This is a genomic window from Streptomyces sp. A012304, assembly GCF_026008495.1.
GTDB lineage: Bacteria > Actinomycetota > Actinomycetes > Streptomycetales > Streptomycetaceae > Streptomyces.
The window spans coordinates 1-42,660 of record NZ_BQUN01000228.1 but is presented as its reverse complement, the minus strand read 5'-3'; the positions used below and the strand labels follow the sequence as shown (position 1 = coordinate 42,660).

The following is a 42,660-nucleotide window of genomic DNA, read 5'->3' as shown; positions in this document are numbered from 1 at the left end:
GCGGGGGGGGGGGCGGCCCCCCACCGACAACGACGAGCTGGGCGGGACGGCCTCACGCTGGCGGGCCTGGGGCCTGGACGCGCTGGTGCGCGAGCTGGTCTCGGTGCGCCGGGACGACACGGCGGTGACCGTGCTCGCGGAGTACGCCGGGACGACCGGTGTGGTGCGGCACCGGCAGGTGTTCACGCCGGTCGAGGGCGGGCTGCGGGTCGAGGAGGAGGCCGAGCTGCCGGAGGAGTTCGACGACGTGGCGCGGGTCGGCTCGGTCTTCGAGACGGTCGGCGGGCTGGACCTGCTGGAGTGGTTCGGGCAGGGGCCGTGGGAGTCGTACCCCGACCGCAGCGCGGGCGCCCCGGTGGGACACCACTCGGTGCCGGTGGACGCGCTGTTCACGCCGTACCTGCGTCCGCAGGAGAGCGGTGGCCGACACGGGGTGCGGCGCTTCACGCTGTCCGCGCCGGACGCCACCGGACTCTCGGTCACCCTGGACGAGCCACGTCAGGTCTCCGTCACCCGCTACCGCGCCGAGGACCTGACGGCGGTCGCACACCACGACGAGCTGGTGCCGCGCCCCGGCTGTGTGGTGCACCTCGACGCGGCGCACCGCGGTCTCGGGACGGCGTCCTGCGGCCCGGACACCTCCCCCTCCTACCTCGTCGCGCCGGGTGTCCACCGCTGGACCTGGACCCTGCGCGTCCTCTGAGCCCTCCCACCCACGGTTCCCCCGGACTCTTGCTACGGAGCACACGTGTGCAATTCGCATGCCCATGAACAGGGCGAGACCCCCCAGGCGGGTGCCGGACGCCGCGGTTTCCTGCGGGCCACCGCGCTGCTCGGCGCCGCCGCCACGGCGTCGGCCGCGCTGCCGGCCGCCGTCGCCGAGGCCGCGCCGGCCGGCCGGTGGCGCCCGGATCCGGACAGCCGTCGTTTCACGCTCGCGGTGATGCCGGACACGCAGTACCTCTTCGACGGACCCAGCATCGACAAGGCGCCCGTGGAGGCGTCGCTGCGTTATCTGCTGGAGCACGGCCGGGACGAGAACATCGTCTTCCTGTCCCATCTGGGCGACCTCACCCAGAACGGCACCAAGGAGGAGGTCGCCGCGATCAGCGAGGCGTTCGCGCTGCTCGACCGGCGCGGGGCCGGCTACAGCGTCCTGGCCGGCAACCACGACGTGAGGTCCTCCACCACCGACCAGCGCGGCGCGACGCCCTACCTGGACGCGTTCGGTCCGGACCGCTTCCGGGGGAAGCCGACCTTCGGCGGCGCCTCCCCGGACGGCTACAACACCTTCCACCTGTTCCGGGCCGGCGGCCGGGAGTGGATGGTGCTGGCGCTGGACTGGCGGCTGTCGGAGCGAGGGTACGCGTGGGCCGCCGACGTCCTGGCCCGGCACCCGAGGACGCCCGTCGTGCTCACCACGCACGAACTGGTCGTCGAGGACGACTCGCTGTCGGCGTACGGGCAGCAGCTGTGGGACCGGCTGATCGCCGGCCACGACCAGATCTTCCTCACCCTCAACGGGCACTACTGGCCGGCCGGGCGGACGGTCCGGAAGAACAAGGCGGGACATGACGTCCACCTGCACCTGACGAACTATCAGAACCGGTATTTCGGCGGCGCGGCGATGATCCGCCTCTACCGTTTCGATCTCGACCGCGACGTCATCGACGTCGAGACGGTCTCCCCGTGGATCCTGGGCCGGGCCGCCAAGGGGCTCAACGAGCTGGAGCGGCAGGAGATCGAACTCAGCGGTGACGCCGACCGGTTCACGGTCGACATCGACTTCGCCGAGCGGTTCTCCGGCTTCGCCCCGGTGCCGGCGCGTCCCGCGCAGCCCGCGGCGAGGATGCTCGTGCCCGGCACGGTCGCCTACTGGCGTTTCGAGTCGCCCGCCGCCGCAACCGTCCGTGATCTGTCCGGAAGCGGCAACGACCTGACCGTCGTCACGGTCGGCGGCGGCGCGCTGGGCTGGTCCGCCGACCACCATCCCGACCAGCCCGGGCACGGCAGCCTGGAGTTCCAGGGCCACAAGTCGCCGCTGAAGGGCGCGTATCTGCGCACGGTGGACGGGGCGCCGCTGAACTCGGCGACGTTCGAGGACGGTTACACCATCGAGGCGTTCTACCGGCTGCCCGCCGACTGGGATCCCGCGCACCACGCCTGGTCCGGGCTGGTCGGCCGGACCGGTACGGGCGGCGCCGCCGGGAAGACCGCCGACGACCCCGACGAACCGCTGGCGACGCTGTCCCTGTCGAACGACCGGGAGCCGCAGTGGGCGACGCGCCCGCTGAACCAGCAGGGCATCGCCACCAACTGGGGCCAGGAGACGCCGCTGGAGACCTGGTGGCATCTCGCGGTCGTCAACGACGGCCGGCACACCACCCTGTACGTCGAGGGCTGCCCGGTGGTGCGCAACCCGAGGGCGGCCGCGGTCGGCATCACCTCCGTGGGTCTGCCGTGGCTGCTCGGCGGCTACGAGTACGGCGGGAAGATCGACCAGATCCTGCACGGCCGGCTCGGCGACGTCCGGATCGTCGCGCGGGCGCTGCCCGTCACCTCCTTCATGAACCACTGAGCCGAGGGGCTTCGAGAACACCATGACCGAGCAGCATCTGCCCGACTGGGCCGACCCGTCCGTCTCCCCCGCCGCTCTCGACGCCCAGGGCGTGTCCCGCCGCGGGCTGCTGCGCCGTGCGGGGCTGTTCGGGGCCGCGTTCGCGCTGGGACCGGCGGCGACGCCCGCCCTCGCGGCCGGCGGCGGACGCTTCGGCGGGGAGGACCCGCGCCTGGCCTATCTCGTCGGCGACCACCACGTCCACTCCGTCTACAGCCACGACGCCAAGTACACGTTCTCCCAGCTGGCCGCCGCGGGCGCCGGGTACGGGCTCGACTGGATGGTGTTCACCGAGCACTCCAACGTCGGGCACGCGCGGTTCGGCGCCCCGCTGGAGCACGAGGAGATCCTCAGGGCCCGTGCCGAGAACCCGCGTCAGCTGATCTTCCAGGGCCTGGAGTGGTACATCCCGGCCGCCGAGCACTGCACGGTCTTCGCCGCGCCCGGCCCGCACGAGGTCGACCTGCTCACCCGGTTCGAGAGCGCCTACGACGGCAAGCTCCTCGGCTACACCGAGGGCGCGGCCGGCGCGGCGGACACCGCCCGCAACGAGGCCCACGCCGTCAAGGCCATCCAGTGGCTGGCCGAGCAGCGCCGCACCGGCTACGTCGACGACGTCCTGGTCCTCGCCAACCACCCGATGCGGCTGGGCATCGACTCCCCGCACGAGATGCGCAACTGGCGGGACGCGGCTCCCGAGATCATGATCGGCATGGAGGGCGCGCCGGGCGCCCAGGGCGCCGCCCTCCCCGGCTGGCGCGGGACGACGTCGATCCGCGGCGAGTACGAGAACAAGCCGTCCGCGCAGTCCTGGGCCGGCTACCCGGCGGACGCGTATGTGACGTACGGCGGTTTCGACTGGGCGACCGCGACGGTCGGCGGGCTGTGGGACGCGCTGCTGGCCGAGGGCCGGCTGTTCTCGGTCACCACCAACTCCGACGCGCACCGCGTCGTCTTCGACACCTGGAAGAACGGCGACTGGGCGGCGGGCCGGAACTTCGACAACACCGGCAGGCTGCCCGACCCGGTGAACACCACCACCCCGCAGCCCGGCAGCGACTTCTGGCCCGGCCAGTTCAGCCGCACCCATGTCGGCGTCACCCGCTACGGCTACCGCGCGGTGATGGCGGGCCTGCGCGCGGGCCGGGTCTGGCTCGACCACGGGCATCTGCTGGACGGGCTGGAGGTCCGGCTGCGGCGGGAGCGCGGCAGCGGGCGGGGTGTCACGCTGGGCGGACGGCTGCGGGTCCGCGCGGGCGAGAAGCTCGTCCTGGAGATCACCGTCACCACGGCCTCCCGCCCCAACCCCCGGGGGATCCTGCCGGAGTTGGCGCACGTGGACGTCATCCGGGGCGCGGTGCGCGGCCCGGCCGCCGACCGCGACAGCTGGCGCGCGCCCGACACGAAGGTCGCCTGGACCAAGGACGTCTCCGGCCGCACCGGCACGTACACCCTGCGTGTCCCGGTCGCCGTCGGCGAGGAGCCGTTCTACGTCCGGCTGCGCGGCAGCGACGGCAACCGCCACGGGGCCGGCTACCTGGGCGCGGCGGTCGACCCGCACGGGCCGGTCCCCCACACGCCGGGGGACGGCGACCCGTGGGCCGACACCTGGTTCTACTCGAACCCGATCTTCGTGGACGTCGTGGGCGGCTGACGTCGGGCGGCGCGCGCCGGGGCGTCCGTGGCGGGATCAGCCGCTCATGGACGCCCCCGGTGCGCGGCTGCTTCCCCGCCGGCTCGTCGCTCGGCGTGGTTCACGCGTAGAAGCGGGACAGGCTCTGGAGTACCGCCGCCGGCTTGGTGCCGCCCTCGATCTCGATGGCGCCGTCGACGGTGATCTGCACGCCGCCGGGCACCTCCTCGACCTCGCTCAGCCTGCCGGTCAGCCGGATGCGTGAGCCGACCTTCACCGGGGAGGGGAAGCGCACCTTGTTCAGCCCGTAGTTGACCTTGGTGGTGACGCCCTGCACGTCCAGCAGCTCGGTGAACAGCGGGATGAACAGGGACAGGGTGAGGTAACCGTGGGCGATGGGCGCGCCGAAGGGGCCGTCCTTGGCGCGCTGGGGGTCCACGTGGATCCACTGGTGGTCCCCGGTCGCGTCGGCGAACGTGTCGATGCGCTCCTGGGTGACCTCGATCCACTCGCTGGTGCCCAGGTCGCTGCCGGCCAGCTTCTTCAGCTCGTCCAGGCCGTTGACGGTGATGCTCATGTACTGGTCCTCACTTGGGGGTTGATGCGGAGTCGCCGCCGAACCGGGAGCGCACCCGGGCCTTCAGGAGCTTGCCGGAGGCGGTGCGCGGAAGTTCGTCCGCGACCACGACGGACTTGGGGATCTTGTACTTGGCGAGGCGGCCCGCCAGGGACGCCAGCACCTCGTCGGGATCGACCGACACGCCCTCGCGGGGAACGACGACGGCGCGCGGCACCTCGCCCCACTTGTCGTCGGCCACGCCGATGACCGCGCACTCGACGATGTGGGGGTGGGTGAGGAGCAGGTCCTCGATCTCGGCGGGGTAGATGTTCTCCCCACCTGAGATGATCATGTCTTTTATGCGGTCGACGATGTACACGTAGCCGTCCTCGTCGACGCGGGCGGCGTCCCCGCTGCGGAACCAGCCGTCGGCGAACGAGGCGGCCGTCTCCTCCGGCAGCCCCCAGTAGCCGGGCATGACGTGCGGTCCGCGCACCACGACCTCGCCGGTCTCGCCGATGTCGACGGGTGCGAGGTCGGGCCGCACGACCCGGACGTCGCTGAAGAAGTGCGGGACACCGGCCGAGCCCGCCTTGCTGGTGGCGTGCTCGGCGTCCAGGAAGAGGGTGCCGGGGGCGGCCTCGGTCATGCCGTAGCCCTGGAGGAAGGTGAGTCCGCGTTCCTGGTAGGCCGCGATCAGCGGGGTGGGGACCGGGGAGCCGCCGCAGGTGAGGATGCGCAGCGACGACAGGTCGGCGTCGGGCCAGCGCGGGTGGCGGGCGATCTGGTCGAACATGGTCGGCACCCCGAACATGAAGGTGATCCGCTGCCGTTCGACGAGGTCGAAAGTGGCCTCCGGGTCGAAGGCCTCGACCAGGACGCAGGTGCCGCCCTTCAGCAGCACCGGCAGGGTCAGCATGTTCAGCCCGGCCGTGTGGAACAGCGGCGCGGAGACCAGGGCGCGTTCGTCGGCGATCAGGTCGGTGTCGACGAGGACGTTGAGCGCGTTCCAGGTCAGGTTGCCATGGGTGAGCATGGCGCCCTTGGGCCGGCCTGTCGTGCCGGAGGTGTACATGATGATGCAGGTGTCGTCGGCGCCGACCGGCTCGTCGATCGGCTCGTCCGGCGCCGACGCCAGCGCCTCCTCGTACTCGGCGCCGACCTCCAGATACGCCCGTACGTCGGTGCTGCCGGGCAGTCCGGCGACCAGGCCGGCGTGCGAGGGGCCGTAGACAAGGGCCTTGGCGCCGGAGTCGGCGAGCTGGTAGGCGATCTCGGGACCGGCCAGGCGGGTGTTGAGCGGGACGAACACCGCGCCGAGCGTGCCTGCCGCGAACAGGGTCTCCAGGTAGGAGGGGTGGTTGGGGCCGAGGTAGGCGATGCGGTCGCCGCGCCGGACGCCCCGGGCGCGCAGGGCGTGGGCCAGACGCGTGGTGCGGGTGTGCAGGGTGCGGTAGTCCGTCGACCGCTCGTCGTGGACCAGGGCGGTGCGGTGCGGGGTCTTGCGGGCCCGGCGGGCGGGCCACGACCCCAGTCCCTCGTTGCGCATCGGTGAGGCCCCTTACGGTGTGGTCAGCCCGAGCAGGCGGGCGGCGTTCTCCTTGAGGATCTTCGGCTTCACCTCGTCCTTGATCGTCAGCTTGTCGAAGTCGGCGAGCCAGCGGTCGGGGGTGAGGACGGGGAAGTCGGAGCCGAAGAGGACCTTGTCCTTCAGCAGTGTGTTGGCGTACTGCACGAGCTGCGGCGGGAAGTACTTCGGCGACCAGCCGGACAGGTCGATGTGGACGCCAGGCTTGTGCGTGGCGACGGCGAGGGCCTCGTCCTGCCAGGGGAAGGACGGGTGCGCCAGGATGATCTTCAGGTGCGGGAAGTCGGCGGCGACGTCGTCGACGTGCAGCGGGTTGGAGTACTTCAGCCGGATCCCGCCCCCGCCGGGCACGCCGGCGCCGATGCCGGTCTGGCCGGTGTGGAACAGGGCGATGGTGCCGGTCTCCTCGATCACCTCGTAGAGGTCGTAGGCGACCGCGCGGTCGTTGGGGAAGAAGCCCTGGATGCTGGGGTGGAACTTGAAGCCCTTCACCCCGTACTCCTCGACCAGGCGGCGGGCCTGCTTCACACCCGCCCTGCCCCGGAAGGGGTCGATGGAGGCGAAGGGGATGAGGACGTCGGCGTTGGCGGCGGCCGCCTCGGCGACCTCCTCGTTGGGGACGGGGGCCGTGCCGGTCGCGGACTCGGCGTCCACCGTGAAGATCACGGCGGCCATGTTCCGCTCCCGGTAGTAGGCGGCCGTCTCCTCCAGGGTCGGCTTGCGCTTGCCCTCGACCTTGAAGTAGGCGGAGGAGGCGTCGTGCAGGTGGTCGTCGAGGGACGCGTGGCCCTTGGAGGACACCTCCGCGTGGGTGTGGACGTCGATGGCGACGAGGTCGTCGACGTTCATCGAGCGCTCCATCACGCCTCCGGGAACTTGGGCGCCGGGATGCCGACCGTCTGGAGTTCGGCGCCGACCGAGGTGGGGAAGGCGGCGGCGAGCGTCTCGGGGGTCCAGCCGCCGTCGGCGTAGGCCGCGCGGATCTCCTGCGGATGCGACCAGAGTGCCACCTTGTCGCCGCCGATGCCGATGGCCTGGCCGGTGACACCGCGCGCGGCCTCGGAGGCGAGGAAGGGGACCAGCGCCGCGCAGTCCTCGGGGGTGCCGAAGCCCTCGCCCTTGCGCAGGAAGTCCGGCAGCGGCTCGCCGTCGCGCATGGCCTCGATGTAGGGGGCGAAGGCGGGGATGGTCTCGGTCATCGCGGTCGCGGCGACCGGGACGATCGCGTTGACGGTGATGTTCGCGCGGCCCAGCTCCATCGCCCAGGTGCGGGCCATGGCGGCGATGCCGGCCTTGGCGGCGGCGTAGTTGGTCTGGCCGAAGTTGCCGCGCTGGCCGGCCGGGGAGCCGACCAGGATCAGCGTGCCGCCCTCGCCCTGCTCGCGCATCCGCACGGCGGCGGCCCGGGCGCAGGTGAAGGTGCCCTTGAGGTGGGTGGTGATCACGGCGTCGAAGTCGTCGTCGGTCATCTTCCACAGGACCTTGTCGCGCAGGATGCCCGCGTTGGTGACCAGGACGTCGAGCCGGCCGAACTCCTCGACCGCGCGGTTCACCAGCCGGTCGGCGGCCTCGGAGGTGCCGACCGGCACGACCTCGGCGACGGCGGTGCCGCCCGCCTCGGCGATGGACTTCACCGCCTGGTCGGCGACCGCCTCGTCGACGTCGTTGACGACCACGCGGGCGCCGTGGGCGGCCAGGGCGTGCGCGTAGGCGAGGCCGAGGCCCCGGCCGCTGCCGGTGACGACGGCGACCTTGCCGGTGAGATCGATGCTGGGCACGGATGGGTCCCTTCACGAACGGTACGACCCCGTGGGGGCACGGGAGGTGCGGCTACGAGATCGAAGCTAAGAGCAATAATTGTTGTCGTCAATAGTTGTTGCCGACCTGCTGGTGCGCCATGCTGGAATCCGTACGACGACCCGCCCCTGCCGGGGCCGAGACCAGGGAGCCCGCCATCGCCCGCCAGCACCACGCCGTGAACGCCACCCCGATCGACGCGGACGAGCCGTGGATGCGCGCGCTGCACGCGGACACCGGCTACCTCCTCTACCGCCTGGGGCTGCGCTCGGGTCAGTTGTTCAACACGTTCCTCCAGGAGTCGGGGCTGCGCCTGCGCCACTACGCCGTCCTGCGCTACCTGGCCACCGCCGAGGGCGCGCTCCAGCGGGAGCTGAGCGCCGGCCTCGGCTACGACCCGAGCGCGATCGTCGGCCTCGTCGACGATCTCGAGAAGCTCGGCTTCGCCGAGCGCCGGCCCGCCCCGGACGACCGCCGCAGCCGGATCGTCGTGCTCACCGAGGACGGCCGGGCGTTCCTGCGCGGCACCGACGAGGCGGGCCTGCGGGTGACGAACGACCTGCTGGCCCCGCTCGACCCGGCCGAACGCGAGACGCTGCACGCGCTGCTGCTGCGCCTCGCGGAGGACGGGCTCGCCTGAGGGCCCGGCCGAGGCCGTGCGGGTGATTGACGGCCGCACGGCCGCTGCCTAATTTCAGCCGGACGAGAGAACGCTCTCGCCGCCGCGCGGGGGATGGAGGACCCCTTGCCCACGACCGCCCGCTCCGCACCCGACCGGCTGCTGTCCGTGCTCGCCGCGTTCGACCACGCCCACCCGGCGCTGACCCTGACCGACATCAGCCGGCGCGCCGGGCTGAGCCTCACCACCGCGCACCGGCTGGTGGGCGCCCTCACCCAGTGGGGCGCCCTGGAACGGGACGAGTCCGGGGCCTACCACGTCGGGCTGCGGCTGTGGGAGGTGGCGGCGCTCGCCCCGCGCGGCCTCGCGCTGCGCCAGGTGGCGCTGCCCTACCTGGAGGACCTGTACGAGGCCACGCACGAGAACGTGCAGTTGGCGGTGCGGGACGGCCATGACGTCGTCTACATCGAGTGGCTCTCCGGACGCTCGGCGGTGGGGGTGCGCATCCGCGTCGGCGCCCGCTGGCCGCTGCACGTCACCGGCGTCGGGCTCGCCCTGCTGGCCCACGGCGACCCCCAGCTCCAAGAGACGTACTGCGCCGTCCCCTTGGCCTCCTACACCGACCACACCATCACCGACTCGGCCCAATTGCGTCGCGTCCTGGCCGAAGTGCGGCGCACCGACGTGGCGGTGAGCAACCGTCAGGTCACCGACGACGCCCTGTCGGTGGCCGCGCCGGTCCGCGGGCCGGGCGGCACGGTGGTCGCCGCGGTGTCGGTCGTCGTCCCGCACGCCGACGCCCGGGTGCCGGCACTGATCCCGACGGTCCGGCTGGCGGCGCGGGGCATCTCACGGGCACTGGGCTGGCAGCCGGACTGACCTCCGGCCACCGGAAGGCCCCGGGTCTCCCTCTCACCGGCGAGGCCCGGCCCCGGCCCGCTCGCGACCGCCCGCTCGCTTCGGCCCATATGGGGCGTTCAGGGGGTGAACTCGCCCTGGGTGAAAGGACTTTCCTTGCTTTAACTCTTGACGGCTCCAGTGGCGGGGAGCACATTGGCCGCATCCTGAGAGCGCTCTCACGCACGGTCCGGCGCTCTCGGACGGCATTCCGCGCCCATCATTCCGTCCCCGAGAGGCACCCGATGAGTGAAACCTCCGGTACACCCACCCCCGCCGTGCCCGCGCGAAGGTGGCCGGTCCGGCGCGCGCTGATCGCCGTGCTGGCCACGCTCGGCCTGGCCGCCGTCGCCGCGACCGCCGCCACCCTGCCCGCCAACGCCACCGCGCCCACGCCCCCGGCGGGCTGGACCCAGGTCTTCCTGGACGACTTCAACGGCGCCGCCGGCACCGGCGTCAACACCGCCAACTGGCAGTACGCGACCGGCACTTCCTACCCCGGCGGTCCCGCCAACTGGGGCACGGGCGAGGTCGAGACGATGACGAACAGCACGAGCAACGTCTCGCTCGACGGCAACGGCAACCTGCGCATCACCCCGCTGCGCGACTCCGCCGGCCGCTGGACCTCGGGCCGTATCGAGACCAACCGCACCGACTTCCAGCCGCCGTCCGGCGGGAAGCTGCGCGTCGAGGCCCGGTTGCAGATGCCCAATGTCACCGGCACCGCGGCCGAGGGCTACTGGCCGGCGTTCTGGATGCTGGGCGCCCCCTACCGCGGCAACTACCAGAACTGGCCGTCCGTCGGCGAGCTGGACATCATGGAGAACGTCCAGGGACTGAACCGGGTGTGGGCGACGATGCACTGCGGCACCAACCCGGGCGGCCCCTGCAACGAGACCACCGGCATCGGCAACTTCACCACCTGCCCGAACACGAGCTGCCAGTCCGGCTTCCACACCTACACCATGGAGTGGGACCGCTCGGTGAGCCCCGAGGCGATCCGCTTCCTCGTCGACGGCGTGAACTTCCACACCGTCACCGCGAACCAGGTCGACGCGACGACGTGGAACAACGCCACGAACCACGGCTTCTTCATCATCCTGAACGTGGCGATGGGCGGCGCCTTCCCCGACGCCTTCGGCGGCGGCCTGGACGCGGACACCCGCTCGGGCGTCCCCATGGTCGTGGACTATGTGCAGGTGCTCCAGGCCGCGGGCGGTGGGAGCGGTACCACTCCGCCGCCGTCCGGCAACCGCGACGCCTACGCCGCGATCCAGGCCGAGTCCTACGACAGCCAGTCGGGGGTGAGCACCGAGACCACCACCGACACCGGCGGCGGCCAGAACATCGGCTCCCTCGCAGGCGGCGACTGGGTGCTCTTCCGGGGCGTCAACTTCGGCTCCACGGCGGCCACGCAGTTCTACGGCCGGGTCGCGAGCGGCGCGGCGAGCGGTGTGAGCGGTCTGGTCGAGGTGCGCCTGGACAGCCGCAGCAACGCGCCCGTCGGCAGCTTCTCGGTCGGCAACACGGGCGGCTGGCAGTCGTGGCGCACAATCCCGGCGAACATCACCGCGGTCACCGGCACCCATGACGTCTATCTGACCTTCACCAGCGGGCAGCCCTCGGACTTCGTGAACGTGAACTGGTTCAACTTCGGTCGCTGAGTGGCGCATCGGCCCCTGAGCCGGCCGGACCGGCGGCGTTTCAGCGCAGTTCCGCGCGGAACGCCGCCGGAGTCATGTCGGTGTGCTGGTGGAAGAACTTGGAGAAGTTCGCCGGGTCGGGGAAGCCGACCGCCGCGCCGACCCGGCCGATCGGCAGGTCGGTGTGGGCCAGCAGCCGCTTGGCCTCCAGCACGACCCGCTTGTCGATGAAGCCCTTCGGCGTCTCGCCGGTGGCGGCGCGCACCGCGCGCACGAGGGTGCGGCGGGAGTAACCGAGCGCGTCGGCGTAGGCGCTGACGCTGTGGTTGGTGGCGAAGTCCCTCTCCACCGCGTCCCGGAAGAGGGTGAAGGTGGTGTCGGCCTGTCGGCGGACCGCCTCCGCGGAGCTGGCCGCGAGGTGCGCGAGGCGCAGCAGGAACGCGGTCAGGGAGTGCCGCAGCACCGAGGTGTGCAGGGTGGGGGGAAGGGTCGCGGTGTCCTCGTACTCGCGCTGGAGATGCGTCAGGGACGCGCGCAGGGCGGCCAGCCGGGCCTCGTCGGGGCGCAGCAGCGGCGGCAGGTCGTAGCGGTACAGGCCGGTGGCCTCGACCGCGGCGCGGGGCAGGAAGCCGGGCTGCATGGCGAGGACGGTTCCGCGGTACTCGCTCGACTTCGAGAAGCGGTGGACCTGGCCCGGGCGGATCCACAGCACGTCGCCGGCCGTCGCCTCGTACTCGGCGAAGTCGACCATGTGACGTACGGGACCGTGGGTGAAGAACAGCACGACGTGGAAGTCGATCCGGTGCACGCGGTCCAGCGGCGCGTCCGCGTGCCAGGCGCGGTCGGTGCCCATGGGGCCGACCTGCATGCCGACGCCGCCGACACTGAGGTCGACCGGGAAGGGGAAGGTTCTGATCCCCTCGTCGTCGTGGCCCGTTCTGCCCGCCATGTCCGTCTCGTGCCGCCTCGATCGCGTTCCGCGCCCGCCCGGTGTCCCACTTTCACCACAGCCTGACACACGGAGACCTACCGTCAAAAAAGTCAGACTTTTACTTTTGAACGCGTCAGACCAGCCACTTCGCTCGTATCGAGGATTTCCTGAAGATGAGCACGCAGACCCCGGACAGCTTCGAATGGACCGAACTCGACCGGCGTGCCGTCGACACCGCGCGCCTTCTGGCGGCGGATGCCGTGCAGAAGGCCGGCAACGGCCACCCCGGCACCGCGATGAGCCTCGCGCCCGCCGCGTACACGCTCTTTCAGAAGGTGATGCGGCATGACCCGGCGGATCCCGAGTGGACCGGGCGTGACCGTTTCGTCCTCTCCCCCGGCCACACCTCGCTGACCCTCTACACACAGCTCTTCCTGGCCGGCTACGAGCTGGAGCTGGACGACCTCAAGGCCTTCCGCACCCACGGGTCCAAGACGCCCGGCCACCCGGAGTACGGGCACACGGCCGGTGTCGAGACCACCACCGGTCCGCTCGGGCAGGGTGTCGCCAACGCGGTCGGCATGGCGATGGCCGCCCGCTACGAGCGCGGCCTGTTCGACCCGGAGGCCCCCGAGGGCACCTCCCCCTTCGACCACACCGTCTGGGCGATCGTCTCCGACGGCGACCTCCAGGAGGGCGTCTCCGCCGAGGCCTCCTCCCTGGCGGGCCATCAGAAGCTCGGCAACCTGGTCTTCCTCTACGACGACAACCACATCTCCATCGAGGGCGACACCGCGACCGCGTTCTCCGAGGACGTGCTGAAGCGGTACGGGGCCTACGGCTGGCACGTGCAGCGGATCGAGCCGCGGGAGAACGGCGACATCGACGTGCGCGCCCTGTACGCGGCGCTGAAGGCGGCGCAGGCCGAGACCGCCCGCCCCTCGATCATCGCGATGCGCACCGTCATCGCCTGGCCCGCCCCGAACGCGCGGAACACCGAGGCCTCCCACGGCTCCGCCCTCGGCGAGGACGAGGTGGCCGCCACCAAGCGCGTCCTCGGCTTCGACCCCGAGCGGTCCTTCGAGGTCGCCGACGACGTCCTCGCCCACACCCGCGCCGCCCTGGACCGGGGCGCCGAGGCCCACGCCGCCTGGGACAAGCGGCTCGCCGCGTGGCGCGGCGCCGCCCCGGAGCGCGCGCGGCTGTTCGACCGGGTCGTCGCCGGTCAGCTCCCCGAGGGCTGGGAGGACGCGCTGCCGGTGTTCGAGCCCGGCAAGTCGGTGGCCACCCGTGCCGCTTCCGGCAAGGTGCTCCAGGCGCTCGGCGCTGTCCTCCCCGAACTGTGGGGCGGCTCCGCCGACCTGGCCGGCTCCAACAACACCACCATCGACAAGACGTCCTCCTTCCTGCCGGCGGGCAACCCGCTGCCCGAGGCCGACCCGTACGGCCGTACCGTGCACTTCGGCATCCGGGAGTTCTCGATGGCCGCCGAGATGAACGGCATCGCGCTGCACGGCAACACCCGGATCTACGGCGGCACGTTCCTGGTCTTCTCCGACTACATGCGCAACGCCGTCCGGATGTCGGCGCTGATGCAGCTGCCGGTGACGTACGTGTGGACGCACGACTCCATCGGCCTGGGCGAGGACGGCCCGACGCACCAGCCGGTCGAGCACCTGGCCTCGCTGCGCGCCGTCCCGGGGCTGAACGTCGTCCGTCCGGCCGACGCCAACGAGACGGCGATCGCCTGGGCGGAGATCCTCCGGCGGCACGGCAGCCGTCCGGCCCCGCACGGCCTGGCCCTCACCCGGCAGGGCGTGCCGACCTACGCGCCGAACCCGGACGCGGCGCGCGGCGGTTACGTGCTGGAGGAGGCCTCCACCGGGACGCCGGACGTCGTCCTCATCGCCACCGGCTCCGAGGTGCGGCTCGCCGTCGCCGCCCGGGAGCGCCTGGAGGCCGAGGGGATCGGAACGCGGGTGGTGTCGATGCCGTCCGTGGAGTGGTTCGAGGAGCAGCCGCGGGAGTACCGCGAGCGGGTGCTTCCGCCCTCGGTGAAGGCCCGCGTTGCGGTCGAGGCGGGTATCGGTCTGACGTGGTACCGGTTCGTGGGTGACGCAGGACGCATCGTCTCCCTCGAACACTTCGGCGCCTCGGCCGACGCCGGCACCCTCTTCGCCGAGTACGGCTTCATCCCCGAGAACGTCGCCGCCGCAGCGCGGGAATCGCTCGCTGCCGCGCGTGGTTGATCCGATCGCCAGAAAGAAGATGATCACTGTGACCCAAGCAACCGCCACCGCGGGAGCCCTCAAGCGCCTGACCGACGAGGGCGTGTCGATCTGGCTGGACGACCTGTCGCGCACGCGGATCACGTCCGGCGGCCTGGCCGCGCTCGTCGCCGGGAAGCACGTCGTCGGCGTCACCACCAACCCGTCCATCTTCCAGGCCGCCATCGGCTCCGGCGAGGGCTACGAGGAGCAGCTCGCCGATCTGGCCGCGCGGGGCGTCACGGTCGACGAGGCCGTACGGATGATGACGACCGCCGATGTGCGTGCGGCCGCCGACATCCTGCGTCCCGTGCACACCCGCTCCGGTGGCCGCGACGGGCGGGTCTCCATCGAGGTCGACCCGCGCCTCGCCCACGACACGGCGGCCACGATCGCCGAGGCCAAGCAGCTCGCCTGGCTGGTCGACCGCCCCAACGTCATGATCAAGATCCCGGCGACGCGGGCCGGGCTCCCGGCGATCACCGAGGTGATCGGCCTCGGCATCAGCGTCAACGTCACGCTGATCTTCTCGCTGGAGCGCTACCGCGAGGTCATGGACGCCTACCTGGCGGGCCTGGAGAAGGCCGCCGCGCGGGGCCTGGACCTCTCCGCCATCCACTCCGTCGCCTCCTTCTTCGTCTCCCGCGTCGACTCCGAGATCGACAAGCGCCTGACGGTCCTCGGCACCGACGAGGCCCTCGCCCTGAGGGGACGGGCCGCGCTCGCCAACGCCCGGCTCGCCTACGAGGCGTACGAGGAGAGGTTCGGCTCCGCCGACGGGACACCCGGCGGTGACCGGTGGACGGCCCTCGCCGGCGCCCGGGCGAACAAGCAGCGCCCGCTGTGGGCCTCCACCGGTGTGAAGGACCCCGCGTACAAGGACACCCTGTACGTGGACGAGCTGGTCGCCCCCGGCACCGTCAACACCATGCCGGAGGCCACCCTGGACGCCGTCGGCGACCACGGCGTGATCACCGGGAACACGGTGACCGGCGGCTACGCCCAGGCCCGCGCCGACCTCGCCGCGGTGGAGGCGCTCGGCATCTCCTACGACGAGGTCGTCACCCGGCTGGAGGAAGAGGGCGTCGCCAAGTTCGAGACGGCGTGGCAGGACCTCCTGGACGCGGTCACCAAGTCGCTGAACAACAAGGGAGTTGACGCGGAATGAGCACCACGGTGTGGAGCAACCCGCTGCGGGACTCACGCGACCGGCGCCTGCCCCGGATCGCCGGACCCTCCGGGCTCGTCATCTTCGGCGTGACCGGTGATCTGTCCCGCAAGAAGCTGATGCCGGCCGTCTATGACCTCGCCAACCGCGGTCTGCTGCCGCCGGGCTTCTCGCTCGTCGGCTTCGCCCGCCGCGACTGGGAGGACCAGGACTTCGCGCAGGTCGTCCACGACGCCGTGCGCGAGCACGCGCGGACCCCGTTCCGGGAGGAGGTCTGGCAGCAGCTCGCCGAGGGCATGCGGTTCATCCCGGGCGACTTCGACGACGACACGGCGTTCAAGCAGCTGCGCGACGCCGTGCACGAACTGGACGCCTCCCGCGGCACCGGCGGCAACTTCGCCTTCTACCTCTCCGTGCCGCCGAAGTTCTTCCCCAAGGTCGTCGAGCAGCTGAAGAAGCACGGGCTGGCCGACGCGCCGAAGGGCTCCTGGCGGCGGGCGGTCATCGAGAAGCCGTTCGGCCACGACCTGGCGAGCGCGCGGCGGCTGAACGCGATCGTGCACGACGTGTTCGAGCCGGACCAGGTCTTCCGCATCGACCACTACCTGGGCAAGGAGACCGTCCAGAACATCCTGGCGCTGCGCTTCGCCAACCAGATGTTCGAGCCGATCTGGAACCGGTCGTACGTCGACCACATCCAGATCACGATGGCCGAGGACATCGGCATCGGCGGCCGCGCCGGCTACTACGACGGCATCGGCTCGGCGCGGGACGTCATCCAGAACCATCTGCTCCAGCTGATGGCGCTGACCGCGATGGAGGAGCCCGCCTCCTTCGACGCGGCCTCGCTGCTCACCGAGAAGCTGAAGGTCCTCAAGGCCGTGAAGGTGCCGGAGGACCTGGGCCGGCACACGGTGCGCGCGCAGTACGAGGGCGCCTGGCAGGGCGGCGAGAGGGTGCGCGGCTACCTGGAGGAGGAGGGAATCGACCCCGCCTCGACGACCGACACCTACGCGGCGATCCGGCTGAACGTCGACAACCGCCGCTGGGCGGGCGTCCCCTTCTACCTGCGCACCGGCAAGCGTCTCGGCCGCCGGGTCACGGAGATCGCGGTCGTCTTCCAGCGCGCCCCGCACTCCCCCTTCGACTCCACGGCCACCGAGGAGCTCGGGCAGAACGCCATCGTCATCCGGGTCCAGCCCGACGAGGGCGTCACGGTCCGCTTCGGCTCCAAGGTGCCGGGCACCTCGATGGAGATCCGGGACGTCACGATGGACTTCGCGTACGGCGAGTCCTTCACGGAGTCCAGCCCCGAGGCCTACGAACGCCTCATCCTGGACGTGCTGCTCGGCGACGCCAACCTGTTCCCGCGCCACCAGGAAGTGGAAGAGTCCTGGAAGATCCTCGACCCGATCGAGGAGTACTGGGCCGGCCACGGCAGGCCGGCCAGGTACGCCTCCGGCAGCTGGGGACCCGAGGAAGCCGACGAGATGCTCGCACGAGACGGACGGAGCTGGCGCAGGCCATGAAGATCGACCTGACCGACACCACGGCAAGCAAGATCAACAAGGCGCTGGTGCAGGGTCGCCGCGCCATCGGCACACCGGCCGTGGGCATGGTCCTGACGATGGTGATCGTCACGGACGAGGAGAACGCCTACGACTCGATCAAGGCCGCCGAGGAGGCCTCGCACGAGCACCCGGCGCGGACCCTGGTGGTCATCAAGCGGCACGCCCGCACCCCGCGTGACCGCACCAACTCCCGCCTCGACGCCGAGGTGCGGGTGGGCGCCGACGCCGGCACCGGCGAGACGGTGGTGCTGCGCACCTACGGCGAGGTGTCCGACCACGCCGACTCCGTCGTCCTGCCGCTGCTGCTGCCGGACGCGCCGGTCGTCGTCTGGTGGCCGGTGGACGCGCCCGTGAACCCGTCGAAGGACCCGCTGGGCGCGCTGGCCCAGCGCCGGATCACCGACATGTACGCCGTCGAGCGGCCGCTTCAGGCCCTGGAGAGCCGGGTGGCGTCGTACGCTCCCGGTGACACCGACCTCGCGTGGACCCGGCTGACGCCCTGGCGTTCGATGCTGGCCGCGGCCCTGGACCAGGCACGGCTGCCGATCACCTCGGGGGCCGTCGAGAGCGAGGCCGAGAACCCCAGCGCCGAGCTGCTCGCCCGCTGGCTGGAGGCGCGCCTGGGCGTCCCGATCGACCGGGTGGAGACCCAGGGTCCGGTCGTCACGGCCGTACGCCTCGGCACCGGGAAGGGCGAGATCGTCATCGACCGCCCCGAGGGCCCGCTGGCCACGCTGTCGCTGCCCGGCCAGCCCTCACGCACCCTCGCGCTGAAGGTCCGCCCCACCTCCGAACTCATCGCCGAGGAGCTCAGGCGCCTCGACGCGGACGAGATGTACGCCGTCGCCCTGCGGGGCGAGGGCACCAAGGAGACCACCGCACATGTCTGACACCCCGAGGCTCGCACGACGGCCGCAGTGGACGGCCCTGCAGGACCACCGCGCCGCCTGGCACACGCATCTGCGTGAGCTGTTCGCGTCCGACCCCGGCCGCGCGGAACGCTACGTCGTGCGCGTCGGTGACCTGCGCGTCGACTACTCCAAGAACCTGATCACCGACGAGACGCTCGCCCTGCTGCGGGAACTGGCCGCCGCGACCGATGTGTTCGGGCTGCGCGACGCCATGTTCCGCGGCGAGCGGATCAACATCACCGAGGACCGCGCCGTCCTGCACACCGCGCTGCGCGCCCCGGCGGACGCGGTGATCGAGGTCGACGGCGAGAACGTCGTGCCCCAGGTGCACGCGGTCCTCGACAAGATGGCCGGCTTCGCGCACCGGGTGCGCTCCGGTGAGTGGACCGGACACACCGGCCGGCGGATCAGGAACGTCGTCAACATCGGCATCGGCGGCTCCGACCTGGGCCCCGCGATGGCGTACGAGGCCCTGCGGGCGTACACCGCACGGGAGTTGACGTTCCGCTTCGTGTCGAACGTGGACGGCGCCGATCTGCACGAGGCGGTCCGTGATCTGGACCCGGCGGAGACCCTCTTCATCGTCGCGTCGAAGACGTTCACCACCATCGAGACGATCACCAACGCCACCTCGGCCCGCTCCTGGCTCCTGGACGGGCTCGGCGACGACGGCGACGGCAAGGCGGTCGCCCGGCACTTCGTCGCCCTGTCGACGAACGCCGGGAAGGTGTCGGACTTCGGCATCGACCCGGACAACATGTTCGAGTTCTGGGACTGGGTCGGCGGCCGCTACTCCTACGACTCGGCGATCGGCCTCTCCCTGATGATCGCCATCGGCCCGGACCGCTTCCGCGAGATGCTCGACGGCTTCCGGATCGTCGACGAGCACTTCCGCACCACCCCCGCCGAGGCCAACGCCCCGCTGCTGCTCGGCCTGCTGGGCATCTGGTACGGCAACTTCTTCGACACCCAGTCGCACGCGGTGCTGCCCTACAGCCACTACCTCTCCAAGTTCACCGCCTACCTCCAGCAGCTGGACATGGAGTCCAACGGCAAGTCGGTGGACCGCGACGGCGAGCCCGTCGACTGGCAGACCGGTCCGGTGGTGTGGGGTACGCCCGGCACCAACGGGCAGCACGCCTACTACCAGTTGATCCACCAGGGCACCAAGCTGATCCCGGCCGACCTGATCGGCTTCGCCCGCCCGGTGGACGAGCTGAGCGAGGAGCTCAAGGCGCAGCACGACCTGTTGATGGCCAACCTGTTCGCCCAGGGCCAGGCCCTCGCGTTCGGCAAGACCGCCGACGAGGTCCGCGCGGAGGGTGTGGCCGAGGAGCAGGTCCCGCACCGCACCTTCCAGGGCAACCACCCCACGACGACGATCCTGGCGAAGGAACTCACCCCGTCCGTCCTGGGCCAGCTCATCGCCCTCTACGAGCACAAGGTGTTCGTCCAGGGCGCCGTCTGGAACATCGACTCCTTCGACCAGTGGGGTGTCGAACTCGGCAAGGTCCTCGCCAAGCGCGTCGAACCCGCCCTCACCGAGGGTGCCGAGGTCCCCGGCCTCGATCCGTCCACCGCCGCCCTCGTGGCCGCCTACCGTCGACTCAGGAAGTGAACTGACATGCAGTTGGGACTCATCGGCCTCGGCAAGATGGGCGGCAACATGCGCCGGCGCATCCGCGACGCCGGCCACACCGTCATCGGCTACGACCGCGACCCCGAACTCTCCGACGTCTCCAGCCTGGCCGAACTGGTCGACGGCCTCGAAGCGCCCCGCACGGTCTGGGTGATGGTCCCGGCCGGCGCCGCGACCCAGTCCGTCATCGACGAGCTCGGCGGCCTCCTCTCCCCCGGCGACACGGTCGTCGACGGCGGCAACTCCCGCTGGACGGACGACGAGAAGCACGCGGCCGAGCTGGGCGCCAAGGGCATCGGCTTCGTCGACGCGGGCGTCTCCGGCGGTGTGTGGGGCCTGAAGAACGGCTACGCGCTGATGGTCGGCGGCGACAAGGAGCACGTCGACCGGCTGCGGCCGGTCTTCGACGCGCTCAAGCCGGAGGGACCGTACGGCTTCGTCCACGCGGGCAAGGTCGGTGCCGGGCACTTCTCGAAGATGGTCCACAACGGCATCGAGTACGCCATGATGCAGGCCTACGCCGAGGGCTGGGAGCTGCTGGAGAAGGTCGACTCGGTGGAGAACGTCCGCGAGGTCTTCCGCTCCTGGCAGGAGGGCACCGTCATCCGCTCGTGGCTGCTGGACCTCGCGGTCGACGCCCTCGACGAGGACGAGCACCTCGACAGGCTGCGCGGCTTCGCCCAGGACTCCGGCGAGGGCCGGTGGACCGTCGAGGCGGCCATCGACAACGCCGTGCCGCTGCCGGCGATCACGGCCTCGCTGTTCGCGCGGTTCTCCTCCCGCCAGGACGACTCCCCGCAGATGAAGATGATCGCGGCGCTGCGCAACCAGTTCGGCGGCCACGCCGTCGAGTCGGCGAAGAAGGCGTAGCGCGGCCATGGGGGATCTTCTGCTGGTCCGCCACGGCGAGACGGAGTGGAGCCGTTCGGGACAGCACACCAGCTTCACCGACCTGCCCCTCACCGCACACGGTGAGGAACAGGCCAAGTCCCTCGCTCCGCTCCTGTCCGGCCGGGCCTTCTCGCTCGCCCTGACCAGCCCGCTGCACCGCGCGGTGCGCACCGCCGAACTCGCGGGCATCACCGGCGCCGTCCCCGACCCCGACCTCCACGAGTGGGACTACGGGGCCTACGAGGGCGTCACCACCGTCGAGATACACCGCACCCGGCCCGCCTGGGACCTGTGGACCGACGGCGTCCCGCCCGGCCCGGACGGTCATCCCGGCGAGTCGCCCGAGGAGATCGGGCGGCGCGCCGACCGGGTGCTGGCCCGGGTGGACGCGGTGCTCGCCGACGGTGACGCCGTCCTCGTCGCCCACGCGCACTTCCTGCGTGTCCTGACGGCCCGTCGGCTCGGCCTGCCGCCCGCCGAGGGGCGGCTGTTCCAGCTGGCCACGGGCACGGTGAGCCGGCTGTCGACCGAGCACGGACGGCCCGTGATCGCCGAATGGAACGTCCGGGCATAGCCGGTTGACACCGCAACGAGGGCCCGCCAGAGTCGCGGCTGATGGAGATCGACGATCTGACACCGGCCGAACAGCGCGTCTGGCGGGCCTTCGCCACGGGAGCCACCGTGGACCTCCGCCCGGACGGCGAGGAGGACGGCCCCGAACGGACCGTCCGCGCGACCGTGCTGCGGGCGCTGCTCCTCAACGGCCCCCGGGAACCGGGTGAGGTGGCGGCCCTGAAGGTGCTGGGGGCCCGGATCACCGGCGTGCTGGACCTGCGCCACGCGACCGTCGACAGTATGGTCCGCCTCGGCCACTGCCGTTTCGACGAAACACCGCGCCTGGCCGGCGCCCAGCTGAACTACCTCAGCCTGCGCGACTCCGTGCTGCCCGGGCTCGCGGCCGCGCGCAGCAGGGTGGAGGGCAGCGTGCGGCTGACCCGCTGCCGGATCGGCGGTCCGGTGCGCCTCGGCGGGGCGCAGATCTCCGGGGCGCTGTTCCTGGACGAGGCGGACGTCACCGCCGCCGACCCGGCGGAGCCCGTGCTCCAGCTCAACCAGCTCACCATCGACGACGACCTCTGCGCCCGCGGTCTGCGCACCCGGGGCCTGATCCGGCTGGACGGGGCCACCGTCGCCGGCTCGATAGACCTGGAGGACGCCGAGCTGAGCAACCCCGGCGGCCACGTCCTGGACGCGGAGTCCCTCGACGTCGGCGCCAACCTCCTCGCGCGGCGGCTGCGCGCGCACGGCCGGATCGACCTGCGCGGCGCCCGCATACCCGGCCGTGTGGATCTGCTGCGGGCCACCCTCTCCCACCCCGGCGACACCGCCCTGCGGGCCAGCAGCTGCGTGATCGGGGAGATCTGGCTGCGCGGCGGCCCTCCGATCGAGGGCAGGCTCAACCTGCGGCGCGCCGAGATCAACCAGCTCGACCTGGCACCGGAGAAGCTCCCCGACCAGGTGCGGCTGCTGGACCTCACCTACACCTTCCTCACCCCGCACGAGCCCGCCGAGCGGCGCCTGCCGATGCTGGAGCGCGACGACGGCGCCTTCGACCCGCACGCCTACGAGCAGCTCACCGCCTCCTACCGCCGGATCGGCGACGACCGGGCCGCCCGGCTGGTGCAGCTCGCCAAGCAGCGCCGCCACCGCCTGACCCTCCCCTGGTACGGCCGGCTGTGGGGCCTGCTCCAGGACGCGAGCGTCGGCTACGGCTTCCGCCCGCTGCGGGCCGCCGTCTGGCTGCTGTCGCTGCTCGCCGTGGGCTCGGTCGCCTTCGCCCTGGAGCGTCCGCGTCCGCTGAAGGCGTCGGAGGCGCCCGACTTCGACCCGGTGTTCTACACCCTCGACCTGCTGCTGCCGGTGATCTCCTTCGGTCAGGAGTCCGCGTTCGCCCCCTCCGGCTGGCACCAGACGCTGTCCTACGTCCTGATCGTCACCGGCTGGATCCTGGCCACGACGGTCGTCGCGGGCGTCACCCGGACCGTGAGCCGGCAGTGACTCACCGGGCCGTGTGCTGGGCGGCCAGCCGGACCGGCGCGTTCACGGCGCCGTAGCCCCGGTGGCCGCCGTCGCGCTGGACGAGTTCGAAGAAGACGCGGCCGACGGTGTGGGTGTAGCAGTGCCGGAAGACGCCGTACGCGTCCTCGTCGTAGAGGATGCCGAGCGCGCGGTACGTCTCCAGCTCGCCTTCGGCGAACTCGTACCGGGCCGCGAGGTCGTCGTAGTAGTTCGCGGGGATCGGCAGCAGCCGGCCGCCGGCCTCGGTGAAGCGGCGGGCCGCGGCGACCACGTCGTCCGTGGCGAGCGCGACGTGCTGGGCGTGCACGGTGTCGTCCGAGGGTGCCGCGCCGACGGTCAGGGCGATACGGACGCTGCCGTCGGCGTTGGTGACGGCGCGGCTGCGCAGCAGGCCGTAGGGGTCGGCGACGTCCACGCTCTCCTGGCCGTGCAGGCCGAGGACGCCGCGGTGGAAGAGGGTGGCCTCGTCGTAGTGGTGCCAGGGCTGGGTGAGGGCCAGATGGTCGATGCGGCGTACGCCGGTCTCCCGCGGGGTGTGGCCGGTGTCGGCGAAGTCGGCCCGCCAGTCGGGCCGTGCGGGCCGGTCGGTGGCGCAGAAGAAGAGTTCCGTGCCGTCGGGCGCCGCCACCGCGTCCAGCGGGGCGTCCTCGGGGGCGCGGCGGCGGGGCAGGACGGGGGCGAGGAAGGCCTCGGCGCGGCGGGCCGCCGCCGCCGGGTCGGGTGACTCCAGGCCGATCGCCGCGAGTCGGGTGCCGTCCCTGCGCACGGCTCCGGCGGTGTTGACCAGGACACGGGCCTCGCCCTGCTCCCAGAGGTCGACCGGCTTGCCGCGGTGCCGCGCGGTGCGGGCGAAGCCCAGGGCGGCGAGCACCGCCGACACCGGTTCGGCGTCGGCCGTGACCAGTTCGGCGAAGGCGACGCCGGTGGGGACGACGGGGGCGGGCGGGGTGGTCAGGCCGACCGTCTCCTTCAGGACCAGCAGCGAGCGGTGGGCGTCCACGGCCGTCGGACCCGCCTCGGCCTGGCGGAAGACGTCGTTGAAGACCTCCAGGGACAGCGGTCCGCTGTATCCCGTGTGCAGTACATGGCGTACCAGGCCGGCGACGTCGAAGCCGCCCTGGCCGGGGAAGCAGCGGTGGTGGCGGCTCCACTGGAGGACGTCCATGGCGAGCGGCGGGGCGTCGGCGAGCTGGAGGAAGAAGATCTTCTCGCCGGGGATGTCCTCGATGCCCTTGGGGTCGGAGCCCCGGGAGAGGATGTGGAAGCTGTCCAGGCAGGTGCCGAGTGCCGGGTGTCCGGCGCTCTGCACGATGTGCCAGGCGTGGTCGTAGGTGCTGACGTGTCGTCCCCAGGCGAGCGCCTCGTAGGCGACGCGGATCCCGAAGTCCTGGGCGAGGTCGGCGAGCCGGGCCAGCTGCTCGGCGGCGAGCGCGTCGTCGTCCACGGCGAGCGGGGAGACACTGGAGCAGACCAGGACGGTGTCGGTGCCGAGCCGGTTCATCAGCGCGAACTTGGCGCGGGCGCGGCGCAGGTTGCGGGCGAAGACGTCGGCGGGTACGGCCTCCATGTCCCGCATCGGCTGGTAGAGGTCGATGCTCAGGCCGAGGTCGGCGCAGCGCGCGCGGACCTCCTCGGGGGTGAGGGGGGCGGCGAGCAGGTCGTTCTCGAAGATCTCCACGCCGTCGAAGCCGGCCCGGGCGGCGGCGGTGAGCTTCTCGGTGAGGGAACCGCTCAGGGAGACGGTGGCGATGGACGTACGCACCTGGGCACCTCTTCGGTTCGGGTCACTTGCGGGCGGCGGCGACGGCGCCGGCCAGTTCGGTGATGTCCGCGAGCATGAGCGCGGTGTCGGGTTCCCGGCCGGTGAACAGGCGGAACGCGTCCACCGCCTGGAAGACGGCCATGCCGCCGCCGTCGAGGGTGGCGCAGCCCAGGGCGCGCGCGGTGCGCAGCAGCTCGGTGTCCAGGGGCCGGTAGACGACCTCGGCCACCCACAGCCCCGGGTGCAGCAGTTCGGCGGGCAGGGGCAGGCCGGGGTGGGCGGCCATGCCGGTGGGGGTCGCGTGCACGAGACCGCCGACGCCGTCGGCCCGGGCGAGCAGCTCGGCGAGGCGGTCGGGGCCGGCGGCGGTGGCCCGGCCCGCGCCGAAGTGCGTGTTCAGGGAGTCGGCGAGGGCGGCGGCCCGCTCGGGCAGCGCGTCCACCAGGGTCACGCGTTCGGCGCCGAGGGTGAGGGTGGCGTGCGCGACGGCCGCGCCCGCGCCGCCCGCGCCGAGCTGCACGACCCGCTCCAGCGGGACGTCCGGCAGACCGCGCGCGAAGGAGGCGGCGAATCCGGTGACGTCCGTGTTGTGGCCGATCGCGCGGCCGTCCTCGAAGACGACGGTGTTGACCGCGCCCAGCGCCCGCGCCTGCGGGGCGACGGCGTCGAGGTGGGGGATGACGAGCTGCTTGCACGGGTGGGTGATGTTCAGCCCGTCGTAGCCGAGGTCGCGGGCGGCCCGCACCAGGTCGCCGACCGCCTCCGGCGGCGCCCCGAGCACGTCGAGATCGATCAGCCGGTACAGGTAGCGCAGCCCCTGACGGTCCGCCTCCCGCTGGTGCAGGGCCGGGCTGAGCGACGGGCCGATGCCGGAACCGATCAGTCCGACGAGATAGGAGTCCTTGGTCACGGGCCGACCTCCGGAAGACTAATGTACGAACCAGTACGTTAGTCATAGCAGTTGTCCCGGGCCAGGGAAAGCCCTCCGCCGCGTGCTTCTAGAATGCGCGGCACCTGCCCATCGCCCGAAGGAACCCCGATGACCAGCGTCGACGAACCGGCACGACCAGGCGGGCGCATCCGCGACGCCGCCCGCACCCAGGCCGAGATCCTCGACGTGGCCACCCAGGAGTTCGCCCGCGTCGGCTACGCCGGGGCCCGCGTCGACGACATCGCCGCCCGCACCCGCACCACCAAGCGGATGATCTACTACTACTTCGGCGGCAAGGAGCAGCTGTTCACGGCCGTCCTGGAGCGGGCGTACGGCGTGATCCGCGAGGCCGAGCAGCAGCTCGACGTGGAGCATCTGGACCCGGTCGCGGCCATCCGCCGGCTGGCCGAGCTGACCTTCGACCACCATGAGCGGCACCCCGACTTCATCCGCCTGGTCAGCATCGAGAACATCCACGAGGCCGTGCACATCGCCGCCTCGGAGAAGCTCGGGAAGATCGGCTCCCCCGCGCTGGAGGTGATCCGCCGCATCCTGGCCGCGGGGCAGGCGTCCGGCCTGTTCACGGCCGATGTCGACGCCGTCGACCTGCACGCGATGATCAGCTCGTTCTGCTTCTTCCGGGTCGCCAACCGGCACACCTTCGGCGCCCTGTTCGGGCGGGACCTGGTGGATCCGGCCCAGCGCGAGCACTACCGCACCATGCTCGGCGACATGGTGATCGCCTACCTGACGGCGGAGCGGGCCGCGGACTGAGCCTTCGCACCCCACCCCTTGACACCGGCGAAACGCGGGCGCAACATCCCTTCCCAACCGCTACTAACTATCCAGTGCGTTAATTGAGCCGGGTAGCGCCCGGCGCGGCCGCCCCGCCACCCCAGGGATCCGGCCCCTTCCCCCCTTCTTGCCCTCCCGCACTCCGCTCCCGCCGGAGTCCCCTCGAAGGAGCACGCCGTGTCCGTCCCCGCAGCGCCCCACGACGCCGCACCGCCCGGCCAGCCGAAGAAGGCCGCGACCGCCGCCTGGATCGGCAGCGCCCTGGAGTACTACGACTTCTTCATCTACGGCAGCGCCGCGGCGCTGATCTTCCCGAAGGTCTTCTTCGACGAGTCCGACCCGGCCACCGCCACCCTGCTGTCACTGGCCACCTTCGGCGTCGCCTACGCGGCCCGCCCCATCGGCGCGCTCTTCCTCGGGCACTACGGCGACCGCGTCGGCCGCAAGAAGATCATGGTCTTCACGCTGATCCTCATGGGCGTGTCGACGTTCCTCATCGGCTGTCTGCCCACCCGCGCCCAGGTCGGCACGCTCGCCCCGGTCCTGCTGGTGCTGTGCCGGGTGCTCCAGGGGATCTCCGCGGCCGGCGAGCAGGCCAGCGCCAACTCCATGACGCTGGAGCACGCCCCGCCGCACCGGCGCGGCTTCTTCACCAGCTTCACGCTCAGCGGCACGCAGGGCGGCCAGTTGCTGGCCACCCTGGTCTTCATCCCCGTGGCCGCGCTGCCCGAGGAGCACCTGCTGGCGTGGGGCTGGCGGGTGCCGTTCTGGCTGAGCATCGCGGTCGCCGTCGTCGGCTACGTCATCCGCCGCAAGCTCGACGAGACGCCGGCCTTCGCCCAGCAGGCCACCGGCGAGGGCGTCGTCAAGCTGCCGCTGGCGGTGCTGCTGCGCGAGCACTGGGCGGACGTGCTGCGGGTGATCGGGGGTGCGCTCGTCGCCTCGGTCTCCACCATCTTCACGGTGTGGGCGCTGGCGTACGCCACCAGCGACTCGGTCGGGATGAGCCGCTCCTCGATGCTGTGGGTGGGTGCGCTGGCCAACCTGGTCGCGCTCGCCGCGATCCCGCTGTGGGCGTCCCTCTCCGACCGCGTCGGCCGCCGTCCGGTGTTCCTGATCGGCGCGGCCGGCAGCGCGGCGGCGATGTTCCTCTACCTGTGGGCGATCTCCACCGGCTCCTACGCGCTGACCCTGATCCTCGGCGTCGTCGCCTTCGGTGTCGTCTACAGCGCCGCGAACGGCGTGTGGCCCTCCTTCTACGGCGAGATGTTCTCCACCCGCGTCCGCCTCTCCGGCATGGCGATCGGCACCCAGATCGGCTTCGCCGTGGCCGGCTTCGCGGTCACCTTCGCGGCGCGGATCGCCGGCCCGGACGGCGACGACTGGTCGTCGGTGGCGCTGTTCACGGCGGCGCTGTGCGTCCCGCCGGTGATCGCCGCGCTGTCCGCCCGGGAGACGGCGAAGGTGCCGACGCAGGAGCTGGGCTCCCGGACCCACGCGGAGGCGGCCCGGCCGGAGACGGTGACGGCCTGAGCGGCCGACCGCACTTCCCAGCCCCTGGCGGCCGTCACGGCGCCGGGGGCTCGGCGCGCAGGATCCGGGGCGCGCGCCGCGTCCACCGGCGGCCGGTGTCTTCCTCCCGGCCCGGGGTGGGGGATCGCGGCGGCCCGGAACCGCTCGTCGAGCGCGTCGGGTCCGGGCCGCCGGGCCGCCCGCACCTCCTCGGGCAACCGCCGCCACACCGCGGCGAGTTAGGAACGGCCGGCGAGGTCGGGCAGGAGTTCCGGGGCGCACCAGCCGTATGCCTCCTCCACCTCGGCGACCAGGTCTCGCGAGGCGGTGAGCGGGGCGTGCGCGCGGGGCAGGACGCCGTGCGGGTCCCCGAACACGGACGTCACGGCCGTCACCGGTTGGACCAGGCCCGCCGGCACAGCACCAGCCGGTACCCGTCGGGGTCCTCGACCGTCACGCCCCACTCGTTCCAGTACGGGTTCGGGGAGGTCACGCGCTTGCCGCCGTGCGCCTCCAGCCGGGCGACCAGGTCGTCCGGCACGGGTCCGTCGACGTAGACGACGAGCAGGTCCTCCTCGGTGGGGCGGGGTTCGACGGGGCCGGCCGGCTCGTGCACCAGCTCCAGGTGCCAGCCGGCGTCCGGCCAGCCGAGCATCAGCAGCTCGTGCTCACCGGGTTCCGTCGCGCCCTCGGTCCGCCACACGACGCCCAGCCCCAGCCCGTCCCGCCAGAAGCGCTCGGCCGCCCCGAGGTCGCGGGACGGGCGGGCGATGCGGATGTGACTGCGGCCGTCGACGGGCATCCGGACTCTCCTCACGGGTGGTGACCTGTGGCGCAGCCTAGGCCGCCGGTGTCTCCCGGACATCGGTCGTGCGACCTGGGCCGTCGGCCGTAGGTCCCTTGCCTAGGCGTCCTCGGTCCGCTTCGGGATGCCGTACGCCCGGTCCACCCGAAGGCGGGCCACCAGGCGGCGGTCGCGGACCATGGCGGCGCGGAAGTCCTCCCAGTCGGGGTGCTCCCCCACGACGTCGCGGTAGAGGCGGACGAGCTCCTCGACCGTCTCGTCGTAGGGGTGCTCGGCGACGGGCGTCAGCTCGGCGGTGGCCTCCACGACCGTGTAGGCACCGCGGTCCGGGCTGGAGACGTGGTAGGAGGCGCGCGGGTCACGGCGCAGGTTGCGGGTCTTGGCGCGGTCGTCCGTGACGGAGATCCGGACGGTCCTCTCCTCCGGGTAGTAGTGGTGGCTGACGTTCGACAGCTGGGGGCGGCCGTCCCGCTTGAGGGTGACCAGTACCCCGCCGCGTCCCTCGGAGAGCAGCGCGAGCAGTGCGTGCTGTGTCGTGTCGTGAGTCATGCACGGCACAACCGGTGATCCGGGTGCCCGAATTCCCGTCGCGGATCTCGCCGGCACCCGCGTAGACACTGTCTACTCGACATGGTAGACAGTGTCTATGGACGAGGTGGAGAAGGCGGAGCCGGACCTGCGGGTCCGGCTGGTCGACGTCGGTGCGCAGCTGCTGGCCCAGGAGGGCCTCGGGTCGTTGACGCTGCGGGAGATCGCCCGCCGCGCGGGCGTCTCGCACGGGGCGCCGCGCCGCTACTTCCCCACCCACCTGGAACTGCTGTCGGCCATCGCCCGCCGGGGCTTCACCGAGCTGGCCGCACGGGTGACCACGACCCTCGCCGACGGCACCGCGCCTCCACGCGCCCAGCTGACCGAACTGGGCCGCACCTACCTGGAGTTCGCCCTCGACAACCCCGGCATGTACGAGCTGATGTTCCGTCACGACCTGCTGGAGAGCGGTCACCTGCGGCTGCGGGACACCAGTCTTCCGTTGTTCGGCCTGCTGGTGGAGCTGGTCGGACGGGCCCGTCCGGACGCCGACGCCCGCGCGGTCTCCGGGGCGCTCTGGGCGAACCTGCACGGCATCGCCCAGCTGTGGCGCTGGGGCAGTCTCCGACTCGCCACCGGCGCCGACGACTTCGAACCGCTGCTGCGGGCCTCGCTGGAGGCGCACCTGGGGCCGGAGGACGGCCGGTGAACCGATCACTGACCTTGACGAGCAGTGTGGCCGGCGCGGTGATCGTCGCCCTGGACGGCACCGTCCTCACCGTCGCCCAGCCGGACCTGCGCCACGATCTGCGCGCCTCCCTCGTCCAGGTCCAGTGGACGACCACCGGGTATCTCGTCGCCGTCGCCGCTCTGCTGGTGTTCGCCGGACGCCTCGGCGACCGGTACGGCCACCGGCGCCTCTTCGGCATCGGCATGCTGGGCTTCGGCGTGGTCTCGGCGGGCATCGCACTGGCGCCGGACGTGGGCTGGGTGATCGGACTGCGGGTCGTGCAGGGCGTGTTCGGGGCGCTGGCGCAGCCCGCGACGCTCGGCATGCTGCGGGCCGCCTACCCGCCGGAGCGGCTGCGCCGGCCGATCGCCGTACGGACGGCGGCGATCGGGGTGGCCGCGGCCGTGGGACCGGTGGTGGGCGGGGCGCTGACGACCGGCTTCGGTTGGCGGGCGGTGTTCCTGCTCACCGTCGTCCCGGCGCTGGCGCTGGGCGCGCTCGCCCTGACCGGGGATCGGGACCACGGGCGGGAGCGGTCCTGCGGGGGACTGGACCTGCCCGGTGCGGTGCTGCTCGGGACGGCGCTGGCGTTCCTGGTGCACACCCTCGTCTCCCCCGTCGGCACGGCCGGTGCGGTCGGGGCCGTGGTGGCGGTCGCCGCCGCTGCCGCCTTCGTCCGCCGCGAGCGCCGCGCCCCCGACCCGCTGCTGCCGCCGGAGGTGATCGGTTCCCCGGCGGTGAGCGCGGCGCTGGGCCTGCTGGTCGTCGCGGCGGCGGCCCTCAACGGCGCCCTGTTCGCCTGCGTGCACCTCCTCCAGGGCGACCTGGGGCTCACCCCGTTGCGCACCGCGCTGCTCAGCCTGCCGCTGGCCGTGCTGCTGGTGGCCGCCGCGCCCGCGTCCGCCGTCGCGCTGCGCCGGGCCGGCGCCCGCCGCACGCTCGCCGCCGCGACGGCCGTCCTCTCCGCCGGCCTCCTGGTGCTCGCCCAGGCCTCTCACGCCGCCGCGTTCTGCGCCGGGTTCGCCCTGCTGGGCGCCGGGTTCGGCACGGTGATGGTCGCGGCGACCCATGTCGTCGTACGGCAGGCTCCCGCGGCGTCGGCCGGCGTGGCGGGCGGGGCGCAGCAGACGGCGATGAACGTGGGGCCGGTGGTGGGGGTGGCGGCGGCGACCGTGCTCATGGGGCTCGACGGCCCGCGCTCGCCGCTCGTCGCCCTGGCCCTGCTGACCCTGGCGGCGCTCCCGGTGTGCCGGGCGCTGCCGGACCGTCCGCGCCCGGCTCCCGCGGGTCCGCCCAGCGACGTTCCCGCCGGTCGAAGCGACGTACGGCACACCGGGCGCGCCGTGGAAAGGATCTCTTTCCCGCCGTCCCTGCGCGACCATGAAAGCTGAGGTCGGCCCGGGTGCAGCGGGACCGCACCTCGTACGAGCGCATCGGAGGAGAGCGATGGCACTGCTGCGACAAGAGGCCGACCCGAGCGAGGTCGGGCTGGACGCGAAGGCGCTGGACCGCCTCGACCAGCACCTCGCCCGCCACGTCGACGACGGCCGCCTGCCCGGTTTCCTCCTGGCCGTCGCCCGCGGCGGCCGGGTCGCGCACCTCACCACGCACGGCCGGCGCGACATCGCCGCCGGGCGGCCCGTCACGTCCGACACGCTGTACCGGATCTACTCGATGACCAAGCCGGTCACCTCGGTCGCCGCGCTGATGCTGGTGGAGGAGGGCCGGCTCTCCCTCGACGACCCGATCGCGGACCATCTGCCGGCCTTCGCCGACCAGCGGGTGTACGTCAGCGGCTCCGGGGCCGACATGGTCACCCGCCCGGTCGAGCAGCCGATCCTGGTGCGGCACCTGATGACCCACACCGCGGGCCTGACCTTCGCCTTCTACCACTGTCACCCCGTGGACGCCCTCTACCGCGAGGCGGGCCTGGAGTCCGCGGTGCTGCCGGGTTCGGACCTGGCCCGCACGGTCGAGGCGTACGCCCGGCTGCCCTTGCAGTACGAGCCGGGCACCCAGTGGAACTACTCGGTGGCCACCAACGTCCTGGGGCGGCTCATCGAGGTCGTCTCGGGACAGCCCCTGGACGTGTTCCTCGCCGAGCGGATCTTCCGCCCGCTCGGCATGCCGGACGCCGGCTTCCAGGTGAGCGACGAGCAGGCCGGCCGGCTGGCCGAGCTGTACGGCGACACCGACGACGGCCGTATCGAGCCGATCCCCGGTCTGCCGCTGTCCGGGCGGCCCCGGTTCCTGTCCGGCAGCGGCGGCATGGTGGCCACCGCGTACGACATCCACCGGTTCATGGAGATGCTGCGCCGCCGCGGCGAGCTCGACGGCACCCGGCTGCTGGCGCCCGGGACGGTGGACCTGATGACCCGCAACCACCTCCCCGGCGGCGCCGACCTGCGCGCCTTCGGCAGCCGCCCCGCCCACGACGAGCCCGGCAACGACGGCGTCGGCTTCGGGCTCGGCGTCTCCGTGGTGATCGACCCGCAGCGCACCCAGGCGCCCTCCGGGCTCGGCGCCTACGGCTGGAGCGGGGTGGCCACGACGACGTTCTGGGTCGACCCGGGCCGCGATCTGACCGTGCAGTTCCTGACGCAGCTGAGGCCGAGGAAGTCGCTGAAGCTCTACCCCGACCTCAAGCGCCTGGTGCACGAGGCGGTCAGGAACTGACCGGCCCGCCCTCGGCACGCAGGGTGAACGGCACGCCGTCACGGGCGAGTTCGTCCAGCCACTGCCGTGACCGCTCCCGCGTCTCGGCGGCCCTGGTCAGCCCCGCCGGCAGGGAGCCGTCGAGGACGTGCCGCACACCGAGGGCGAGGGGCCGGGAGACACAGCGGGCCATCGCGCTCTCCTGCTCGTCGCCGACCAGGTCCAGCAGGTAGGCCCCCGACCAGGACGTCCCGTTGCGGGCGGTCACCGCCAGCGACACGGCGAGCACGACCCGGTCGCGGTCGGCGTCCGTGGTGGGGTGCGCCGCCGCCAACTCCCGTGCCAGGTCGGCGATCCGGGTGTCGTCGCCGGTCCTCAGCTCCTCGAACACCGGCTCCCAGGCCCGCCGCCAGCCGCCCAGGCGCAGTGTGCCGCGTACGAAGGTCTGCGCCCGCCAGGCCGCGGGCAGCCCGTACTGCTCGACGAAGGGGACGCTGTCGCGGTTGGGGTAGACCTCGAAGAGCTCGCCGTCGACGACGTGCGCGCGGGTGGCCTCCCACGGCCGCTCGGCAGTGGTCTCGGTGCCGCCCTCGACGTAACGGGCGGGCGAGCGCAGGGCGTTGAGGACGCCGAGGGGGGCCCAGCTGAAGCGGTAGCGGAAGTCGTTGGGGACGGCGGGCAGGCCGCCGCAGTACGAGGTGAAGCGGTACGAGGCGGCCGCGCCGGCGCCGATCGCCTCCCGGGCGCGTCCGACCAGGTCGTGCGCGAAGAGATGGTCGATGCCGGGGTCCAGGCCGGCCTCGGTCAGCACGACCAGCCCGGCGTCTTCGGCGGCCGGCGCCTGCCGGAGCACCGCGTCCGAGACATAGCTGGAGCAGGCAAAGTGGGCCCGCCGCTCCACGCACGCCGCCAGCAGGGGCGCGTGCTCGGGCGCGGGCAGCATCGACACCACCACGTCCCCGGGCGCCAGTTCGGCCGTGAGCGCGTCGAGGGTGTGGGCGCGCGGCTCGGCGCGTCCGGTCAGCCCCAGCCGGTCGAGGGCCTCGGCGGCGCGCTCCTCGGTGCGGTGCCACAGCCGTACCCGGTCGGCGTGCGCGCACACGGCGGCCAGGCCGCTGCCGGTGGACAGCCCGGCGCCGACCCAGTGGACGGTGCCGCTCGCCGGAACCCGCTCAGCCACGGTCCGACCCCCCTGCGGTGACGCCGAGTTCACGGCAGGCCTGCTGGAACCGGTCCAGGCAGCGGCCCCACGGGCCGCCCACGCCGAAGTCCAGCAGCTGCGGCAGCAGCGCCGCCGAGAAGTCGTCGCTGGACTCGCGCGGCAGCAGCGACGGCAGGTTGTCGATGGCGATCAGGTCGAGCGGGGGCTCCTTGCGCAGCCGCCGCACCGGGTCCGTCCACTCGGTGGTGCGGTCGTAGACGGGCAGCACGTTCAGGGGTGAGCCGACGTCGCAGGTGACGTCGGAGAGGGTGCGCAGCCGGCGGGTGGGGTCGTCGAGGTCCTCTTCCCGGACGAACGGCGGGACGGGAGTGGTGGCGAGGACGCAGTTGACCATCACGTCGTGGTCCAGCAGGGCGCGCCGGTCCAGGTCGCGGGTCTCCGCCAGGTCCCAGCAGGTCGGTTCGGCGCCGGCGGTGGCGAACGCGACCCGCGCGCCGCGCCCGCTGCGGCCGAGGGCGCCGACCACCAGGGCGGTGAAGTCCTCGTCGCCCCGGGCGCGGCGCAGGGTCTCGTCCAGGGTGTCCTTGTCGGTGGGGCGCAGGGGGGCGGTCAGCCGGCCCCGGTGCTGGAGCACGGCCAGGGCGGCGCCCAGGTAGCCCGCCCAGAAGCCGAAGGCGGCGAGCCGGCGGCCGTGGTCGTCGACCAGGTACTCCAGGTCCAGGAGCGCTCCCCCGCCGGCGGCGAACCGGCGCAGCAGGTCCGCCGCGCCGGGCTGCCGCTTGTAGGCGTGTCCGAAGAAGACATGACGGTGGACCAGTTCGGCGGGCGCGTCGGGCAGTTCCTTCAGACCGAGGACGACGGTGTCGCGCGGCGCCGTCGGCCAGGAGCCCGCGGGCACGATCCGGGCGCCGGCCGCCTCGTACTCCTCGGCCGGGAAGATCCGTTGCGGCGACTCCTCGACGGTCAGCTCCACCCCGCTCTCCACGAGCCGCCGGGCGTCGTCGGGCACGACCGGGGTGCGCCGTTCGGTGGAGCGGTCCTCGTGGCGCAGCCACAGGTGGAGTTCGGTCATACGCGGTTGACCTCCGGACGCGGGGCGTCGGCCGCGAACCGGCCGGCGCCGAGGGGGGGTGACGTCCACGAAGGGTACGCGTCCGAGGTACAGGTCGCGCACGACCTCACCGACGGCCGGCCCCTGCCTCCAGGCTGCGCGCCCCGGGCAGGAGGTTCAGTTCGTCGAGAACCGGGCCCGTACTCCCCCGGACGGCTCCTTTCGGCGGGCGGCCCCGGCCCGGACGCGGAGGCCGAGGCTGTCGCGCGCCGTGGCTGTGCTCATCGGACACCATGAGACAGCCGGGAGCGGGGTCAGGACCAGTGCGCCACCGCGTCCAGGTGGGGCAGGTGGTGGTCCAGGCGCTCCCGCTTGGTGCGCAGGTAGGTGATGTTGTTCTCGCACGGCGGGATGAGCAGCGGCACCTGCTCGGCGACCTGCACGCCGTTGTCGACCAGCGCCTCGCGCTTGCGCGGGTTGTTCGACATCAGCCGGACCGAGCGCACGCCCAGGTCCTTGAGGATCTCGGCGGCCACGCCGTAGTCGCGGGCGTCCACCGGCAGGCCGAGCGCGAGGTTCGCCTCGACGGTGTCCAGGCCCTCCGCCTGGAGGGCCATCGCCCGCAGCTTGGCGAGCAGCCCGATGCCCCGGCCCTCGTGTCCGCGCAGATAGACGACTATGCCGCGGCCCTCGGCGACGACGGCCCGCAGCGCGGAGGCCAGTTGGTCGCCGCACTCGCAGTGCTGGGAGCCGAACGCGTCGCCGGTCAGGCACTCGGAGTGCAGCCGGGTCAGCACGTCCTCGGTGCCGATCTCGCCGTAGACGAGGGCCACTTGCTCGTCACCGCGGTCGTGGTCGAGGTAGCCGACCGCCTGGAATTGACCGTACACGGTGGGCAGGGGCGCATTCACCACGCGTTCCACACCGGTGCGCTGCGGGGACTTCTTGCCGAGCACGCCAATTTTTTCTGTCATGATCTGTTTCCTAAGCAGAGACGAAAGGCCGGGAAAAGATGAGTGATTCGGGAATACGGTCGGCGGCCGCGTACGGACTGTTGCCGACGGACACCACGGAAGACGTCCGCGCGCGCGGCGCGGGCGTCCGGGCACAGGTGGCGGTCCTTCCCGTCGGTAGTTTCGAACAGCACGGCCCGTACCTGCCGTTGGCCACCGACACGCTCGTCGCGTGCGCCATAGCGGGAGAGATCGCCGCACGGTATCCGGTGCACCTCCTCCCTCCGGTGACCATCGCATGCTCGCACGAGCACGCGGCCTGGCCGGGAACCGTCAGCATCTCCTCCGTGACCCTTCACGCGGTGGTACGGGACATCGCGGCCTCGCTGCGCCGCTCGGGCGTCGAGGCCCTGGTACTGGTCAACGGACACGGCGGGAACTACGTCCTGGGCAACGTGGTCCAGGAGTCCTCCGCCCGCGGTGAGCGGATGGCGCTCTTCCCGGCCCCGGAGGACTGGGAGACGGCGCGGGAGCGGTCCGGGGTGGTGACCTCACTGCTCACCGACATGCACGCCGGGGAAATCGAGACCTCGATCCTGCTGCACACCCGTCCCGAACTGGTCCGGCCCGGTCACGAGTCCGCCGATTTCGTCGCGGACGACCGTCGCCATCTGCTCACTCTGGGAATGTCCGCCTATACCGATTCGGGCGTCATCGGCCGTCCTTCCCTGGGGTCCGCGGAAAAGGGCAAGGAACTCCTGGCGAGCCTGGCGGATTCCTTCGGTGCGTATTTCTCATTGCTCACGTCGGACGCCGTGGCCGGCGATTCCGGCGATTCCGGCGAGCGGGGGTAGTCGGCCGCGGCCGTCCTCCGGGCCCGCAGGCCCTGGTACCAGCGGACGACCAGGACGACGGCGCCGGGCAGGGCGGCCACGAAGCAGAGCACCCCGTACACCACGGCCACCGCGAGGCCGGTGCCCGCGCCGAGCCCGGCCGCGCCGAACGCCCAGGCGGTGACGCCCTCGCGGGGCCCCCAGCCGCCGACGTTCAGCGGCAGGCCCATGGCGAGCAGCGCGAGCACCCCGAGCGGCAGCAGCGTGCGGACGGAGGCGCCGGAACCGGCGACCCGGGCCGCCACCACGAACATCGCGAGGTGTCCGGCCAGGACGACCACGGACGACAGGGCGACGCCGGGCCCGTTGCGCCGGGACAGCAGCCCCTCGCGCGCCTCGGCCAGCGCCGCCCGCACCCGCCCGCCGCGGCGTCCCGCCGAGGAGTTCATCCGCACGGCGACGACCACGGCGAGCGCGCCGACCGCCCCCAGGGCGACCAGCGGCGCGAAGTGCCGTACGTCCGCCATGACCGGGGACGGCAGGGTCAGCAGGACCGCCGCTCCGGCCACGGCCAGCGCCAGCTGACCCGCCGTGCGCTCCAGGACGACGGCCCGCACGCCGCGTCCGACGTCACCGGCGCTCTGTCCGTGCCGCACCGCCCGGTGCACATCGCCGAGGATGCCGCCGGGCAGCGCGGCGTTGAGGAACAGCGAGCGGTAGTAGTCGGCGACGGCCGGTCCGAGCGGCAGCCGGATGCGCAGACCCCGGGCCACCAGCGCCCAGCGCCAGGCGCTGAACACCGTGGTGAGCGCGCCGATCCCGAGCGCCACGACCAGTGCGGGCACGTCGATCCGCCGCAGTCCGTCCAGCATGACGCCGGTGCCCGTGCGCCACAGCAGCACGCCGAGGATGGCGACTCCGGCGAGCGTGCCGAAGTGCCGGCGCAGCACGCCCAGCGCGCGGCGGCCGGGCGACGGAGCCGTCCGTGACGCGGCGACGACCACCCCGATCCGGTCCTGCGCGACGGCGGGACCGGAGCGGGCGGAGGCGGGGGCTACGGAGGGCCCGGCGGGCGCGGCCGCCCGACGGGGACGCGGAAGCCGGACCCGGGGGCCCGGGCCGCAAGCCGTGACCGGGTCCGTGTCGGCGGCCGAGGACGCGGCGGCGGCCGGGGGCACGGCAGCGGAGACGGCGTGCCCGTCGGCGGGACGCGCGGCCGAGGACGCGGCGCCCTGGTCGACACCCGCGTCGGCGGACGGACCGTCAGCGGCGGGGAACACGGGGCCGGCGGGCCGCTCGGCGGTCGCGGCGGGCCGGCCGGCGCCCGTGCTCGTGCCCGCGGAGTGCGTCCGGGGCACGCCGGCCCCTGGGGCCGTTCCGCCGCGCACCTGTGCCGCCGTCCGCCGCCGGCGTCGTACCGCCGCCGTGGTCTCCTCGACCCACGTCAGCGGTGCCGCCGTCTCCGCGCTCATCACGCGCCGCCCGTCGGACGGGCCAGGGCGAGCAGGTCGCTGTGGTGGACGGTGACCCGCAGTTCGCCGGCCGCGCAGGCCGCGAGCCGGGCCGCGAGGTAGGTCTCGGCGCGGGCGGCGAGGTCGGGGCGCTGCTCGACGGCCGCCCCGACCCAGCCGCGCAGCCACTGGGCGGTGAGAGCGGCCTGCTCCGGGCCGAGCCGCCAGGCGCTGGGGTGCACCTTCACGGTCGCGCCGCGGTCGGCGAAGGCCTCGCAGGCGACGGTCACCGCGTCGGGGCCGAGGAGGCCGCCGCGCCGCTGGTGGTCGTTGAAGGCGGCGGCGATCTCCTCGTCCAGCGGGTCGTGCGGGGTGAGTTCGACGCGGCCGGCGACCGAGAGGGTCAGCAGGGCCGGGCAGCCGGCGCCCGCGCAGGCCGTGGCGAGGGTCTCGATCTCCTCCCGGGTGAGGACGTCGAGCAGCGCCGACGCGGTGACCAGCGAGGCGCCGACGAGGGCGTCCGGGGTCAGCCGGGCGACGTCGCCGCGCCGCGTCTCCACGGTGACCCGGCTGCCGTCGGCGGCGGCGCGCGGGGAGGCGACGGCCGCGAAGTGCAGCAGGTAGGGGTCGCGGTCGTGCAGGATCCAGTGCTGGGCGCCGTCCAGGCGGGGCGCGAGCCAGCGCCCCATGGAGCCGGTGCCGCAGCCGAGGTCGTGCACGACCAGGCCGCCCGCGCGTCCGGGCAGGTTGGCGAGCCGGATCCGCAGCGGGTCCAGCAGGTCCAGCGCCCGCGCGTCGGCGTCGGCGGGCTCACGCAACTGGAGCCACTCGGGCGCGTAGCGGGGCGCCTCCTCCGCCTCGGCGTCGTCCCGCAGCCGTACGGTGGGCCGCTCGCCGGGGCGGGTCACCGGCCCGGCGCCCGCGATCACGGAGTCGGCGTCGTCGGGCCCCGGCTGGGCCGGTATGTGTCCCACGCGTCGCGCCACGTCCGCCGGTGTCGCCGTCGTCTTGCTCATGCCGCCCTCCGGGGCTCGCTGGGGAGCCGGCCCAGGACGCCGGCCAGGCGCTGGGCGGTGGAGGCCCAGCCGTTCAGGGCCGCCCGGCGGCCACGGGCGGCGGCCTTCAGCCGGCGGCGCACGTCCGCCTCGCCGAACCAGCCGCGCAGTTCGGCCGCGAGGGCGGCCGGGTCCTCCGGCGGGACGAGGATGCCGGGGACTCCGCCGTCGGGGGCGCGGCCGACCGCCTCGGGCAGACCGCCGACGTCCGTGGCGAGGACGGGGATGCCGCGCGCGAGGGCCTCGGTGACCGCCATGCCGTAGGTCTCGGCGTAGGAGGTGAGGACCATCAGGTCGGCGGCGGCGTAGGCGGCGTCGAGTTCGGCGCCGGCCTTGGGTCCGGCCAGCTCCAGCCGGTCCTGGAGGCCGTACTTCTCGATCAGGCCGCGCAGATGGGCGACGTACTCGGGGTCCTGGCCCAGGCCGCCCACGCACACGCAGCTCCACGGCAGGTCGGTCACCGCGGCCAGTGCCTCCACCAGCCGGTGCTGGCCCTTGCGCGGGGTGACGGCGGCCACGCACAGCAGGCGGGAGACGCCGTCGGTGCCGGAGGCGAGGGGCGCGATGTCGGCGCCGGGGGCGGCGACGTGCACCTTCTCGGGGGCCAGGCCGTGGTGGGAGACGAGGCGGCGGACCGCCCAGTCGCTGGTGGCGATCACCGCGGGGACGGCGCGCAGCACGGCGCGTTCCCGGGCGTCCAGGTCGGCCGCCACCTCGGGGGCGAGTCCTCGCTCGTCACCGAGCGGGAGGTGGACGAGGACGGCGAGCCGCAGCCGGTCCGCCTCGGGCACCACGATCTCCGGGACGCCGCAGGCGACGATCCCGTCCATGAGCACGACCGTGCCGTCGGGCAGCTCGCGCAGGGTCCGCGCGAGTTCCGCGCGTGCCGTCGCGTCGGGGCGCGGCCACTCACCGGCCACGAGGTGCTTGGAGACCTGCCAGCCGAATCCGGGCAGGTCCAGGCAGACGCGCCGGTCGTAGGCGTTGCCGCCGCTGGGGTTGGCCGGGTCGTCGACGCCGCCCGGCATGACGAAGTGCACGGAACGCAGGGACATGGGGATGATCCCGCCCATCTTCACAGTGGCCGCCGGCACGGGTGCCGTCTGCGCGGGCACGTACGCGAGCGGGGCCTGCCGCACGGTCTTCTCGAGGGTCACGTCGGTCACAGGGCACGCTCGTAACTCGCCCAGGCGACGTGCGACTCGTGCAGGGTGACGGAGATGCCGGCGATCCCCTTGGCGCCCTCGCCGAGCGCGCCCTTGTGGATCCGCTCGGCGAGCCGGTCGGCGATCACCTTGGCGAGGAACTCGGTGGAGGTGTTGATCCCGGCGAAATCGGGCTCGTTGTCCAGGTTTCTGTAGTTCAGCTCGCTGACGACGGCGCCCAGTTCCTGCGTGGCCAGTCCGATGTCGACGACGATGTTGTCGTCGTCCAGCTGTTCCCGGCGGAACGTGGCGTCCACCAGGAACGTCGCTCCGTGCAGGCGCTGCGCGGGTCCGAAGACCTCGCCGCGGAAGCTGTGGGCGATCATGATGTGATCGCGGACGGTGACACTGAACAACGGACGACCCTCCAGGTGCGGCGCGTCTGGTCCCCGGCCGATGCCTGCCGGGGATGCCGTGTAGTACGGCTACTCGCTTCCCCGTGTTCAGCCGTGTCTCACTCTTTTCTCAGGTCAGGCGCTCTTGTCGTACCTGACACGGTGGCACAGGGCCGGAATTTCACCGCTGGTGAGCCGGGGCATCACCGTGGGCAACTCCTCGAACACGCTTTCCCCCGTGATGAGCGCGTCGAGCGCGGGATCGGCGAGGAGTTCGAGGGCGAGGGCGAGCCGGTCGGCGTAGGTGCGGTGCGCGCGGGCCGGGGAGACGGTGCCGACCTGGCTGCTGCGGATGACCAGGCGCCGGGAGTGGAAGGCCTCGCCGAGCGGGAGGGAGACCTTCCGGTCGCCGTACCAGCTCAGTTCGAGGACGGTGCCCTCGGCGGCGAGCAGTTCGAGGGAGCGGGTCAGGCCCTGTTCGGTGGCGCTGGCGTGCACGACGAGGTCACAGCCGCCCGAGGCCTCCTCGGGTGCGGCGAATCCGACGCCGAGCGCCTCGGCCGTCGCGGCGCGCGCCGGGTCGGCGTCGACCAACTGCACGCGCACACCGGGGAAGCGGGCCAGCAGCGCGGCCACCGAGCAGCCGACCATGCCGCCGCCGACCACCGCGATCCGGTCGCCGACCAGGGGGGCCGCGTCCCACAGCGCGTTGACGGCGGTCTCCACGGTGCCGGCGAGCACGGCCCGTTCGGCGGGCACGGCCGACGGGAGAACCGTCACCGCGCTCGCGGGGACGACGTACCGGGTCTGGTGCGGGTACAGGCAGAAGACGGTCCGGCCGAGCAGCTCCGCCGGTCCTTCCTCGACCACGCCGACGCTGAGATAGCCGTACTTGACCGGCGCCGGGAAGTCGCCCTCCTGGAACGGCGCCCGCATGACCGCGTGCTGGCTGGCGGGCACTCCGCCGCGGAAGACGAGGGTCTCCGTGCCGCGGCTGACACCGGAGTACAGCGCGCGGACGACGACCTCGTCGTCGGCCGGGTCCGGCAGGGTCACGTCGCGGACGGCGCCGTGGCCCGGGGATTCGAGCCAGAACGCACGTGCGGCGCGCTTCATCGGCGTCCTCCTGAACGATCGGGAACTTGCGTGCGTACCGAGGTGTGCACAGGCCGCGCACAGTACGCGGCGTTGATCGACTCTGTCATCTGGCCGGAGGACGTGCGGTGGCCCTGAACAACACTTACGACGCGAGGCTGGTCCAGCAGGAGACCGCGGTGGGAGCGGGCGTGCAGATCCTGGTGCTGACCTGGCTCGGCACGGCGATCGGCATGGGGCCGGCGGGCTGGGTGACCGGACTCGTCTTCGCCGTCGCCACCTGGGCGGTGCTCTCCCGGGCGCTGCACCGCTCCGGCCTGCGCACGTTCGGCCCCGCCAACCGCGTCACCCTGGGCCGCGCCACCCTGGTCGGCGGGGTGACCGCGCTGGTCGCGGACTCCTTCGTGAGCGCGCCGCCGGTCTCCCTGCTGGTGGGCCTGACGGCGGTGGCGCTGCTGCTGGACGGCGTCGACGGCAAGGTCGCCCGCCGCACGGGCACCTCCACGGCGCTCGGCGCGCGGTTCGACATGGAGGTCGACGCGTTCCTGATCCTGGTGCTCAGCGTGTACGTCTCGACGGCGCTCGGCCCGTGGGTGCTGCTGATCGGTGCCATGCGCTACGCCTTCGTCGCGGCGGCCCGGTTCGCCCCCTGGCTGAACGGCGCGCTTCCGCCGAGCACCGCCCGCAAGACGGTGGCGGCGATGCAGGGCATCTGTCTGCTGGTGGCGGGCGCGGACCTGCTGCCGTACGCGGCCAACTTCGGTGTGGCGCTGCTGGCGCTGGGGCTGCTGCTGTGGTCGTTCGGCCGGGACGTGCTGTGGCTGTACCGGACCTCGCGGGTGGTGGCGCGGCCGGCGCCGGTGGCGGCCCTGCCGAAGGTCCTGGAGCCGGCCGGGCGCTGACCCGGCGGCGAAGGGCCCGGACCGCACGCCGGACGCTGTTGGTTAATTCCGCCCTGCTGGATCTCATCCAGCGGGGCGGAGTGTTGCGAA

At 72.8% G+C, this 42,660-nt stretch carries 37 protein-coding genes and 3 pseudogenes; 21 read left to right on the top strand and 19 right to left on the bottom strand.

Going from position 1 to position 42,660, the window contains the following annotated elements; translation table 11 throughout:
* The 3 genes and pseudogenes from ALMP_RS43110 to ALMP_RS43100 all read left to right on the top strand — a co-directional run.
* Positions 1-703 (top strand): annotated as a pseudogene (locus ALMP_RS43110) (beta-galactosidase); the annotation flags it as partial.
* Positions 704-748: 45 nt separating this feature from the next.
* Positions 749-2,578, top strand: coding sequence for a LamG-like jellyroll fold domain-containing protein (locus ALMP_RS43105; RefSeq protein ID WP_264937524.1), 1,830 nt, complete (start codon positions 749-751; stop codon positions 2,576-2,578).
* Between the two features lie 22 nt (positions 2,579-2,600).
* Complete coding sequence (locus ALMP_RS43100) at positions 2,601-4,271, top strand: PHP domain-containing protein (protein ID WP_264937523.1); 1,671 nt, start codon at positions 2,601-2,603, stop codon at positions 4,269-4,271.
* Positions 4,272-4,371: 100 nt separating this feature from the next.
* On the opposite strand, the gene ALMP_RS43095 is transcribed toward ALMP_RS43100, so the two are convergent.
* From ALMP_RS43095 to ALMP_RS43080, 4 genes are read right to left on the bottom strand one after another with little or no spacing between them, the layout of a single operon-like run.
* Complete coding sequence (locus ALMP_RS43095) at positions 4,372-4,827, bottom strand: MaoC family dehydratase (RefSeq protein WP_264937522.1); 456 nt, start codon at positions 4,825-4,827, stop codon at positions 4,372-4,374.
* Positions 4,828-4,837: 10 nt separating this feature from the next.
* A complete protein-coding gene (locus tag ALMP_RS43090; protein WP_264937521.1) occupies positions 4,838-6,358 on the bottom strand; it encodes a long-chain fatty acid--CoA ligase in 1,521 nt (506 codons plus the stop codon).
* Between the two features lie 12 nt (positions 6,359-6,370).
* Positions 6,371-7,246 carry an amidohydrolase family protein gene (locus tag ALMP_RS43085; RefSeq protein ID WP_264937519.1) on the bottom strand — a complete coding sequence of 292 codons (876 nt, stop codon included), beginning with the start codon at positions 7,244-7,246 and terminating at the stop codon, positions 6,371-6,373.
* 11 nt (positions 7,247-7,257) lie between these two features.
* Positions 7,258-8,175: an SDR family NAD(P)-dependent oxidoreductase gene (locus ALMP_RS43080; RefSeq protein ID WP_309299625.1), complete on the bottom strand. Its 918-nt coding sequence runs from the start codon at positions 8,173-8,175 to the stop codon at positions 7,258-7,260.
* Positions 8,176-8,294: 119 nt separating this feature from the next.
* On the opposite strand from ALMP_RS43080, the gene ALMP_RS43075 reads away from it, so the two are divergent.
* From ALMP_RS43075 to ALMP_RS43065, 3 genes are all read left to right on the top strand, one after another.
* The gene (locus ALMP_RS43075) at positions 8,295-8,834 is read left to right on the top strand and encodes a MarR family winged helix-turn-helix transcriptional regulator (protein WP_264937518.1); all 540 of its coding nucleotides are present in this window, start codon (positions 8,295-8,297) and stop codon (positions 8,832-8,834) included.
* 93 nt (positions 8,835-8,927) lie between these two features.
* Positions 8,928-9,692, top strand: coding sequence for an IclR family transcriptional regulator (locus ALMP_RS43070; RefSeq protein WP_375803628.1), 765 nt, complete (start codon positions 8,928-8,930; stop codon positions 9,690-9,692).
* A gap of 263 nt (positions 9,693-9,955) precedes the next feature.
* The gene (locus ALMP_RS43065; RefSeq protein WP_264937515.1) at positions 9,956-11,374 is read left to right on the top strand and encodes a glycoside hydrolase family 16 protein; all 1,419 of its coding nucleotides are present in this window, start codon (positions 9,956-9,958) and stop codon (positions 11,372-11,374) included.
* Positions 11,375-11,414: 40 nt separating this feature from the next.
* On the opposite strand, the gene ALMP_RS43060 is transcribed toward ALMP_RS43065, so the two are convergent.
* The gene (locus ALMP_RS43060) at positions 11,415-12,302 is read right to left on the bottom strand and encodes an AraC family transcriptional regulator (RefSeq protein ID WP_264937514.1); all 888 of its coding nucleotides are present in this window, start codon (positions 12,300-12,302) and stop codon (positions 11,415-11,417) included.
* 155 nt (positions 12,303-12,457) lie between these two features.
* Between ALMP_RS43060 and tkt the strand changes: the two genes are divergently transcribed.
* Genes tkt through ALMP_RS43020 form a run of 8 tightly spaced genes read left to right on the top strand, consistent with a single transcriptional unit; the run spans position 12,458 to position 22,789 of the window.
* Positions 12,458-14,533, top strand: coding sequence for a transketolase (tkt, locus tag ALMP_RS43055; protein ID WP_264937513.1), 2,076 nt, complete (start codon positions 12,458-12,460; stop codon positions 14,531-14,533).
* Positions 14,534-14,552: 19 nt separating this feature from the next.
* Positions 14,553-15,719 (top strand): transaldolase, encoded by a 1,167-nt coding sequence (tal, locus tag ALMP_RS43050; RefSeq protein WP_264937512.1) that lies wholly within the window; start codon positions 14,553-14,555, stop codon positions 15,717-15,719.
* Positions 15,716-17,248, top strand: coding sequence for a glucose-6-phosphate dehydrogenase (gene zwf, locus ALMP_RS43045; RefSeq protein WP_264937511.1), 1,533 nt, complete (start codon positions 15,716-15,718; stop codon positions 17,246-17,248). Before tal ends, zwf begins: the two co-directional genes overlap by 4 nt.
* Entirely contained in the window at positions 17,245-18,180 is a 936-nt protein-coding gene (opcA, locus tag ALMP_RS43040) for a glucose-6-phosphate dehydrogenase assembly protein OpcA (protein ID WP_264937510.1), read from the top strand. Before zwf ends, opcA begins: the two co-directional genes overlap by 4 nt.
* Positions 18,173-19,819, top strand: a complete 1,647-nt coding sequence (gene pgi / locus ALMP_RS43035) for a glucose-6-phosphate isomerase (RefSeq protein ID WP_264937509.1) — start codon at positions 18,173-18,175, stop codon at positions 19,817-19,819. The genes opcA and pgi overlap by 8 nt, the downstream gene beginning before the upstream one ends.
* A gap of 6 nt (positions 19,820-19,825) precedes the next feature.
* Complete coding sequence (gnd, locus tag ALMP_RS43030; protein ID WP_264937508.1) at positions 19,826-20,710, top strand: phosphogluconate dehydrogenase (NAD(+)-dependent, decarboxylating); 885 nt, start codon at positions 19,826-19,828, stop codon at positions 20,708-20,710.
* A gap of 7 nt (positions 20,711-20,717) precedes the next feature.
* Complete coding sequence (locus tag ALMP_RS43025; RefSeq protein WP_264937507.1) at positions 20,718-21,305, top strand: histidine phosphatase family protein; 588 nt, start codon at positions 20,718-20,720, stop codon at positions 21,303-21,305.
* Between the two features lie 41 nt (positions 21,306-21,346).
* A complete protein-coding gene (locus ALMP_RS43020; protein ID WP_264937506.1) occupies positions 21,347-22,789 on the top strand; it encodes a membrane-associated oxidoreductase in 1,443 nt (480 codons plus the stop codon).
* Position 22,790: 1 nt separating this feature from the next.
* On the opposite strand, the gene ALMP_RS43015 is transcribed toward ALMP_RS43020, so the two are convergent.
* The gene (locus tag ALMP_RS43015) at positions 22,791-24,572 is read right to left on the bottom strand and encodes a bifunctional sugar phosphate isomerase/epimerase/4-hydroxyphenylpyruvate dioxygenase family protein (protein WP_264937505.1); all 1,782 of its coding nucleotides are present in this window, start codon (positions 24,570-24,572) and stop codon (positions 22,791-22,793) included.
* Between the two features lie 22 nt (positions 24,573-24,594).
* Positions 24,595-25,482 (bottom strand): shikimate dehydrogenase, encoded by an 888-nt coding sequence (locus tag ALMP_RS43010; protein ID WP_264937504.1) that lies wholly within the window; start codon positions 25,480-25,482, stop codon positions 24,595-24,597.
* 129 nt (positions 25,483-25,611) lie between these two features.
* Between ALMP_RS43010 and ALMP_RS43005 the strand changes: the two genes are divergently transcribed.
* Complete coding sequence (locus ALMP_RS43005) at positions 25,612-26,277, top strand: TetR/AcrR family transcriptional regulator (protein WP_264937503.1); 666 nt, start codon at positions 25,612-25,614, stop codon at positions 26,275-26,277.
* 198 nt (positions 26,278-26,475) lie between these two features.
* A complete protein-coding gene (locus ALMP_RS43000) occupies positions 26,476-27,831 on the top strand; it encodes an MFS transporter (protein ID WP_264937502.1) in 1,356 nt (451 codons plus the stop codon).
* 218 nt (positions 27,832-28,049) lie between these two features.
* Here the strand turns inward: ALMP_RS43000 and ALMP_RS42995 are convergent, their stop codons facing one another.
* From ALMP_RS42995 to ALMP_RS42985, 3 genes are all read right to left on the bottom strand, one after another.
* Positions 28,050-28,196 carry a hypothetical protein gene (locus ALMP_RS42995; protein ID WP_264937501.1) on the bottom strand — a complete coding sequence of 49 codons (147 nt, stop codon included), beginning with the start codon at positions 28,194-28,196 and terminating at the stop codon, positions 28,050-28,052.
* A 5-nt stretch (positions 28,197-28,201) separates the two neighbouring features.
* The gene (locus ALMP_RS42990; RefSeq protein WP_264937500.1) at positions 28,202-28,612 is read right to left on the bottom strand and encodes a VOC family protein; all 411 of its coding nucleotides are present in this window, start codon (positions 28,610-28,612) and stop codon (positions 28,202-28,204) included.
* A gap of 102 nt (positions 28,613-28,714) precedes the next feature.
* Positions 28,715-29,164, bottom strand: coding sequence for a PPOX class F420-dependent oxidoreductase (locus ALMP_RS42985; protein WP_264937499.1), 450 nt, complete (start codon positions 29,162-29,164; stop codon positions 28,715-28,717).
* Positions 29,165-29,261: 97 nt separating this feature from the next.
* On the opposite strand from ALMP_RS42985, the gene ALMP_RS42980 reads away from it, so the two are divergent.
* From ALMP_RS42980 to ALMP_RS42970, 3 genes are read left to right on the top strand one after another with little or no spacing between them, the layout of a single operon-like run.
* The gene (locus tag ALMP_RS42980; RefSeq protein ID WP_264937497.1) at positions 29,262-29,852 is read left to right on the top strand and encodes a TetR/AcrR family transcriptional regulator; all 591 of its coding nucleotides are present in this window, start codon (positions 29,262-29,264) and stop codon (positions 29,850-29,852) included.
* Positions 29,849-31,264, top strand: a complete 1,416-nt coding sequence (locus ALMP_RS42975) for an MFS transporter (RefSeq protein ID WP_264937496.1) — start codon at positions 29,849-29,851, stop codon at positions 31,262-31,264. Before ALMP_RS42980 ends, ALMP_RS42975 begins: the two co-directional genes overlap by 4 nt.
* Before the next feature lie 55 nt (positions 31,265-31,319).
* Positions 31,320-32,549, top strand: coding sequence for a serine hydrolase (locus ALMP_RS42970; RefSeq protein WP_264937495.1), 1,230 nt, complete (start codon positions 31,320-31,322; stop codon positions 32,547-32,549).
* On the opposite strand, the gene ALMP_RS42965 is transcribed toward ALMP_RS42970, so the two are convergent.
* The 4 genes and pseudogenes from ALMP_RS42965 to ribA form a co-directional block, all read right to left on the bottom strand.
* Positions 32,539-33,708 carry a saccharopine dehydrogenase family protein gene (locus tag ALMP_RS42965; protein WP_264937494.1) on the bottom strand — a complete coding sequence of 390 codons (1,170 nt, stop codon included), beginning with the start codon at positions 33,706-33,708 and terminating at the stop codon, positions 32,539-32,541. The genes ALMP_RS42970 and ALMP_RS42965 overlap by 11 nt on opposite strands.
* Positions 33,701-34,762 (bottom strand): saccharopine dehydrogenase, encoded by a 1,062-nt coding sequence (locus tag ALMP_RS42960; RefSeq protein WP_264937493.1) that lies wholly within the window; start codon positions 34,760-34,762, stop codon positions 33,701-33,703. The genes ALMP_RS42965 and ALMP_RS42960 overlap by 8 nt, the downstream gene beginning before the upstream one ends.
* Positions 34,759-34,888 (bottom strand): annotated as a pseudogene (locus tag ALMP_RS42955) (sarcosine oxidase subunit beta); the annotation flags it as partial. The gene ALMP_RS42960 and the pseudogene ALMP_RS42955, both read right to left, overlap by 4 nt.
* Positions 34,889-35,055: 167 nt before the next feature.
* Entirely contained in the window at positions 35,056-35,715 is a 660-nt protein-coding gene (gene ribA / locus ALMP_RS42950) for a GTP cyclohydrolase II (protein ID WP_264937492.1), read from the bottom strand.
* Positions 35,716-35,753: 38 nt separating this feature from the next.
* Between ribA and ALMP_RS42945 the strand changes: the two genes are divergently transcribed.
* On the top strand, positions 35,754-36,548 hold the full coding sequence (locus tag ALMP_RS42945) for a creatininase family protein (RefSeq protein WP_309299624.1): 795 nt from the start codon (positions 35,754-35,756) through the stop codon (positions 36,546-36,548).
* Positions 36,549-36,673: 125 nt separating this feature from the next.
* On the opposite strand, the pseudogene ALMP_RS44265 reads toward ALMP_RS42945, so the two are convergent.
* The 5 genes and pseudogenes from ALMP_RS44265 to ALMP_RS42920 all read right to left on the bottom strand — a co-directional run.
* Positions 36,674-37,399: pseudogene (locus tag ALMP_RS44265) on the bottom strand (lysylphosphatidylglycerol synthase domain-containing protein); the annotation flags it as partial.
* A 599-nt stretch (positions 37,400-37,998) separates the two neighbouring features.
* Complete coding sequence (locus ALMP_RS42935) at positions 37,999-38,994, bottom strand: SAM-dependent methyltransferase (RefSeq protein WP_264937491.1); 996 nt, start codon at positions 38,992-38,994, stop codon at positions 37,999-38,001.
* Positions 38,991-40,199 carry a glycosyltransferase family 4 protein gene (locus ALMP_RS42930; RefSeq protein ID WP_264937490.1) on the bottom strand — a complete coding sequence of 403 codons (1,209 nt, stop codon included), beginning with the start codon at positions 40,197-40,199 and terminating at the stop codon, positions 38,991-38,993. The genes ALMP_RS42935 and ALMP_RS42930 overlap by 4 nt, the downstream gene beginning before the upstream one ends.
* The gene (locus ALMP_RS42925; protein ID WP_264937489.1) at positions 40,196-40,594 is read right to left on the bottom strand and encodes a 6-carboxytetrahydropterin synthase; all 399 of its coding nucleotides are present in this window, start codon (positions 40,592-40,594) and stop codon (positions 40,196-40,198) included. Before ALMP_RS42925 ends, ALMP_RS42930 begins: the two co-directional genes overlap by 4 nt.
* 114 nt (positions 40,595-40,708) lie before the next feature.
* Positions 40,709-41,689 (bottom strand): zinc-binding alcohol dehydrogenase, encoded by a 981-nt coding sequence (locus tag ALMP_RS42920; RefSeq protein WP_264937488.1) that lies wholly within the window; start codon positions 41,687-41,689, stop codon positions 40,709-40,711.
* Between the two features lie 107 nt (positions 41,690-41,796).
* Here ALMP_RS42920 and ALMP_RS42915 point away from each other — a divergent pair, with 107 nt between their 5' ends.
* Positions 41,797-42,570 carry a CDP-alcohol phosphatidyltransferase family protein gene (locus tag ALMP_RS42915; protein WP_264937487.1) on the top strand — a complete coding sequence of 258 codons (774 nt, stop codon included), beginning with the start codon at positions 41,797-41,799 and terminating at the stop codon, positions 42,568-42,570.
* Positions 42,571-42,660: the final 90 nt, after the last annotated feature.

Coding starts and splice junctions, on each gene's coding strand:
- ALMP_RS43025 (WP_264937507.1), top strand. CDS start 20,718: ATGGGGGATCTTCTGCTGGTCCGCCACGGCGAGACGGAGTGGAGCCGT.
- ALMP_RS43095 (WP_264937522.1), bottom strand. CDS start 4,827: ATGAGCATCACCGTCAACGGCCTGGACGAGCTGAAGAAGCTGGCCGGC.
- ALMP_RS42920 (WP_264937488.1), bottom strand. CDS start 41,689: ATGAAGCGCGCCGCACGTGCGTTCTGGCTCGAATCCCCGGGCCACGGC.
- gnd (WP_264937508.1), top strand. CDS start 19,826: ATGCAGTTGGGACTCATCGGCCTCGGCAAGATGGGCGGCAACATGCGC.
- ALMP_RS43090 (WP_264937521.1), bottom strand. CDS start 6,358: ATGCGCAACGAGGGACTGGGGTCGTGGCCCGCCCGCCGGGCCCGCAAG.
- ALMP_RS42985 (WP_264937499.1), bottom strand. CDS start 29,164: ATGACTCACGACACGACACAGCACGCACTGCTCGCGCTGCTCTCCGAG.
- ALMP_RS42945 (WP_309299624.1), top strand. CDS start 35,754: ATGAGTGATTCGGGAATACGGTCGGCGGCCGCGTACGGACTGTTGCCG.
- ALMP_RS42960 (WP_264937493.1), bottom strand. CDS start 34,762: ATGACCGAACTCCACCTGTGGCTGCGCCACGAGGACCGCTCCACCGAA.
- ALMP_RS43100 (WP_264937523.1), top strand. CDS start 2,601: ATGACCGAGCAGCATCTGCCCGACTGGGCCGACCCGTCCGTCTCCCCC.
- ALMP_RS42935 (WP_264937491.1), bottom strand. CDS start 38,994: ATGAGCAAGACGACGGCGACACCGGCGGACGTGGCGCGACGCGTGGGA.
- ALMP_RS43075 (WP_264937518.1), top strand. CDS start 8,295: ATGCTGGAATCCGTACGACGACCCGCCCCTGCCGGGGCCGAGACCAGG.
- ALMP_RS42970 (WP_264937495.1), top strand. CDS start 31,320: ATGGCACTGCTGCGACAAGAGGCCGACCCGAGCGAGGTCGGGCTGGAC.
- ALMP_RS42980 (WP_264937497.1), top strand. CDS start 29,262: ATGGACGAGGTGGAGAAGGCGGAGCCGGACCTGCGGGTCCGGCTGGTC.
- ALMP_RS43005 (WP_264937503.1), top strand. CDS start 25,612: ATGACCAGCGTCGACGAACCGGCACGACCAGGCGGGCGCATCCGCGAC.
- ALMP_RS42990 (WP_264937500.1), bottom strand. CDS start 28,612: ATGCCCGTCGACGGCCGCAGTCACATCCGCATCGCCCGCCCGTCCCGC.
- opcA (WP_264937510.1), top strand. CDS start 17,245: ATGAAGATCGACCTGACCGACACCACGGCAAGCAAGATCAACAAGGCG.
- tal (WP_264937512.1), top strand. CDS start 14,553: ATGATCACTGTGACCCAAGCAACCGCCACCGCGGGAGCCCTCAAGCGC.
- ALMP_RS43020 (WP_264937506.1), top strand. CDS start 21,347: ATGGAGATCGACGATCTGACACCGGCCGAACAGCGCGTCTGGCGGGCC.
- ALMP_RS43085 (WP_264937519.1), bottom strand. CDS start 7,246: ATGAACGTCGACGACCTCGTCGCCATCGACGTCCACACCCACGCGGAG.
- ALMP_RS43060 (WP_264937514.1), bottom strand. CDS start 12,302: ATGGCGGGCAGAACGGGCCACGACGACGAGGGGATCAGAACCTTCCCC.
- tkt (WP_264937513.1), top strand. CDS start 12,458: ATGAGCACGCAGACCCCGGACAGCTTCGAATGGACCGAACTCGACCGG.
- pgi (WP_264937509.1), top strand. CDS start 18,173: ATGTCTGACACCCCGAGGCTCGCACGACGGCCGCAGTGGACGGCCCTG.
- ALMP_RS43070 (WP_375803628.1), top strand. CDS start 8,928: ATGGAGGACCCCTTGCCCACGACCGCCCGCTCCGCACCCGACCGGCTG.
- ribA (WP_264937492.1), bottom strand. CDS start 35,715: ATGACAGAAAAAATTGGCGTGCTCGGCAAGAAGTCCCCGCAGCGCACC.
- ALMP_RS43065 (WP_264937515.1), top strand. CDS start 9,956: ATGAGTGAAACCTCCGGTACACCCACCCCCGCCGTGCCCGCGCGAAGG.
- zwf (WP_264937511.1), top strand. CDS start 15,716: ATGAGCACCACGGTGTGGAGCAACCCGCTGCGGGACTCACGCGACCGG.